The sequence below is a fragment of the Corynebacterium aquilae DSM 44791 genome (genome assembly GCF_001941445.1).
Classification (GTDB): domain Bacteria; phylum Actinomycetota; class Actinomycetes; order Mycobacteriales; family Mycobacteriaceae; genus Corynebacterium; species Corynebacterium aquilae.
Window position 1 is genome coordinate 1 of record NZ_CP009245.1, and the last position, 57,671, is coordinate 57,671.

The following is a 57,671-nucleotide window of genomic DNA, read 5'->3' on the forward strand; positions in this document are numbered from 1 at the left end:
ATGGAGGGCGCGAAAAGGGTTTTCCTTTTTCGCCCATCTATTGAAGTGCCGTCCGTTTTCGCCAACCGCTGTAAAGGAACCACGTGCCAGATAACACCACCATTGACAAAATCTGGCCTCTTGTCGTCGCCGAACTGTGTTCCGCCGATTCCCCCTACCCGCCGCTGTCTGCCCAGCAAAAGGCGTTTTTGAAGATCACCCACCCCGTCGCCCTGGTTCCGGGCTACGCCGTGATCGCAACCCCGCACGCCATGGCCCGCGATGTCATTGAAAAAGAACTCGCTGGCATCATCACCGACATTCTGACCCGCAAAGTCGGCCAACCCCTGCAGCTTGCGGTCTCGGTCACGCCCGAACAGCCCCACGCCGAAACACCCCCGGCGCACGAAAATCCGGCACCCACCCAACCTGCACAGCCGACGCAGACCCACACCCAATCCGAGGACAACTCCTCGCAGCAGTGGAACAACCACCAGGCAACCCAACAGCAGCCCAGCACGCCGCAGTATTCCCAAACGCACTCCTATACCGAACAGCCCGAGCAGCAACAGCAGCCCGCGCAGCCACCGGTGCAGCGCCCTGACCTAGGCGTAACACCCGGCCAATACGATTCCCCAGGCCAGATGAGTGCAGCGGATTTGGCCCTAGAGTTGGCCAAGCAGCAAAGCCACCAGGCCCAACAGCCAGCCGAGGCGCAGCCAAGCTACCAGCAGCAGCCACAGCAAGAGCAGCCGCCCATGCCGGATCCCACCCGACCGGTACAGCACACTGGCGAACCCCACGTCGAGCCGACCTGGGCGCACGTGGCTGAGGCCGGGGCAACCGCCGCCAACACCCAACAGTCCGGCACCCGGCCGCCGCTCTACGTGCACCCCGAACAGCGACTGTCGCGCGAAAAGCCCGCCCACGACCCCAACGCCGAAGGCACCCTCAACCCGAAATACACCTTCGACTCCTTCGTCATCGGCTCCTCCAACCGCTTCGCCCACGCCGCTGCGGTGGCCGTGGCCGAAAGCCCCGCCAACGCCTTTAACCCCCTGTTTATTTGGGGTGGCTCGGGTCTCGGCAAAACCCACCTGCTGCACGCCGCCGGCAACTACGCCCAAATCCTGCAGCCGGGCCTGCGCGTGAAGTATGTCTCCAGTGAAGAGTTCACCAACGACTACATCAACTCCGTGCGCGACGACCGCCAGGAATCCTTCAAGCGCCGCTACCGCAACTTGGACATCCTGATGGTCGATGACATCCAGTTCCTGGTCGGTAAGGAAGGAACCCAGGAAGAGTTCTTCCACACCTTCAACGCCCTGCACCAGGCCAACAAGCAGATTGTGCTGTCTTCCGACCGCCCGCCGAAGCAGCTGACCACCCTGACCGATCGTCTGCGCACCCGCTTCGAAGGTGGTTTGATCACCGATATTCAGCCGCCAGACCTGGAGACCCGCATCGCGATCCTGTCGAAGAAGGCACAAATTGACGGCACCACCGTCAGTCGCGACGTGCTGGAACTGATCGCCAGCCGCTTCGAGTCCTCGATTCGTGAGCTCGAGGGTGCTTTGATTCGTGTTGCTGCGTACTCCTCGCTGATTAAGGAACCCATCGACATGAATATGGCTGAGGTCGCACTGCGCGACATCATGCCGGAAGCCGCCGATGTGGTTATCACCCCGCAAATGATCCTCGAGGCCACCTCCGAATACTTCGAGGTTCCCATCGATGTGCTGCGCGGCTCGTCCAAGATTCGCAATGTGGTCCGCGCCCGCCAGCTGGCCATGTACCTGTGCCGCGAGCTGACCGAGTTGTCCCTGCCGAAAATTGGTGAAGCTTTCGGCAAAGACCACTCCACCGTGATCCACGCCGTGCGCAAGATCAGCGAGACCATGAGTGAAGACCGCAGCATCTACGACGAGGTCCAGGTGCTCACCCAAAACGTCAAAAACCGTGGACGCGCAATCCCCAGCTAACCCCAGCACAACAATCGACCTACCGCCCCAGGGACATTCATCTTCACCACCGTAAAGATGAATGTCCCTGGGGCGGTTTTGCCTTTGCGCTGAGCCCAAGCCCGTCATTGGCACCGCACGAAGAGCCCGTGATTATTGCTGCCGCTGAGAAGGGAAGTGGTCAGCAAGGCACACGACACGACGGCGGATGTGCCCGACTGAGAGAGCACCGCGGGTCAGCCACCGGTTACGCGAAGACGAAAAGCCATTGTGGGGGGCAACATATGGCTTTTGACGGTGGCGGAGGGACGTGGGTTAGAACCATCACCTGCAGAGAAGATAGTTATCCACAGAGTTACCCACAGCTGTGTAATTACATTTTTGTAATTCGGTGATCTTCGCCATAAAAATGGGACGCGCGGCGGCCCTAAACGCCTGTGCATAACCCCGATTCTTCGGTGGATGAATAGTGGTGTAATTCGGCCCCTGCTGTGCACAACATCGAGGCGCGGAAAGTTATCCACAGGGCAAGAGAGTTACACACACTTCATCCACACCCTGACGCACAGATCCGAAAACACATCTGACCACGCAAGAAAAGGGTAAATCCACAGCTTGAACAGGACTTACTGTAGTTGCCAACTTTTTACCTAAAAGAAAACCTAAGGGAAACAGGGTGTGTGAACATCGAGTCTCGTCGCGCCACAGCGCGCGAGCATCGAAATGACAAAAGTCAGTCAGCAAAGGTTGATTGTTGGGGGGTGGGTACCGGTAGTTTGTTATTTGAACCGCTGTCGCGGCGATAGCTGCCGTATTCTCGATGAGAAGCAGACCCAGGTGAACAGTCACGCGGGTGTTTCAAGGACATGGAATTACATGTTCTGCACACCCTCGATGAGCCACATTCGAAGCTCATATGTGTCATTTCACCTGCCAATGGGCTTGTCATTGGTGGAATTACACAAGCTAGGTCCGCGAAGCATGTCGCTGTTTTATTGATTTTCCAAGGAGAGCCTCCCGCATGGACGTCCAAGCTGTGTCGTTTCAGGTAGCCAAAGACGATCTGGCGCACGCTGTCGGATGGGTGGCGAGGAATCTTCCCGCCAAGCCTGCTCAGCCTGTGCTTCGAGGCATGCTGATTACCGCCGACGATGAAGGCCTTGAGCTCGCCGGATTCGATTACGAAGTCTCCACCCTGGTGCGCATCCCCGCGATCGTGCACACCACCGGACGCATCGCCGTCGCCGGTAAGTTGCTCTCCGAGATTGTCTCCAACCTGCCCAGCAAGCCGATCGATGTGCAGCTGGACGATTCCACCGTGATCTTCCGCTGTGGTTCCTCCCGCTTCGAGCTTCCCAGCATCCCCCTGGAGGACTACCCGCAGCTGCCGCAGCTTCCTGCAATTACCGGAACCATCGACCCGAAGCTGTTCGTCGAAGCAGTCAGCCAGGTCGCCATGGCCGCCGGCAAAGACGACGCACTGCCCATGCTGACCGGCGTAAATGTCATTATCTCCGGCGAAGAAGTCACCCTCGTTGCAACCGACCGTTTCCGCCTTGCCGTGCGCCAATTGCAGTGGAACCCGCAACCCGGCATCGGTGAAGCAACCGTCCTGGTCCCGGCGAAAACCCTCATGGACAACGCTCGCACCCTGGACACCAACATGCCCGACCCGGTCGAAATCGCCATCGGCGACGGCGAAGCCATCGGCCAAGACGGCCTGTTTGGTTTGCGCGTCGAAGCACGCCGCACCACCACCCGCCTGCTGGACGCCCAGTTCCCCAACCACCGTCCGCTGCTGCCCGCCACCAACCGCTCCGTTGTCATCATGGACATCCCGTCCCTGGTCGACGCACTGCGCCGCGTATCCCTGGTGACCGATCGCAGCGAATCCCAAATTCGCATGCACTTCCACTCCGACCACGTCGTGCTATCCGCCGGTACCGCCGGCGGACACGCCGAGGAAACCCTGCCCTGTGAACTGCACGGTGAAGAAGTCGCCACCGCCTTCCGCTCCAGCTTCCTGCGCGATGGCCTGGGCGTTCTCAACAGCGACAAGGTCATGTTTGGCTTCACCGAAGCCAAACGCCCCGCGATCCTCGTCGCCTACAACGGCGAAGAACTCGCCCAGGACGATCAGGGCGACTACCTCACCCCGGATAACGACTTCCGCTACGTCCTCATGCCGGTTCGTTTGCCGTCCTAAACCGCACGCGTGACTTTCCGCCGGTGGCTAACAACCACATGGCCACCGGCATCCACCTAACTCACCCGGACTCACCCGGTTTGTTAACAGAGCAGGAAGGAGACCTCGAGACCACGTGTACATTCGCCGACTGGTCTTGAAAGACTTCCGCTCCTGGCCCGAACTCGATGTGTCACTAACCCCCGGTGTGACCGTCTTTGTTGGGCGCAATGGCCATGGAAAAACCAACATTGTGGAAGCCGTTGGCTACTGCGCCCACCTGGCCAGCCACCGCGTCAGCCAAGACGCACCGCTGGTGCGTGACGGCGCAGCTCACGCACGCATTTCAGCCACCGCGGTCAATGAAGGACGCGAACTGACCGCGCATCTGCTGATCAAAGCCAAAGGTGCCAACCGCGCAAGCCTCAACCGCACCCAGGTGAACTCACCCCGCGAAATCCTAGGCGTGGTACGCACCGTGCTATTCGCGCCAGAAGATCTCTCCCTGGTACGCGGCGAACCCGGCATCCGACGCGCCTGGCTCGATGATGTGATCGCCATGCGCACCCCCCGCCTTGCCGGAGTGAAAGCAGACTACGACAAGGTGCTCAAGCAGCGGACCGCGCTATTGAAAACCGCACACGCGGCGCTGCGCAAAGGCTATTCGGACGCCGATGGTGCTAGCGCCCTGGCCACCCTCGATGTGTGGGACGGTCAACTCGCCCAACTCGGCGCCCAAGTCATCGCCGCGCGCGTTCACGCACTCGACGAACTCCAAGAACACATCAGCCAGGCCTATTCGACGCTCGCGCCGGAATCCCGCCCAGCCCACGTGAACTACGAATCAGTAGTGCAGGTTGAAACTTACGACCAGCTCAAAGATATTGCCCTTATCGAAGCGACGATGCTCGCGCAGCTGGGGCAGATGCGCAACAAAGAAATCGACCGCGGAATGACCCTCGTTGGCCCCCACCGCGACGACATCGCGCTGAACTTGGGAACCCAACCCGCCAAAGGCTTCGCCTCCCACGGCGAGACCTGGTCCTATGCGCTGGCATTGCGCCTGGGGGTGTACTCACTGCTCAAAAATGACGGAACCGATCCGGTTCTCATCTTGGATGATGTCTTTGCTGAGCTCGATGCCCGTCGCCGGCGCGCGCTGGTCAGTATTGCCCTCGACGCGGAGCAAGTGCTCATCACCGCTGCCGTGCCGGAGGATCTTCCCGACAACCTGCACACCTCCAACGGTGAGGTGGTCACCCACACGGTGACCGCCATCGATGACCCAGCCGGCCGTTATAGCGTGCTGGACGCCGAAAAAGCCGCTCCCAACACCACCGAGACGGGCACCCTGGATCCTGCAGAAAAAGCAACAAGTACCGAAGGTGCCGAGGACAGCGCAGTCGAGGAGGGCCAGCACTAATGGCAACACAACAGCCACACCAACAGCCCGACAACGCAGACGAGGCACAGGCTGCTGCCGGCTCGGATGCGATCGCGGAGGCTTTTGCTCGCATGCGTCAGCAGGCCCAACGGGCTAATGGGTCCTTGCCCAATATGGCGCGACCGGTGACGCGCACACCCCAAAAAAAGAGCACCTCCCCGGTGCGCCGGCTCGGGCGGCCCACCGGTCCTGACGGTCGGGCACTAAAAAATCCCCGCAACCCGGTCGGAATTGGGGGCTTGATCGATCGGGAAATTTCCGCCCGCGGGTGGCGCGCCCCAATCGCTGGTGGCTGGGTGCATGGTCACTGGGACGATGTGGTGGGGGAGAAAATCGCCCAGCACACCCGGGTGGAGATGTTTAAAGACGGCACCTTGTTTATTACGTGTGATTCCACGGCGTGGGCGACGAACCTGCGGGTGATGCAGCGACAGATTTTGCAGACCATCGCGGAAAAAGTTGGTCCCGGCGTGGTGACCAAGCTCAATATTTTTGGGCCGAAGGCACCAAGCTGGCGCAAAGGGCCGCTTCACGTCAAAGGGCGTGGGCCCCGTGACACCTACGGATAGGGCGCTTAGGACACGTTTCCCCCACCAACATTTATGCGCCGCTTCTGATATGCCCGTAAATGGCGCTGTGAGCCTGTCTGGCGGGCTGCGATTCAGTGCACGTATAGGGGACTTGGCGTGTAGAATAGAGCAGTCTATATCTACGTAATTTAGGAGTGCTGCAGCAACGTGACCGCAGAACATTCATATGATGCGTCCTCAATCACGATCCTTGAGGGTCTTGAGGCTGTCCGCAAGCGCCCCGGCATGTACATCGGCTCCACCGGCGAGCGCGGCCTGCACCACATGGTGTGGGAGGTCGTCGATAACTCCGTCGATGAGGCCATGGCCGGCTATGCGGACCGCGTTGATGTCACGCTTCTCGCCGATGGTGGCGTTGAGGTCGTCGATAACGGCCGTGGCATCCCCGTCGAAATGCACCCCTCGGGCATGCCGACCGTGCAGGTCGTGATGACCCAGCTGCACGCCGGCGGCAAGTTCGACTCCGATTCCTATGCGGTCTCCGGTGGTCTGCACGGTGTGGGTATCTCCGTGGTTAACGCCCTGTCCACGCGCGTCGAGGCCGACATTAAGCGCGACGGCTATCACTGGATCCAGAACTTCGACATGGCGGTTCCGGAGGAACTCCAGCAGGGCGGCAAGGCCCGCGGCACCGGCACCACCGTTCGTTTCTGGCCGGACGCCGAAATCTTCGAAACCACCACCTTCAAATTCGACACGATCGCGCGTCGTCTGCAGGAAATGGCCTTCCTGAACAAGGGCTTGACCATCACCCTGACCGATAAACGCGCCACCGAAGAGGAAATCGAGCTCGACGCCCTGGCCGAGGCCGGCGACGCCGCAGAGGCGATCTCCATCTCCGATGATGCAGCCGAGAAGGCAGCAAAGCCGAAGGAGAAGAAGAAGGTCTTCCACTACCCGGATGGTCTCAAGGACTACATCCGGGATATGAACAAGACCAAGACGGCTGTGCACCCCACCATCATCGCTTTTGACGCCAAGGGCGAGGGCGAAGAGGTTGAGGTGGCTTTGCAGTGGAACACCTCCTACTCCCAGAACGTGCACACCTTCGCCAACACCATCAACACTCACGAGGGCGGTACCCACGAAGAGGGTTTCCGTGCCGCGTTGACGTCGTTGATGAACAAGTACGCCAAAGAGCACAAGATTCTCAAGGAGAAGGACGGCAAGCTTTCCGGTGATGACTGCCGTGAAGGTTTGGCCGCGGTGATCTCCGTGCGTGTCTCCGACCCGCAGTTCGAGGGTCAGACCAAGACCAAGCTGGGTAACACCGAGGTCAAGGGTTTTGTGCAGCGTCAGGTCAACGAGCACGTGTCCGCGTGGTTCGACGCCAACCCCGCTGAGGCCAAGGCCATTTTGAGCAAGGCTGTGCAGTCCGCCCACGCCCGCATGGCTGCCCGCAAGGCCCGCGAGCTGGTGCGCCGCAAGTCCGCCACCGATCTCGGCGGCCTGCCCGGCAAGCTGGCGGATTGCCGCTCCAAGGATCCGGTGAAATCTGAGCTGTACATCGTGGAGGGTGACTCCGCAGGTGGTTCCGCGAAGGCCGGTCGTGACTCGCTGTACCAGGCCATCCTGCCGCTGCGCGGCAAGATCCTGAACGTGGAGAAGGCCCGCCTGGACAAGGTGTTGAAGAACAACGAGGTCCAGGCCATCATCACCGCGCTGGGTACCGGTATCCACGACGAGTTCGATATCGATAAGCTGCGCTATCACAAGATCGTGCTGATGGCCGACGCCGACGTCGACGGCCAGCACATCGCCACCCTGCTGCTGACCTTGCTGTTCCGCTTCATGCCGCAGTTGATTGAGGAAGGCTACGTCTACCTGGCTCAGCCGCCGCTGTACAAGCTGAAGTGGCAGAAGGGCCAGCCGGGCTTCGCGTTCTCTGACGCTGAGCGCGACAAGGAGCTCGAAGAGGGTCTGGCTGCTGGTCGCAAGATCAACAAGGACGACGGCATCCAGCGCTACAAGGGTCTGGGCGAGATGAACGCCAAGGAGCTGTGGGAGACCACCATGGATCCGGACGTGCGCTTCTTGAAGCAGGTCACCGTGGAAGATGCTCAGGGCGCAGATGAGCTGTTCAGCATCTTGATGGGCGACGATGTTGTTGCTCGCCGTTCCTTCATTACCCGTAACGCGAAGGACGTCCGCTTCCTGGACATCTAGTTCCTTCGGCGCGCTGGCAGCTGCGCCAAATAATCTTGAAAAACACCACACGCCTCACCTACGGCGTGTGGTGTTTTTCACTGCCTGGCTTGTGGGGGTGTTGGCCGTGTTAGGTTGAGGCAACTCTAACGAAAGTTTGATTACTAACACATCTATTGTCGTTTAGTGGCGATGGTGGCGTGCCCCGTTGGTGGTCTTACTGTGGTGCATCTTCGAAGGTGAGGCAGGCGCGTGATGACGACCCAAACAGATGGTGACCTGGTGTGCGCCGTGGCCGGGGTGACGAAAACCTATCGAAGTGGCGCCGAGCAGCTGACTGTGGTTCGTGATGTGGAGTGCGAGTTAAGGAGGGGAGATTTTGCGGTGCTGCAGGGGCCGTCGGGGTCGGGGAAAACGACGCTTTTACATCTGATAGCGGGCATCATTACCCCGGATGATCTGGCGGGTTCGATTCAGCTGGAGGGGGTTGAGCTGGTTGGCTTGTCGGAAAATCAGCGTCGCAAGGTTCGCTTGGAGCATTGTGGGTTGGTGTTTCAGAACCCGATGCTGATTCAGGAGCTGACGGTGGAGGAAAATGTGGTTTTGCCGACGGTCACTCAGGGTGGTTCTGGGCGAGCTGCGTTGAGGCAGGCGAAGCGGGAGGCCGGTGCCCTGTTAGAGGCGGTCGGTTTGGGGGATTTGGCGCAGCGTTTCCCGGCGCAGCTTTCCGGTGGGCAGAAGACGCGGGTGGCGGTGGCGCGCGCCTTGATGGGGGATAAGCGGTTTGTGATTGCGGATGAGCCGACGGGGTCGTTGGATGCGAAAACGTCGCGGGAAATTTTTGATCTGTTCCTTCAACTGACTACAGCGCAGCGCACGGTGTTGGTGGCGACTCATGATCATCGGGCGGCTGATTATGCGACGGTGTGGTTGACGGTGGATGAGGGGCGCGTGTCAGTGGAGCGGGGGAGGTGATGGTGTTGGCTAGAAATTTGTTGTTGACTGCCTGGTTGCGGTGCCAACGTTCGCGGGTGGTGTTGGTGGTGGTGTTGGTGGTCTCTGCGGCGCTAGCGATGCTTAATGTGGGGTCGATGATGGGTGAAAATAGTGCTCAACAAAAGGAGGCTGAGGTTTTAGGGGCGGCCACGTATCGGTTGTATGTGGGTGGTTCAGGGGCGCTGGGGGTTGAGTTGGGGACCGATTATGAGGTGTTGGAGTCTGCGGTGGTGGGGGTTGATCCTTCGGCGGCAGTGGAGTTGCATGTGCCGCGGATTGTGGTCAATGGTGCCCCGGAGAAGATTGTGGGGTTGGTGGAAAACGATTGGGAGTCGTTTTTCTCGCCTGAGCGGTTTGAGGTGGTTTCTGGCCGACTGCCTGCTGCTGCGGGGGAGGTGCTGGTGGATGAGCGTTTGGCGTCGGTGGTGGGTGAAGATGGCAGGCTGGAGGCTTTTGGTCCGGTGGCTTCGTGGGTGGTGACGGGCTATTTTGTGGATCGTTTTCCGCAGGGAGATGAGCAGTTTGAGCAGGTGTTGGCGGCGCCGGGCACGTGGGCTGTGTTGGATCGGGAACGTGCGGGTGGGTTTGCTGGGATTCGGGCGATTCCGGCGGTGGTGGGGCAGGATGTGCGGGGGCGTGATGGGGAGCGGTTTGTGGAGTTGGTGGGGGAGATGGTGGGTGCGTTTCGGGGTGTGGGTGTGGTGGGGGATGGGGTTGATGATGTGGAGTATTTGGTGGGGACGGCTGACAGCGTTGCTGGTTTTGAGGCGGTTGCTCGAAAGGGGGCATTGGATCATCGGCCGGTGTTTTTGAAGTATCCGGTGTTGTTGTTCAACGTGTTGTTGGGGGTGTTGGTGGCGTTGACGGTGGTGCAGTTTTTGGCTCCGGTGGTGCGGGTGTTGCGTGGGTGTGGTGTTTCGGAGCGGGTGTTGTTGGGGAAGACTGCGGTGGTTGTGGTGGTGCAGGCGGTGGGTGCTGCGGTGGCTGGGGTGGTTGTGGGCTTGGTGTTGCCGTGGTTGCTTGCGCCGGCATTGCAGCGGGTGGTGTCCCGCCCGTTGGGTCCGTGGGGTGTGGATGTGGGGTTGTTGGGGTGGGGTTTTGTGGCTTTGTTGGTGGGGTTGTTGGTGGGTGTGGGGGTGCGTGCGGTGGCGGGCCGGTGGGTGGTGCCGCGGTTTGATGTGGGGGTGTTGGTGGCTGTGGTGGGGTTGGTTTTGGGTGTGGGTGGGGTGTTGTTTGTGGGGCAGCCGGGTGCGTGGGTGCGGATTTCGGTGGTGATGGTTGGGGTGATGGTGTTGCTGGTCGTGAGGTTGTCGGCGGTGAGTGTTTTTCCGCTTGGGCGGCGGGGGAGTTTGTCGGCGTGGGATGTGGCGTCACGGATTGTGTGGTCGCGGCGTCGTGGGGTGTGGGTGATGACTGCGTTGGTGGCGCTGATTGGGGCGTTTCCGGTGGCTTTGTCGAATACTGCTGCGTCGTTTATTCATCACGAGAATGTGGTGTTTGGGAGCAGTGTTCCGGAGCGGGGGATTAGGGTGGTGGATTCTTCCCCGGAGCAGGTGAGTGCTTTTGCCCGGCTGGTGGGGCTGGATCGGCCGTTTGTGTATGGCTTGATTGTGGATGAGTCCGGGCAGCACGTGGGTTTTGATAAGCGACAGTTTCAGGGCGCTATTTTTGCGGTGCCGTCGGTGGAGGCGTTTGAGCGGGTGTGTTCTGTGGTGTTGTCGCCCCGCCAGCGGGAGGTGTTGGCGGCTGGTGGGGTGTTGACGGCGGATGATGCTGCCGGTCAGGTGGCGCGGGTGTATCGCTTTGTTGCTTCTAGTCCTCCTGAGCTGGCCGCTGAGGTTCCGTTCGTGCGTCATGAGCGGTTTGGCAATTTTTGCGATAAGGAGTTGCCGAATGTGGTGGTGGCTTCGCGGGTGGTCTCCCGTGGGTGGGTGGTTGCGGATCCGAGGTATTTGTTTGTTGATACGGATGCAGTACAGCAGGAGGCGGCGTTGGGGGCGCCGGCGGTGTTGTTGATGGATCCGGCGACGATTGCGGTGTTTCGTTCGCAGGGGGTGGTGCGTCCGTCATTTGTGGATGTTGGTGGTGGGGTGTTGTTGATGGTGTTGGGCGCGGTGATCATGGTGGGTGGTTTGCGGGTGATCGTGGGCCAGGTGCACCGGGTGCGGCAGGGTTTGTTTGCGGTGGGGGTTTCTAACCGGTGGTTGTTGCGGGTGGGTGCGTTGGTGGTTGTGCGGGTGTCGGTGGTGGGTGCTGGGGTGGCGATTGTGGCGGGTTCGCTTGCCTGTCAGGTGGCGTTGCGTGTGCTGTATCCGGCGATGTCGGTGGTGGTGAGCCCGTGGCCGTATGTTGCGGTGGCCGGTGGGGTGTGTGTTGCTGCGGTGGTGGCTTTTGTGGATGCGCGTCGGGGGTTTGTGCCGGGTGTGTGGGATGAGGATTAGGCAGTTGTTTGGGTTTTTAGGGGGTGAGGCTTAAGCCTCATCCCGACCTTCCCCCCCGTTTTTCCCCTGGTCTTCCCCTGGCCTTCGCCCGGTTTTTCCGCTGGCTTCCCCCCGGATACGCCCCGGCTTAACCCCCAAAAAGTGCGTGGGCATGAAAAACGGCCCGGCATTGAGCAGTGCTACACCTGGGGTGTAGCCCGTCAACGTCGAGCCGTGGCCGTTGCAACTCTTCCGCCACAGTAGTTCACTGTAGTCACAACAGCCACAATAGTTACATGGTTGAACAGCGTTCGCAACTTTCCCAGGGCGGGTGGGGGTGTTTGGGGGTATCGCCGGGCAACAAGCAATCCCACGGCGCAAGATCCGCTATCCATACAGGCCCCGACAGTTCTGCATTTGTGCAGTTCACTGGTGTTTTAGATCAGTGATGTGGGGGGGTGTTGTGGGATGCGGGATGTCAAAGATGACGCCTCTCATTCCTGGCCTTGTATGTCCCGCCAGGTAGCGGCCAGGACAGCGGCGAAGGTGGCATTGTCGCGACTCAGTGGTGCGATGCGTCCGGCGAGGTGTTCTAGGTGGGCTTCGGGATGGGTAAAGCCTTCCCACACGTCCACCCCGTGGATCTTGGCGTGGGTTGCCGCCGCCAGGGCGGCCACGCCGGAGAAATCCACCACCTGCGCGCCGGTGGCTTCGCACACCTCATCGGCGATGAGGAGCACCTGTTCGGGGCTGAGAGCTTTCATGGGCTTAGCTGCCGGGCCGGGCGTGGTGGATGCGCCGACGGGTGGCCTCATAGGCTGCAAGGTGGGTGCGGGCCAGCTGGCGGACCTGCTCGTCGTTGACGTGGCGGGCAGCCTGGGCAACGATCGCCCTTTTGGCGGCTTCTTGCTTGCTGGTGCCTTCAATCTCGGCGAGCAGGGTCAAGGCGCGATCTTGGGCCTCGGTGAGGCGCAGGGTCATGGCCATTTCGGGCTCCTAGGCTTCTTTGGGGGGCAACGCGGGACAAAGTGATACCACAACGATACCGCTTCGGGGACTTTCTTCGCCCCAGACGGCCTCTGAGGGCGCTTTTCGGGGAAAAGGCAGGTAGAATAAGCGGTATCTGTGTGCCTTCAGGCATGCCGTCGATGCGTTTCGCTGGAGCTGAATCCGTGGGGCGTGCGCGACGAAAACAGAGCCGAAACACATTTACTGAAAGGTCATCTCCTCCGTGAGCGACGAGAACCTCTTTGACCGCATTGAACCGATCGATATTCGGGAAGAAATGCAGTCGAGCTACATCGACTACGCCATGTCCGTCATCGTCGGCCGCGCCCTGCCCGAGGTCCGCGACGGCCTCAAGCCGGTGCACCGCCGCATCCTGTACGCCATGTACGACTCCGGCTACCGCCCGGAGCGCGGCTATGTGAAGTCCGCCCGCCCGGTCTCTGACACCATGGGCCAATTCCACCCGCACGGCGACTCCGCCATCTACGACACCCTGGTGCGTATGGCCCAGCCGTGGTCGATGCGCTACCCGCTGGTCGATGGCCAGGGTAACTTCGGCTCCCGCGGTAACGACGGCCCGGCGGCTATGCGTTACACCGAGTGCCGCATGACCCCGCTGTCGATGGAGATGGTGCGCGACATCCGCGAAAACACCGTCGACTTCCAGCCCAACTACGACGGCAAAACCCAGGAACCCACCATCCTGCCGGCACGTGTGCCGAACCTGCTGATGAACGGCTCCGGCGGTATCGCCGTCGGTATGGCCACCAACATTCCGCCGCACAACCTCAACGAGCTGGCAGAGGCCATTTTCTGGCTGCTGGAAAACCCCGAAGCCGACGAATCCAGCGCGCTTGAGGCCTGCATGGAACGCGTGAAGGGCCCCGACTTCCCGACCGCCGGCCTCATCGTCGGTGACCAGGGCATCAAGGACGCCTACACCACCGGCCGCGGCAGCGTCATCATGCGCGGCACCACCTCCATCGAGGAAGACGGCAAGCGCCAAATCATCGTCATCACCGAGCTGCCCTACCAGGTCAACCCGGACAACCTCGTCACCAACATCGCCGACCAGGCCAAGCAGGGCAAGATCGCCGGCATCGCCGACATTAACGACGAGTCCTCCGACCGTGTTGGTATGCGCATCGTCGTCCAGCTGCGCCGCGATGCCGTGCCGCGCGTCGTGCTCAACAACCTGTTCAAGCACTCCCAGCTGCAAACCAGCTTCGGCGTGAACATGCTGTCCATCGTCGACGGTGTTCCGCGCACCCTGCGCCTGGACCAGATGCTGCGCTACTACGTCGCCCACCAAATCGACGTCATCGTCCGCCGCACCCAGTACCGCCTGGATGAGGCCGAAAAGCGCGCCCACATCCTGCGCGGCCTGGTCAAGGCCCTGGACATGCTCGACGAGGTCATCGCCCTGATCCGCGCGTCCCAGACCGTCGACATCGCCCGCGAAGGCCTCAAAGACCTGCTCGACATCGACGACATCCAGGCCGACGCCATCCTCGCGATGCAGCTGCGCCGCCTGGCCGCCCTGGAACGCCAGAAGATCATCGACGAGTTGGCCGAAATCGAACTCGAAATCGCCGACCTCAAGGACATCCTCGCCCGCCCCGAGCGTCAGCGCGCCATCGTCCGCGACGAGCTCAAAGAGATCGTCGACAAGCACGGCGACGAGCGACGCACCCAAATCGTCGCCGCCATGGGTGGCGTCACCGAGGAAGACCTCATCGCCCGCGAAAACGTCGTCGTCACCATCACCTCCACCGGCTACGCCAAACGCACCAAGGTCGACGCCTACCGCAGCCAAAAGCGCGGCGGCAAGGGCGTACGCGGCGCGGAGCTCAAGCAGGACGACATCGTCCGCCACTTCTTCGTGTGCTCCACCCACGACTGGATCCTCTTCTTCACCAACTACGGTCGCGTCTACCGCCTCAAGGCCTACGAACTCCCGGAGGCCACCCGCACCGCCCGCGGCCAACACGTCGCCAACCTGCTGGAATTCCAGCCCGGTGAACAGATCGCCCAGATCATCCAGATCCAGGGCTACGACGACGCCGACTACCTGGTGCTGTCCACCGCCCACGGCCGCGTGAAGAAGTCCCGCCTCGCCGACTACGACTCCGCCCGCTCCGGCGGCCTGATCGCCATCAACCTCAACGAAGGCGACAGCCTCATCGGTGCCGCACTGTGCTCCGCCGAAGACGACCTGCTGCTCGTCAGCGAAGAAGGCCAGGCCATCCGCTTCACCGCCAACGACGAAACCCTGCGCCCCATGGGCCGCGCCACCGCCGGCGTGAAGGGCATGCGCTTCCGCGGCGAAGACAAGATGCTGTCCATGTGCGTCGTCCGCGACGACGCCTTCCTCCTGGTCGCCACCTCCGGCGGCTACGGCAAGCGCACCGCGCTTGAGGAATACCCCGTAAAGGGCCGCGGCGGACTCGGTGTCGCCACCTTCAAATACACCCCGAAGCGCGGCAAACTCATCGGCGCGATTGTCGTCGACGACGACGATCAGATCTTCGCCGTCACCTCCGCCGGCGGAGTCATTCGCACCGAGGTCGGCCAAATCCGACCCTCCTCCCGCCAAACCATGGGCGTGCGCCTCGTCAACCTCGACAAGGATGTCGAACTGCTCGCCATCGACCGCAACGTCGAAGACGAAGGAGAAGAAGTCGCCGAAGCAGTCGCACACGGTGAACAAACCCCCGGTAAGCCCGCCACCAGCGAAGGCAAACCCGACAGCACCGAAACCGAACACGAGGCCCACGACGCCAACGGTGTACCCGCAGAGGAAGCACCCGCCGATGAACCCGTAGACGAGGACAACTAATGGCCACCCGCAAAGTGTCCATCCAGCACATCAGCGCACCCAGCGTATTCCGAGTAGCCGTCTACTTCGGACTCGCCGCTGAAATCGCCATCATCATCGCCACCACCGTGGTGTACATGGTGATGGATGCCATCGGCATCTGGACCAAACTCAACGACATCATCGGTGGCGCCGGCGGCGAAGAATTCATCAGCCTCGGGCTCGCGGTCTCCGTGGCCGCCGCCCTCGGCGGCGTGTTCGTGCTCATGAGCATCGTGCTCGCACCACTGGCTGCAGTGCTCTACAACCAGATGGCAAGCCCCCTGGGCACCATCGACGTCACCCTGAGCAACTAAACGCCCCACACAGGCGCACAGCGCCATACACGCAGACTCCCCATCGCTTGCCCACCCGCAACGGTTCGCAAGCGATGGGGAGTTTCTGCTGCTTTAAACAACTTTCCCTAGCGCAAAACCTTGCAATGGCCTACAGTAGAACTCGTACGTCGTTGAAGTTCCACGAGCACAGCTTGAGAAAGCCGCTCAAACAGTGACGACAACAACGTATAAGAACAACACAGTTTTTGGCCCCTGGCCAGGCGATTTGTGACAACTTCGATAGTCTGTGTATAGTTCTAACTCGTTCCCAGGGCCTATAGCTCAGGCGGTTAGAGCGCTTCGCTGATAACGAAGAGGTCGCAGGTTCGAATCCTGCTAGGCCCACCAGGAACAAAGGGGCATTAGCTCAATTGGTAGAGCATCTGCTTTGCAAGCAGAAGGTCAGGAGTTCGATTCTCCTATGCTCCACAGCATGAAATAGAAAACGCCGTCCTCATCCTTACAGGTGAGGGCGGTTTTTTCGTATCTACGAGGGGCGGATTCGGGGTTACGGGGTTATGCGACAAAATGTGTGTCTTTCCCGGCGTGTCGTCGTGTCTGGGCGGTGTGACGAGCTCGTTCCCCAGCCGGCTTTGGCGAGCACTTGGTGGCACCACCAAATACAGCCTGTCGATCTGGCTTAGATTCCCAGTCCTCCCAGTCATTCTTGCAGTGGTTGAACCAGCAGTCTTCGCAACCCGTTGGTGTTCGACGGCTCTGCCACGGCGCTGACCTAGCAACCGCTTGGCCGGGAGGCTAAAGCAACCTTCTAGCCCAATGATGTTCTCTGTTGTGCTGTTGCCTGCTTCTATTGGGCCTGCACAAAGCGGGGTTGGGTCCGGTTTTTAGACGTGCGCAAAGCGGCTAGCACATGTTGGGGTGTTGGGGTGGCGGTGTTCGATTTTGGCCGGTAGCAGATTTTATATGGTTGCGAACCGTATAAAACCACTAATTCCCCAGTTCAAGGCGCCTAAATCGGGGTTTGCGGACACACTTTTTGAGGCTTACCCCCTAAAGCCGAAGCAACGCAGATCCGCGACACGCCGACACGCCCGCCCGCAAAAAAATTTCCGACCACCCCACGCGCCCCGAGCACGAGCGCACCCGGCAAGCAGTCCTGAAGCCCGGTCGAAAGCGGTCGAGAGAAACTTGCGCAGCAACCGCCCAAAAACCACCCACCGGCACGCGCACTTTCCCTACCTCACCTGCGATAACTGTCCGTGCCAAGTTCGGAGGGGTATCCCCAGATACACCTCTTGCACTAAATCGCGCATGCTGAGATTTTGCCGATCGGCTTCGTGTCGGATATCGCCCAAAAATACGCCAGAAAAGGAAGCCGCCTCACGGCTACGGAGAGACTTATTTCCAAAAGCGATAGTTTCGCGGCCGATACTCTCCGTATAAATGAGTTGCACTTCGGATTCAAATAAGGGAGGAATACACCCCGCCTGTAGAACATTTTCTACATGATTCCCTACCACGAGATATGCCTATGGCAATTAAGACATCAAAATTCGCCAGGCAAATCAGCTAGTTTGCTGAATGGGTTTTGGGTTGTAAGCAGTTCGCGTGGTCGTCCGGTTGCCACGATTTTTCCTTTATCCAGCATGACGATGTAGTCGGATGCGAGTGCTGAGGATAGTCGGTGCGTGATGAGGATGACTGATCCGTTGTTGGTGGAGTCTTCCACGATCTGACGGCAACTGCGGACCATTTTTTCTTCAGCGAGTGCGTCAAGGGCTGAGGTGGGTTCATCGATGACGGTTAGTGCCGCGGTGTCAGTGCCTAGTAATCCGCGGGCGTTTCCCAGTCGTTGCCATTGTCCGCCCGAAAGCTGGGTTGGGTTTTCCCAGCTTTCACCGAGTGGCGTTTGACCTTTGTCCTTGAGACTGTTGATTACCTCTGTGGCGCCACTTGCTTCGAGTGCTTGCTGCTCGTTATTCAGCGGTGCTTTGCTGCCTTGTTGTGGAAGCGTGGCGGTTTCGTAGGCGCGTAGCTCCCAGCGAGCTGGTTGCTGGGGGATTCCTGCCAGGTTGAGATGATTGTTGCTGTAGGCGCGTAGTGGTCGGGTTATTTTGCCTTCGGTTGGGTTTCGCACACCGCGTAGGAGCATGGCGAGGGTTGATTTTCCTGAGCCGTTGGATCCGACAATGCTGACCAGAGAGTTCGCCGGGAAGTCGACAGTGATGTCTTCGAGTGCGTAGCTTTTTTCTGCGGGGTAGCGGTAGCTGACATTGTGCAGTGATGCGATGATGCCGTCACTTGTGTGCTGTCGCTGTGGGCTATTGCTTGTGGGTTCTGCGTTGTCTTCTAGCTGGGTGATGGTGGTGAATCGCTTATAGGCGCGGCGGGCTTTTGAAAGATCGGCGTAGGCGAAACGAATACCGGAGAGAAGTCCCGAAAGCTGCATTACTGTCATCAAGGTGACTGTGGTGGCACTGAGATTTCCATTGTGTGCAGTCGACCAGATAAGGCCTGCCCCGACTGCGAAGTAGAGTGCGGTTGTTAGGGCGGTTAACCAGGTAATGGTGAGGTTTGCGCGGGTGGTAGGAGCCGCCCAGAGTTGAGTGGTGTGCCGATATTTATCGATGTACCACTGCGTTGCGCCATAGATTCTTAATTCGGTGGCTGCTGACTTGCCTTGGACTGCTTCTGCCATTGTGTTCATGCGCACCTGGTGTGGAGCCAGTTCGTTTTCTGCGTGTTCGCGCATTTTTTCACCCTTCACGCCTACCCAGATTGCAGGGATGCAGGCAGGGATAAGCAAAAGTGTCAGTGGGCTTGTTAGCGCGGCGATGACCATCAGTACCAGAGGTACCGAGAGGTTAAAGATTGCCTGGTAGGTGCGGACAAAGCTTTCACCTAGTACGGTTTGCCGAGAGCGGAAAACTGTTAGATCTTCTGCCACCTGTGGTTGCTCTATTTCATCCAGGGTGGCGGTCGAACTTAGCGCTCGGGCGATATCTTTGTTGGCGACAAGTCCCAGCTGTGTTGCCACGTTTAGCTGTGCACTGCCAGCGGCCGGACCCATGATATGCAGAGCGACGGTCACTACCAAAAAGTAGACAATACCGACGTAGGCGGGCATCGACATCCCCAAAAACTGCGAGGTAAGCGCCACGGTGACAGCTGTCGGATATAGGGCCGTGCCCAGGTTAAAAACGTTGTAAACCGTCAGTGTTAGCCCATCTCGTAGCGGTAGATGACGCAGGAAAAACGCCACCATGCTCAAAGAGTGTTGGCGTACCGGTGCGGAGGCTGTGTTCGCTGTCATTACTGTGGACCTCCTACATCCGTGCCATCGTGATCGGTGGTGTAGCTGGCGTGCTGGACGGCGTACATGTGTGCATAGTGCCCACCCAAATCCATGAGTTGCTGATGGGTTCCTTGCTCACTGATTTGGGCGTCCTTGAGGACAATGATGCGATCGACGTTGGTAATTGAAAGCAATCGGTGGGTAATGATGATCAGACTGTCTGTAGGATCTGCGTGTGTAATCACTGATGAGTACAGCGCTTTTTCTGCACCGATATCGAGGGCAGAGGCAGGCTCGTCAAGAATAAGAAGCCGTCCCCACGGAGCGGGTTGGGTCACCAGTGCGCGAGCGATTGCAAGTTTTTGCCATTGCCCCCGTGAATACTGAGTGTTTTCATCACGCTGTTCACCGAAAGTATCGATACCAAGACCTGTGATGATCGCTGATTGCTGCGGATGAAGATTGTCTCGTCCCAGCTCGATGGCATCGGAGGTGACAAAGGGTGGCTTCATAAAGTCCTGCGCCACCAGCCCCACACCACAATCGCTATTAGTGAGAGCATTCGGGTTGCGTTCAGCTAGAAAAACACTGCCAGAATCTGGTTGGAGCTCGCCAATAAGCAGCTTAATCAAGGTAGATTTACCTGCTCCGTTTTCACCGACAATGGCGACTTTTTCCCCAGGTTCAACCCTGAAATTCAGGTGGTCGAGTACTGGTCTATCACCATAGGAAAACACCACATCCCGCATGTCCACAACGGAATCACCAGCAGTCGTATCGGTGTGTGTCGATGCGGAACCGGGAAGCAATGATGGTGAACTCGGCAGAGCAGGACGAGCTGAGACCGTTGCAATAAGTTCATCAAATTCGTGTGCACGCACCTGGATAGAACCAAGACTGCCAAGCCCTGCTAGTCCAGGGAAAGCGATAATGACTGCACTGAGAAAAGCAGCATAATCAATATCGGCAGCAAACAGGTTCCAACCGAAGTAGATCAATACAGCGGCAATAAAGGGAATGCTGGCGCGAAGGTTGAGTTTCCAAAAGCGCTGAGAACGACTCTTCGCACCGTCTTGTTTCTCAGCAGAAGTGGTTTCTAGGCGTGTGGCTAGCGTCTGACCAAGACCATAAAGGCGGAGCTCTTCAGCAAAGGTTGGTGAGGTGAGTGTCTGCCAATAAAAATGCGAACGAAGGGCCGGTTCATCGGTAGTTCCTTCAAGTTCTTTTTGCATGGTTGCCGTGTATCGCGCAGTGACTGTGCCTGAATACCAGACAGACAATCCGACAAGAAAGCCAAGTGGGATATTCCAACTACACAAAACGATGAGCGAGACGATTCCACTGAGCCGTTGCTGAAGAACATAAAAAACTAACGAGACTCCCTCTTGGCCGACCCATGACTGTGCTTGCTCAGTGAGCCGACTGCCAGGATGCCTGAGATCGTAATCCAACGCGGCCGGTTGTAGGTGAAGTTGGATAGCGTGCTGAAGACGGTAAATACAGTGATCAGCTGCAGCGTCGAGCAGTGGGATACCCACCAGCAACGGAACAATCGCAATGATGGAGTCGATGAGCTCTGCATCACCCTCTGCAGCGCGACCTGCAATATGAGAAATAAGAAGAATCAAAACCAGTTGGAAAGCCCGAGAAGTCAGTGTCAACAGAATTGAAACTGAAAATATTGGATATGACTTTTCCAGGAAAAAAGGAAGCGAAGTTTTGATCATTCCCTAGAGGGGGAGGGGTAGAACCCCTCCCCCAATCACCCTCTCTATTTGCCACAAAGGTTAGGACCACCACCGCAGTCCTCAATGACGGACTCGGTGATAGTCTCACTCTTGATAAGAACAGCAAGCTCTACCAATTCAGATAAGGTTTCTTTCTGCATAGCTCATTTCACCCCTCTCCCCTCTATTGCCGAAAAAGTCTTTTCCTATATGATCCAAAATCCCCTCGTAGAACCCTATAATCCATCCGCAAGATTCAAATTCTGGGATTAGTTTTCCTTTCTCACTACCCGAGACACAAGATGAGTGTGTCAAGTTTTTTGTGTGTGAACTTCGGCTTACAGGTAAGGCTCGAACCGATCCGGGTAATGTGCTGACAGCTGATTGATGGCCGCAACCCACCCAGTCACACGCACCCCCTCAACAAACCGGCTCGTTCCCGCACGGGCACGCCCGGCCTTCTTTTTCGTTTTCTCCGCCTGCCGGTCCTCGATGTGGCAGATCATCAACCACAACGCCTTGACCGCGGCAGCATCATTAGGAAACTGCCCCCGATTCCTTGTCGCTTTACGCAACTGCGCATTCATCGACTCGATCGCATTCGTGGTGTAGACAACCTTCCTCGCCTGCGGCGGGAACTGCAAAAACGGTATGAAACGCTCCCACGCATCCCGCCAAGCCTTCACCGCCTGCGGATACTTCAGCCCCATGTCGCTGGCATCAAACTCGTCCAAAAACGCAAGCGCCTGCTCTGCCGTTGCAGCGGTGTAGATCTTCTTCAAAGCAGCCGCGACCGCGCTACGGTCCTTTGCCGCCACCCACCGCAGTGCGGTGCGGATCAGGTGCACCACACAGGTCTGCACCATCGCATCAGGCCAGGTGGCCTGCACCGCCTGTTCGAAACCTTTCAGCCCATCACAGCAGACGATGAACACATCTTTGACCCCACGGTTAGCCAACTCCGCACAGACCTGGGCCCAAAACGCCGCGCCCTCATTGTTTGCGATCCACAGCCCCAAGATCTGCCGGGTACCCTCCATGGTGATGCCGACCGCCATATAGCAGGCCTTGTTGACGACCCGGGCACCATCACGGATTTTGATGCGCAAAGCATCCAGGTAGATCACCGGGTAGAACTCCTCTAAGTCCCGGTGCTGCCAGGCAAGTACCTCATCTAGGACCTGGTCGGTGATCTGGGAGATCGTCTCATGCGACAAATCCACACCCAACGTGGTGGCCAGGTGGTGCTGGATGTCACGAAGGCTGGTGCCTGCGGCATACAGAGAGATGATCAGGTCGTCGACATCGGTGATCCTGCGGGCTCCTTTGGGCACCATCCGTGGGGTGAAGCTGCCGCTGCGATCCCTGGGCACGGTGATGTCGATAGGCCCGTACTGGGACTGGACGGTTTTGTTGTAGGAGCCGTTGCGGTGATTGTCGGCCGTGCCGTGGCGGGCTTTGCCTGTGCGGTCTCCTGCTTGGTAACCGAGGTGGGCGTCCATTTCGGCTTGCAGTGCGGTGTTGATCCCGGTCTGGATCATCGAACGCACCATGTCGTTGATGTCGGTTGATGATGTGGCGAACTCTTTGAGGATCTCGGCGAGTTCAGGGCTGGACATCAGTCGCTTCTCTAGTTGTTTAAGCCGGGCTTTGTCTTGCGGGTCGCGGGTGGTCATGGTGGTCATTGTGGAGCATCCTCCTCGATGGGTGGTGATTTAACACGTCACACACAAACCATCTGACACTCTCTCTTCGAACGAATCTGGAGCTTGTCGGCAATGGAAGCAGGGCTGTCACCAGCCTGATACATCTTCGCAGCTTGGAGCTTGACTTCGAAGGGATAAAGGCTCAGATGTTTGTGCCTAAACGGTTTTTCCTTAGGCGTGTTCCGTTCCCTGACCCATTTATGCAAGGTCCAACGTCCCGGGTATCCAAGAGCACGGACAGTTTTCGTCATCGATTTGAGTTCGTCGTACTTCTTCAACGCGGTGGCAACCTCACGCGCTGAGTACTTTCGATTAGCCATGGACAAAATCCTCCAAGATTCTGTCCGCATCCCCGAAAATAAAGCTCCGATTTCCTGTAAGTGCACAGTGGAAAAAGTAAAATGCTGCTAGGTGTCAAGACTGCTCAATAAAAGATATCTGTAGATCTTGTGGAGAGTGTCAGATGGTTTGTGTGTGACGTGTTAAATCACCAGCCATCGAGGAGGATGCTCCACAATGACCACCATGACCACCCGCGACCCGCAAGACAAAGCCCGGCTTAAACAACTAGAGAAGCGACTGATGTCCAGCCCTGAACTCGCCGAGATCCTCAAAGAGTTCGCCACATCATCAACCGACATCAACGACATGGTGCGTTCGATGATCCAGACCGGGATCAACACCGCACTGCAAGCCGAAATGGACGCCCACCTCGGTTACCAAGCAGGAGACCGCACAGGCAAAGCCCGCCACGGCACGGCCGACAATCACCGCAACGGCTCCTACAACAAAACCGTCCAGTCCCAGTACGGGCCTATCGACATCACCGTGCCCAGGGATCGCAGCGGCAGCTTCACCCCACGGATGGTGCCCAAAGGAGCCCGCAGGATCACCGATGTCGACGACCTGATCATCTCTCTGTATGCCGCAGGCACCAGCCTTCGTGACATCCAGCACCACCTGGCCACCACGTTGGGTGTGGATTTGTCGCATGAGACGATCTCCCAGATCACCGACCAGGTCCTAGATGAGGTACTTGCCTGGCAGCACCGGGACTTAGAGGAGTTCTACCCGGTGATCTACCTGGATGCTTTGCGCATCAAAATCCGTGATGGTGCCCGGGTCGTCAACAAGGCCTGCTATATGGCGGTCGGCATCACCATGGAGGGTACCCGGCAGATCTTGGGGCTGTGGATCGCAAACAATGAGGGCGCGGCGTTTTGGGCCCAGGTCTGTGCGGAGTTGGCTAACCGTGGGGTCAAAGATGTGTTCATCGTCTGCTGTGATGGGCTGAAAGGTTTCGAACAGGCGGTGCAGGCCACCTGGCCTGATGCGATGGTGCAGACCTGTGTGGTGCACCTGATCCGCACCGCACTGCRGTGGGTGGCGGCAAAGGACCGTAGCGCGGTCGCGGCTGCTTTGAAGAAGATCTACACCGCTGCAACGGCAGAGCAGGCGCTTGCGTTTTTGGACGAGTTTGATGCCAGCGACATGGGGCTGAAGTATCCGCAGGCGGTGAAGGCTTGGCGGGATGCGTGGGAGCGTTTCATACCGTTTTTGCAGTTCCCGCCGCAGGCGAGGAAGGTTGTCTACACCACGAATGCGATCGAGTCGATGAATGCGCAGTTGCGTAAAGCGACAAGGAATCGGGGGCAGTTTCCTAATGATGCTGCCGCGGTCAAGGCGTTGTGGTTGATGATCTGCCACATCGAGGACCGGCAGGCGGAGAAAACGAAAAAGAAGGCCGGGCGTGCCCGTGCGGGAACGAGCCGGTTTGTTGAGGGGGTGCGTGTGACTGGGTGGGTTGCGGCCATCAATCAGCTGTCAGCACATTACCCGGATCGGTTCGAGCCTTACCTGTAAGCCGAAGTTCACACACAAAAAACTTGACACACTCTTCGAAGATGAACGTTTATGGTTGGGCGCAGATTTACCGTGAAAAGGGAAAGTGGGGGTTGATGACGAAGCGGGAACGAGTAGAACAGACTGGTTTTCCAACTCGGGCAAGTCTTGAGGCATCCTTGCCTGATGACGTGGACGAACTGAAGCGACAACTTGCGCAACTAACTGTTGAAAAGGCACTAGTCGACAAGGAGCTCGAGCTTATAAAAAAGACGAGAGCGTCGTACCCGGCAAACTGAGCAATCGGAATAAAACGCAGGTCATCGACGCTTTGCGACATAAGCTACCTCTGCAGATGCTTTTGCAGGCTGCTCAGCTTTCACCATCTAGCTTCTATTACCAACTCCAAGCCTCGAAGAAACCGGATAAGTACTGCGAACTGCGGGAGATGATCGCTGAACATGCCACCCGCTCGCGATGTACCTATGGGTATCGACGACTGAAATACTCCCTTGCACGGGAAGGCATCGTGGTCAGTGAGAAGGTGATCTGCAAGATCATCAAAGAAGATGGCATCCCAGTGCGATACAAACGCGCTAAAGCCCGCTAAAGCAGTTACAAAGGTGAGATCGCGCCTGCCGCACCAAACCTGTTCAAGCAAAGGTTCTCTGCATCTAAGCCAGGCAGACTTTGGCTTACTAATATCACCGAAATGGCTGCTGATGACGGCAAAGTGTACCTGTCCGCGCTGATTGATTGCTTCGATTCAAAAGTCGTGGGTTGGGCAGTGGGGTTCAATCCTGACCAAATGCTGGTTGACATAAGCTTGCAGAAAGCGTTGCAGCACAATCCACCTGATGATCCGAAAAAGCTCGTTATTCATTCCGACCGTGGATGTCAGTATCGAAGCAGGAACTGGTTCGAGGCAGCGAAGACCGTCGGGTTTCAACAGTGGAAGTCACGAAAAGGATGCAGCCCCGATAATGCTGCTTGTGAAGGGTTTTTCGGCCGTTTGAAAGTGGAAATGTTTCATGACTACAAATGGTCGAAGAAAACAGAACTAGCTCAAGCTGTTGAAGACTACCTTCAGTTCTGTAACAATTCCCGAATCAGTAATGCCCTTGATGGAATGACTATCGCAGAGCATCAACATATGCTGGCGGTCTAAACTGTCCAGAAAACAGTCCGCACCCCCACCTGCAACTTAAACCGTGTCTACGGCAGTGAACATTTGGAATGCCCCACGGAGATCAACTCACTGAATAAGCGTGCGAAACTCAACCCCACGACCTTTGGGCCATTTGCTTTCGGCTTCGAGAAGGGCGAAGGTTTGGGAGCTGCTGGCGAGATGTGAACCCGCCAGCACGCAAAGATCAATCGCAAAACGGTGCACCCAGGGGCGGAGTAGTATCGGACGGCCACATGCACGTAGATGGGTCAATGTTGATGGTCACGTGCTCGCCATTTCTTCCGGCATAGGCACTGGATAGTGGTTCTCCTAAGGAATGCCCGAGGCGGATTTCGGTGGCTGTTCTCGTCTCAATTTTGCCCGGCGCACTGATCAGTTCCGCTGTAAAGGAGGTGGGTGCGTCTAATTCAAGGAACAGCACACGCTGACCGGCTGATGGCGGGTTTCCGTTCTTCTCGGGGTAAGTATTGGCGAACTCGTAGCCGCTCAAATCACGGATCGTGCCGGAGTAAGCCTGGGTGGAGCCGCCTCCTGTGGCTTGTCCTCCCGCTGCGGGGGTGCTGCCGTCTGTGGGTGCGGACGTGGAGTAGATGTACACGTGCGCATCGTTACCGCCTGAGCAGTGCACAACGTCTGTGCCGGAACAGCTCATGGTGTAGGTTGCGCCGGTGACAGGGGAGTAGGCGTTGACGGTGACATTGGTATTGCCGTCTTTGACCCATTGGTCCACGAATTGCTGGCGCACGCTTTCGGCGAAGGCGGCGCTGGTGTTTCGGCCGGCGGATGCCCGTGGGTAGTCCTGTGGGGAACGCTGCCCGCCGGCGGCTTGTGGATCGCCGGGCTTGGGTGCACCAGCGTGATCTGCTGGGTTGGCGGCAGCGTTGGGGTCGCGTTTGACGGTGACTGTCGTAGTTTGCGCGTGCCGCCCGGGCATACCACCACTGCAGCCTGCCAGTGTCAGCGCGACAATGCTAAGGGCCGCGGGGAGAGCCTTGGCGAAAGCGACGCTGTGGTGTGGTGCTGTGTGGTGTTTACGCATGGATTGATGGTTCTTCGGGCGCGGGAAGTTTCCTGTATCGAAGAGTCTATCGGGTGGGGGTATCGCAGACATGGTCTTTGTGCTGCTCCCAGGGGGCGATAATGCTGCTTCTTACCGCGTGTTGGAGGACCTGTATAGGAAAACAAAAAACCGGCCGTCATCGTGCAGACAGTGTCTGTGATGACGGCCGGTGAAGCGTTTTAGCTGTCGTGAGGGGTTTTTAAGCCCTGCAGCTACTCATTTAGCGCTTGTTGTTGTTACGACCACCGCGGTTGTTGTTGCGGTTGCGGTTGCGGTTGTTGTTTCCGCCACGGTTGTTGCCACCGCGGTTGTTTTGCTGGGCCTTCTGGTTGGCCTTGTCGGCAGCTTCCTTAGCCTTCTCAGCGGCCTTGTCAGCGGCGTCCTCGGCGTCGGCCTTGACCTCTTCAACCTTTTCGGCAGCCTTCTCGGCGGCGTCGGAGTTCTTGGCTTCCTCGACCTTGGCCTCAGCCTTGTCGGCGAGATCTTCAGCCTTGTCGGTGGCCTTGTCGGCAACCTCTTCGGCCTTCTCGGATACCTTGTCGGCGGCCTGCTGGGCCTGTGCCTTTACCTCGTCGACCTTCTCAGAGATGGCCTCGGCGGCGTCGGAAGCCTTGGCGTCCTCAACCTTGTCTTCGACGGCAGCTGCAACGTCGAGGGCGACGTCGGTGGCCTTCTCCTTAGCAGCGTCAGCTGCCTTGGAGGCGTGGGTGGCGGCAGCGGCAGCCTTGTCGGCGGCGGTGTCCTTGATGGTCTGCGCGGTTTCGGTGGCCTTGGAGGCGAAGTCCTCAACGCGCGGCGGCAGGTTCAGGTCCTCGTCCTTGCGGTTTTTGAGCACGTAAACGATGCCGGCAATGACGGAAACCAGCAGGCCGACCAGGGTCATGTTGCTGACCAGGGAACGACCTTGCTTGCGGCCGAGCTTCTTGTCGATCTTCTTCTGGGCCTTGGTAGCAGCCTTGGTGGCCTTCTTCTCAACCTTGGCGGCGCGACGCTTGGAGGCGCCTCGCAGCTGCTTGGTCTTCTTCTTGGCGTCCTTGCTGAGATCCTCAGCCTTGTCGGAGGCGTCGTTGAACAGCTCGAGGGAGCGTTCCTGGGCCTCGGCGAAACGCTCGCGGGCGACCTTGGAGATCTTGCCGACCTGATCGGTGACGTCCTTGGAGGTCTCGGAGGCAACCTTGCTGCCGTCGTCGAGCAGCTTCTGGGCACCAGCGTTGTAGCGATCAGCGGCATCGGCCAGCGCATCGTAGGCTTCGGCGGCCTTCTTCTCGCGGTAATCGTTAAAGGCCTTGTATGCCTTGGTGGCAGCCTTCATCGCCATTTTCAGTGTCGTGGGATTCATGAATCTCCTCAGGTGAAACGTCAGTGTGTTCAAACTTTTATCGTGCGCTTTTCGGCGCGCATCCGGTGCGAACGATGGCTAAAACATCGTCGAAAACAACACTGCCGTGTGCGTAAAACAGACGCTGTTTCCCACGGCTGCGACAACGTAGCTGTGGGAATGCTGTCTTCGGTGGCGGATTCACAGTGAACAACAGTCCACTTCCTGCGAAAGCACAGGGCGTGAGGGGCCGCCACGGCGCGTAACCGGTGTTTTATCTATTGTACGGGCATGTGTTTTCCCACGGCTACCCAGTCCGCGGGCTGCGACAAACGGGTGAAAGATCTGTCGGAAAAATTCTCGCTGAGAGCGAACATCTCCCACCCAGCTCCATCCTGATCGGGCAAGGCCCGGAGGACACCGCGCCATCGCTGCACGGCATATTTTTGTGCCGGGGCGAAAAGGCCATAACCACCGTGTGGTGAGCATGCCTGTGCCGACAATGTACAGTTCAGAGGCACTTTTTGCGCTGCTAGTTGTGGCGCAGATGGTACTCGATGTGCCGAAAAGACATGTTTGGTCGGTGGCGGTACAGCGACCGGATGAGGTGCCAGCAGGGGAGGAATCTGGTGGGTGCGCGGTGGGGGATTGCCGTGTTTTTCCCACCCGCTGGCTGTGTGTTGTGTATAGGATGGCCTGCATGACCATCAAGACCGCAACTGCGATTATGCACACCAACAAGGGCGATATCTCTATCGACCTGTTCGGTAACCACGCCCCCGAGACTGTCGCCAACTTTGTTGGTTTGGCTGACGGCTCCAAGGAGTACAACACCACCAACGCCAAGGGTGAGGCCACTGGCCCGTTCTACGACGGTGCGGTGTTCCACCGCGTCATCGATGGCTTCATGATCCAGGGTGGCGACCCGACCGGCACCGGTCGTGGCGGCCCCGGCTACATGTTCGCCGACGAGTTCCACCCGGAGCTCCGCTTCGATCGCCCCTTCCTGCTGGCCATGGCTAACGCCGGCCCGGGCACCAACGGCTCCCAGTTCTTCATCACTGTGGCTCCGACCCCGCACCTGAACAACCGCCACACCATCTTCGGTGAGGTCACCGACGAGGCATCCCAGAAGGTTGTTGCTGAGATCGCCGGCACCGCCACCGACCGCATGGACCGCCCGACCTCCCCGGTGGTTATCGAGTCCATCGAGATCGTTCAATAACACCACCTTTTTCTCCGCCCCGTGAGGTGTCATTCCACGGAAAGTGAGACAAATGCCCGTGCATGCAGCTGCGTGCACGGGCATTTTTATGCCCTTAACCGGGCCAGGAAAACTCTAAGACACGGCCCCGCCCGGGCGCGGTTGATGCGGATTGTGTGCAAGGCTAACTAGCTATGACAACAAAAGAAACCCTCAAACGCTACTACCACTACACCCCGGCAACGTTTTCGCTTGTGGCGTTTATGGTCGCACTGTATGTGATCACCGCCGTGGACGCGATGAGCCTGAACAACAACATGGATTCCTGGATTGGGGTGCATTGGGGAACCTACCCGCGGGTGATGGGCGAATTACCATTTGGCCCGTTGCGGGGGTTGGGTGGCATTGTGCTGCACTCCGGCATCACCCACCTGCTGTTTAACTGCTTCATGCTGTATCTGCTCGGCCAGGATCTGGAGCGCGCATTGAGCTCGCGGATGATGTACGAATTGTTCTTTGTCGGCGGGCTCGGGGCGAGCGCCTTCATCGTGTTTTTAGCGCCCGATGCGTTCACCGTCGGCGCCAGTGGTGCGATTTTCGCGCTGATGGTGGTGTTGCTGGCGCTGCGCTACCGGATGGGTGGCGACTATCGGGGCGTGTTGACCCTGATCGCCATCAATGTGGTGTGGACCTTTATTGGCAGCGGGGTGAGCATTTGGGGGCACCTGGGTGGTCTCGTGACCGGGGCGGTGCTGTCCTTGGTGCTTATGAAAGCGAAAAATGCGCGCGCCGCAGAGATCGGATTTCTTGGCGTGGGGGTAGTTGCCGTGGTGGCCATCGTGGTGGGCAGCATGGCGCAGACTGCACAGCTGGGGATAGCCGGCTGGGGATAAATTCCACAACCTGTGGCTTCATTTTTGCGCAGCCCCTGGGGATTTCACACACAGGTGTGTTATCCACAGGGGTTTTCCACATTGTGGATGGTTACATTTTTGTAATTTACCCTTTGTGTGTACGAAGGATTCGCCAGCACATCGAAAAACACCAGGTCGCAAGATTTTTTGTTCGAATCCAATCGAACATCAGACCTTTGTGTGGATTAGTGCACAGCTTTATCCACAGGCTGTGCATGAAGGCCCATGCACAATGCCATCCACAGCCTGTGGATAACTCTGTGAACAACCCAGTGCATGAAGTTGTCCACAGATTACCTGTGTGTAATTCGCCGTATCTGTGGATAACTTTTCTCAGCAGTCACACCAGTCACCTCCCCCACACGGGTGAGCCCGGGGACTGTGCACAACCACCCCACCATCACACCCACACACCCCACACCCCCTCACACACCCCACCCTCCCGCATCCCCACCAGCACCCCCACAAGCCCCGCAAAAGCCCGCAAAAAGCACAAAAACCCTTGTTAGCCTAGAAACCACCTGGCCCCTGCCATGGCCCCCGCCATGGTCCCCACAGAAAACCCCACAAACCACCGCCACCACACGCGCCCACCAACAAATCTTCCCCCGCGCCAAGGAGCAAACCCCATGAACGACACCGCCATCCGCCACCGCTGGGCCCTACTAGTGACCACACTGACCGCAGCCATCGCCCTACTGTCGATGACCTCCAGCGCAAGCAACAACCTCATCACACTGTCGTTCATCCTCGTCGGCGTCGGCGACCTGCTGATCATCTACCGCAACGCCAAAAACCCCAAAAACCCACCCACAGCGTTCTACGGCCTCACCGCCACCGCAGTGCTCGCCGTGCTGCTCGGCATACTCACCGACCTTGGCGACGCCACCCGGCTGCTCATCATCGGCTTCAGCTTCGTCGTCTTCTTCATCATCAGCTTCGTTTTGTGGGGATACGTCACCGACGCCGAGCGCGACACCCGCACCCCCTAACCACCACCCAACACCCCAGACCGCCACAACAGCGGCCACAACACCCCCACACAACAAAAACCTCCACCCGCCAAGCCCAAAGGCCTAGCAGCGGTGGAGGTTAGACGTTCTAGCGCTTAGCGCCAGCCCACAGTCATCAACAAACCAATGATGAACATGCCGAAACCAACAGCGTAGTTCCACGGCCCCAAACGAACCATCAGATCAATCTGCGGGCCGGCCAAGTAGTTCACGATCAGCCACAACAAACCGGCGATCATGAAGCCGAACATGATGATCTTGTACCACAGCGGAGTGCCGCCGGAGTTGATCTTCACCGGGGTACGGTTCGCCGAAGACCCGGCGACGACAGGAGTGGCGGAGACTTTTGCCTTAGGCATGGTGGTTAAAACCTCGTTTGGGTTGTGCACAACGCGCCCGGCAACAAAACCAAGCCACGCAAGTGCGCATATTCGAATCTGACAGCACCCGCTGGGCGGATACCTTAAACCTAGTTGCGCAGTAACTCTACCAGGTTTTCAACCACAAACAGCCCAGGCCACCCCACACTGCCCCAGACTGCCCCGCACAGTCACGCAAAGAGCATGCGGGGCAGCCAGGCCACAGCCTTGGGTGGCCGAAACGCCGCTAAAAAGGCTAACGCTCACCAAACAGCAGCGGGTCAAAAACATACACCCGAACTGTCACCGGATCAGTCTTCGTCAACGGCGAACCAGCCGGCGGATCCTGGGAGGCAATCTTGCCCTGATTGATCAACCCACCAGTCGGCTCTTCCTCCACGCGCAGATCATCATCAGCACCAACCCAGCCGGCAGCACGCAACGCCGCCAACGCCTTCGTCGTGGTCATACCCGCCAAATCGGGAGCAGTGACCTGGGAGCCCTTCGAGACCTCCACGCGGACATCAGAACCCTTCGGCAACTCCTGGCCCTCAGACTCAATGGAAATCACCGTGCCCTCCGGGGCATCGTTATCGACCATTTCCACCTTGGGAACAAAACCCAAAGAAGTCAGATTGCCCTCGGCGTTATCCCACTTCATGCCAGTGATCACCGGAACCCGGACCATATCCTTGCCCGTCGACACCGTGATCACCACCTTGGTGCCCTTACTGGCCTGCGTGCCCGGCGGCGGCGACTGCTCAATCACCTTGCCCTTCGGCACATCATCGCTGGCCTGCTCCTTAACGGTGCTATCCAACTCCAAACCAGCATCCTGCAGCGCCTTACGCGCCGCCTCCGTGGTCTTATCACGCACGTCAGGAACCTCAGTGACCTCCTTACCGGAAGACACCAACACAATGATCTGGCTGCCCTTCGGCAACTGGGAACCAGCAGCCGGCGACGTTGAAATCACCATGCCCTTGGCTACCTCAGGGTCAGCCTGCTCCTTCAACTCCACCGTCAAGCCCAAGCCCCGCAAGTTATCCTCCGCGGCCTGCGCCGAGAGCGTGGAGACATCCGGAACGGTGATATTGGCCTCCGTCGTCGACGACGACGATGCCGGCGAAGACGTCTTGTAATAGTCGTAGGCGAACAAGCCGCCGCCGGCCAACAACGCGATGCCGAAAATGCTGGCCAACCACACACCGACACCACTACCGCCGCGCTTTTCCAACAGTGGCTGCTGGCTGGCCGGCATCGCCTGCGGATAGCCCTGCTGCGGCGCGTACGCCGGCTGCTGCGGAGGCACCTGGGCCGGCCGCTGCTGCGGGGCGGGCTGATCCACCCGCGTAGCTGCCGTCGGCGGGCGATGCGCACCCACGGCCGGAACCACCGTCGTCGGCGCATCATCAGCACCATCACGCTTCGGCTGCGCCAAATGCACCTTCGCTGCCTGCGAGACCGCATTGCGGGAAATCCGGCCCAAATCCTCCCCAAACTGGGCCGCGGACTGATAACGATCCCCCACATGCTTCGCCATCGCCGTCAACGTCACCGCATCCACATTCACCGCAGCCTGCGGCGTGAGACCCGGAATAAACGACGACGGCGGGGTTGGCTCCTCATGCACATGCTGGAACGCCACCGCGAAAGGAGACTCCCCCTCAAACGGCGGGCGACCAGTAATCGCCTCATAAAAAACACAACCCAGCGCATACACATCCGAGGAAGGGCTCGCCGTGCGGCCGCGCGCCTGCTCCGGGGACAAATACTGCGCCGTACCAATCACCGCAGACGTCTGCGTCATCGCAGACGTATTGTCATCGACCGCCCGCGCAATACCGAAATCCATCACCTTCACACCACCGGTGTTGGTGATCATGATGTTTGCCGGCTTGATATCGCGGTGAATAATCCCCGCATCATGGGAAGTCTGCAACGCATCGCACACCGGAAGCAGCACCTTAGCCGCCTCGCTCGGCTTTAACGGACCATCCTCACGCACAATGTCACGCAACGTCCGCCCATGCACCCGCTCCATCACAATGTAGGGAACCATCACCCCGTGCAGTTCCACCTCACCGGTGTCATACACCTGCACAATGTTCGGGTGATTCAACCGGCCAGCATTCTGGCCCTCCCGGCGAAAACGCTCACGGAAACCCGTATCGCGCGCCAATTCCGCGCGCATCATCTTCACCGCAACACCACGGCCCAACAGCGTATCCGTTGCCGCATACACGTCGGCCATGCCGCCGGTACCAATAACCTCGCCCAGCTCATACCTGTCAGACAAGATCATTGCTGCTCACCTTCCTCAGCCCCGCCATTATCACTAGGGGTATCCTCCGTCGCCGACGGCGAGGCAGGAGCCTCCTGCTCCGGCTCAGGATCACTTGTTTCCTCCGGCACAGGCTCAGACTGCACCGGCTCCGGCTCGGGCTGCGGCTCCAACGTCTCCGTCACAGTCACAGTCTCCGGCTCACGCGTAACAGTATCCGCAGACGTCGTCTCCGAAGAACTCGACGGTGCAGCCGAACTCGACGACGACGTCGCAGTCGACGAAGGCTCCTCCTCCGCCGGCACCGACACCGTCTCCGTCGCCGTCACCACCGTCACCGGCTCCTGCGACGGCGCCGGCGGCTCATCGTGGTTTTTGCCAACCACCATGTAAATCGCGCCAGCCACACCGGCCAACACCAACAAACCAGCAGCCACCCACGCCGCCGTCTGCTTCACCGACACCCCATCATCAGCAACCGCTACTGCGGCCTCCGGGCCCCCTACTGCGGCGGCCGGTGCCGACTGCGACGCCCCCGCGGCAGCCACCGGGGTGCGCGCCGCAGCCTTCGTAACCCCCTGCGGGCGCGAAGAACGCGCCGGCAAAGACTGCGGCTGCGGCGGGCGCAAACCCATCTGCACCGCACGCACCGCCGCCACAAACTCCTCACCCGTGGCATAACGACGCGCCGGATCCTTGCGCAAACCAATACCAATGAGCTCGCGGGCATTATCCGAAACATCCGTGGTGATCTGCGGCGGCGGGGTATTAATGTGCGCAATCGCCACCGACACGGAAGAATCCCCAGTAAACGGGCGCACCCCCGCCAACATCTCATAGCCCACAACCGCCAAGGAATACACATCCGTGCTCGGCGTGACATCCAGGCCCTGAGCCTGCTCCGGGGACACATACTGCGCAGTACCCACCACCATGCCCGTTTTCGTCAACGGGGCCTGCGCGGCAGCTTTCGCGATACCAAAATCGGTCAGCTTCACCATCCCATCCTCAGTGATGAGGATGTTGCCCGGCTTCACATCACGATGCACCAGCCCCTGCTCGTGGATCGCCGTCAAGCCTTCGGCGGCCTGCTCCAAAATATCCAAAGCCCACGGCTCATCCAAGGCGCCATGCGCCTCTAAGATGTCCGCCAAAGACTTACCGAAGACGAACTCCATCACAATGAAGCACAAGGTGTGCCCATCGGGAGTCACAACCTCTTCGTAGTCGAAGGTTCGCACCACGTGCTCATTGACGATGTGCGATACGGCCTGCGCCTCATTGCGGAACCGCGACAAAAACTCACCGCTATCGGTGAACTCCTGTCCCAGCACCTTGATCGCCACCGGGCGATCCTCCACGCAGTCATGCGCCAACCACACGGTCGACATGCCGCCGTGGCCGGCGATGCGCTCTAAACGATAGCGGTCACCAATGACCCGCTGAACATGGTCACGATTATCAGTCATTGAAAACAGCTTCCCTTAGAAACACTCGCCAACAAAACAACTCCACCCCACCCTGCAGGAACACCCCGCACTTTCGCCAGCACGACGATCACCGCCTGTCCTGACTCAACGCGGCAGCAATCACCGCACGACCAATCGGGGCGGCAACGGAACCACCGGTAGCGGCCTGGCCCCGATCGCCACCATTTTTCACCACCACGGCAACCGCAACATCAGCATCTTCCGTGGGGCCAAAAGCGATATACCAGGCGTGCGGATTCGAATCGCGGGAATCCTCACCGTGCTCGGCCGTACCCGTCTTCGAGGCAATATCAGCGCCCGTCGAACCGGCCGTGTGCCGCTCCGAGGAACGCATCAACTCCGTCAACTGTGCGGCCACGTCCTCATCAATCGCCTGATTAAGCTCCTCCGGCTCAAACTGCTTCACCGTCGCCAAATCAGAAGAAGAAATCTTCGACACCAAATACGGCTTCATCCGCTTACCGTGATTAGCCACGGTTGCCGCCACCACGGCGTTTTCCAACACCGTCATCGCAACATCGCGCTGACCAATCGCCGACTGGCCCACACTGGCATCATCAGCCAGCTCGCCCACAGTGCCCGGCGTGAACGGCACACCCAGGTCGTACTTTTCAGTCACCCCGAAACGCTGCGCCATATCGCGCAGCTTCTCGGCACCCACATCGATGCCCATCTGCACGAACGCCGTATTACACGACAAGGTGAACGCGGTCAGCAAACTTGCGGTATCGCCGGGGCCACACCGCATGCCGGCATAGTTCTCCAGGGTGGTTTCGGTGCCCGGCAAGGTGATTTCCGGGGCGGCCGTCAGCTGCGAGCCCTGCCCATAGCCGGCCTCCAGGCCGGCCGCGGTCGTGATCACCTTGAAGGTCGAACCCGGGGGCAGCGTCTCCTGGGTTGCGTGATTGAGCAACGGCGCGCCCGGATCACTGGTCAGCTGCTTCCACGTCGACTCCGCCGTGTCATTATCGGCAATCTTCGACGGGTTAAACGACGGGGTGGAAGCCATCGCCAGGATCTCGCCGGTGGAGGGGCGGATAGCGACCACCGCGCCCTCATAGTTGCGGGACGCCAGCTCGTTGTACGCCACCTTCTGCACCTCAGGGTTGAGGGTGAGCTCCAGGTTGGCGCCCGGAGTTTTGGTGCGCAACAGCTGATCCTTGAAGGACTTTCCGCCCAGCTTCGGATCAGTGCCGTCGAGCACCGCGTTATAGCTTTGCTCCAGCCCGGCGGTGCCATAAATATCGGACACGTAGCCCTCGACGGGGCCGAAAGCGACCGGGTCGGTCACATACTTGCGCTCATACAGGCCTGCTGCGTCCTGGACGGATTCGGCCAACACCAGCCCGCCGGCCGAGATTTGGCCGCGGGGGGTTTGCTTCAACTCGATGGTTTGCCGCTTGTTAAAGGGGCTGTTGGCGTACTTGTCTTCGGTAAACGCCTGCACATAAGTCAGGTTGATCAACAGCGCCAACACCAGCAACAGTGCGAAGGTTGCGGTGTTGCGGATTGCTTTGTTCATGCTCATCGCTGGCTACCCTCCGTATCCATGGGCCGGGGCGGCTGCGTGACCATCACTGGCGATCGGCGGGGCGACCGGCAGCGGAGCTTTGGCGGGTTCCGGGGTGTGCGCCAACGCCATGTTGGTTTCCTTCACGTGGCCGCGCGCCTCGTCGCTGGTGCGCAGCAGCAAGCCCAGCAGGATGTAGTTTGCCATCAGGGCGGAACCGCCGGCGGACATGAACGGGGTGGTCAGGCCGGTCATCGGCAGCATCGCGGAGATACCGCCAACCACCACGAACACCTGGATCGCCATGGTCAGCGACAGGCCGCTGGCGACCAGCTTGCCGTAGGAATCGCGGTAGAGCAGCGCGGTGCGCATGCCACGGGTGATGAAGATGGCGTATAGCAGCATGATGGCCGCCAACCCCACCAGGCCGAGTTCCTCACCGACGGCGGCGAGAATGAAATCGGAGAACACGACCGGCACGAACTCGGGATGCCCCTGGCCTAGCCCGGTGCCGGTGACCCCGCCCCAGCTCATCCCGAACAGGGCCTGGGACAGCTGGAGGGTGGAGCCGCTGGGATCGGACAAGGGGTCGATGAAGCCGCCGACGCGGGTCTGGATTTTGCTGGAGATCTGGTACACCGCCACCCCGCCGACGGTGGCCAGCAGACCACCGATCAGCAGCCAGGAGGCGCGGCCGGTGGCCAGGTACAGCATGCCCAGCACGGTGCCGAACAACAGCAGTGCGGGGCCGAAGTCGTTTTCGCCGGCCATGATGACCAGGGCGATACCCCACACCGCGAGGATGGGGCCCAGGTCGCGGAGGCGGGGGAAGTCCAGCCCGGCGAAATGGTAGCCGGCGACGGTGAACAGTTCCCGCTTCTGGGTCAGCAGTTGCGCAAAGAACAGCAGCAGCAGAATTTTGGAGAACTCGCCCGGCTGCAAACTGATCGGGCCGATAGCGATCCACAGGTCGGCATCGGCATCCAGGTCGCCTTTGAGGGCCTTGGGCCAAAACATGGGCGATGCCAGCAGCACTAGCCCGAGCAGGCCTAAGACGTAGGAGAATTGGGACAGCACCTTGATGGAGGGCAACAGCACCACCACGGCGGCCATCATGACGACACCGACGAAGGTCCACATCACCTGGCGGGTCGCTAACCCCTCGTTGAGCCGGTAGATCACCACCAGGCCCAGCCCGTTGAGTAGTGCTGCGACGGGCAGCATGATTTGGTCGGCTTTCGGCGCGGAGAAGCACAGCACAACGTGGGCGAGAGCGAACACCACGACGAAGCCACCGATGACGGTGAACATGTCGCTGGTCAGCTCGTTTCCGCGGGAAAGCTCCAGGTTAGCTAGCGCGACTGCCGTGATGAGGGCAGCCACCAGCAGCAGCCCGAGCTCCGCGGGTCGGCCGAACAGCTTTTTCAGGAAAGTCATGAACGCACCTGCCGACAATTGACCCCCGGGGTGGCCATGTCACCATCGTCGACTGCGGTGGACGGTGCCGCAGCAGCCGAAGCCGAAGAGGTAGACGGCGCGGCCTGGGGCTGATTGGCCGCGGAGGAAGCAGCGGCGCTGGTGGGGGCGGCGGAACTGGACGCCGCGGCCGAAGCGTCGGCGGGCTCCCGGGTCACACACACCGGCAGGGCCTTGCCGGCCAGGGTGGTTAAGCGTTGCACCATCTCCGGCAGGGTTCCGCCGGGAATGGAATCCACGCTGCCGCGCGCCGCGGGCGGCAGGTCGCTGAGCTTAAAGGGGGAGCAGTCCGCCGGCAGGCTACCGGAGTCCTCCAGCTTGACGGTCTTGACCTCATCAGCCTCATTCAGGCAGGTTGCCAAGGCGGTGTGGTGCAGGCTGCGCCCAAAAATGGTGTAGTCGGAGCCTTGCTCGATGACGATATTGTCGTCGGAATCGGTGGCCAGGAAGTAGTGGTCCTCGGACTTTTTCACGCCGAAAAACAACCCGGCGCCCACCAGCCCAAGAATCACCACAACACTGATCGCGCCAATAAGGCCCTTGCGGGACTTCTTCGGCTCCCCACCAGTAGTGGTGGGCCGATCCCCGTCCGCCGTGGCGGACGGCACCACCGGCGCATCGTCGGCGGGCACCGTCTTCGGGGTGCGGGCCGCCATCATCGCTGCCCGCCCGGCGGCGGTATCGGGGCGCGGATCCTCCGGATCGCCCGCATTCAAAGCGCCCCCAGTCACCGGCACCGTGGGCACCTCAGCGGCCTTCTCGTCATCACCGGCAATCACATCGGCGACGACCACGGTCACGTTGTCCGGGCCACCCGAACGCAACGCAAGCTCAACTAGCCGGCGCGCAGCCTGCTCGGGGGTGCCCTCCAACAAAGTCGTTTCAATAGTCGAGGCAGTCACCGGGTCACTCAACCCGTCAGAGCACAACAACAAGCGGTCGCCGACCTGCGCGTCAACGCTGCGCAACGTCGGCTCCACGGGGCGACCCGTATACGCCTTCAAAATAAGACTGCGCTGCGGGTGAGTAGAAATATCCTCCGGATCCAGATCCCCCGCATCCACCAAGGACTGCACATACGTGTCATCGACGGTGATCTGCTCCAGCGCACCATCACGCAAACGATAACCGCGGGAATCGCCCACATGGCAGAGCCCAAACTGCTCGCCATCAAACATCAGGGCCGTCAGGGTAGTACCCATCCCATCCGTATCCGGGTGGGCGCGCACCTGCGCGGCAATAGCCCGGTTGCCCTCATCGGCCACCATGCCAAGCACCGCCAGCATGTCCATATCCTCAGCCGCGACATCCAGACGACGCATGTGGCTGATCATGATCTGGGAAGCCACCTCACCGGCGGCGTGCCCACCCATGCCATCAGCCAGCGCAAGCAGATGAGGGCCGGCGTAGGCGGAATCCTCATTATTGCCACGCACCAAACCACGGTCCGAGGCAACGGCATAATTCAACAGCATGGTCACGGCTTCAACCTCACAGTCGTACGCCCAATCTTGATGTCAGTGCCGGGTTCAACAACCTCCGCCTGATCAATACGGTAACCATCAACAAAGGTTCCGTTACGGGAGTCCAAATCCTCCACCAACCAGTCGTTACCGCGCCTAAACAGGCGAGCATGCCGGGCCGAGGCGTAATCATCACCCAACGGGAAAGAACACTTCTGACTGCGCCCCAACGTCACCTCAGTAGAGGAAGAAATATCGAGATAAGAACCCGCAAGAGGGCCATCCATCACCACCACCTGGGTAGCCGGGCCACGCGAGCGCTTCGAAGAAGCCTTCGCGGACTTCGCGGAAGACCCCGCGCCGACAACCCCACCGGAAACATCACGAACACTCGCGGCGGCCTGCGTGTCTTTTCTCAAGGAGCGCAACGCCAACAGCACAAACACCCACAACAGCACTAAAAGGCCGATGCGGAATGACAAAAGCACCATGTGGTCGACTCCTGGTTCTCGAAAAGGTTCACTGCACAACGCGTAAACAACAGTGAATGGACAGGTCAATGTCTCAAGGCTAGTTGCCAGCAGAGACAAATGGGGCTAACTCCACGGCCGGATGAACAAAATAGTGTTCACTTCCGCCTCACAAGCCACAACCTTGACCCTTGAGCGCCAAGCGACAGCTGACTTATGTCCTATAACGCCACAACGCCAGCCATTCGTTCCCGCGCACTTTCCAGCCCCACGGTAGTCGACACCAAAGACAGCACGTGCGCTACAGGGGGTAGCCACCCCACAACAACGGCGCACCACCACCCACCCAACCGGTGAGCGAAAGCGCGCCGCACACTCCTACCTACAAGAGGCCACAATCACCACGGGCTACTCGCCGGTAATACGAACCTCAATAAAAGAGTGACCCAAAGTGATCACATCACCGTCCGCAAGCAACCAATTCTCAATCGGCTCCTCATTAACCGTCGTGCCATTAGTGGACTGCAAATCCACCAACACAGCATCCTGGCCATCCCAGGTGACCTCCGCATGACGACGAGACACACCCGTATCCGGCAAACGCAGATCAACATCGCTACCGCGACCAATAATGTTCGACCCCTCATGCACCAAATACGTGCGCGAAGAACCATCCTGCAACATCAACGTCACCGTCGGCCCCGGCCGATAATCCGGCGGCAATTGCTGAGGCGCCTGCGTCTGCGCATCGAAAAGATCAGTGGGTGCCTGAGCGGACGAGGTGTCCGCGTAGTCGCTAACGATAGCTTCCTCCTGGGCTGGAATGTTGGAAACCGCAACCGGCGCCGCAGATTCTGCAACATCCCGGTCGGGCGCAACCTCAGGCTGCGCCACCGGCGGTAACCACCCGGGCGCGCCGGGCTGGGGTTCAAAGGCGGCCTGGCAGTGCAACTGCCCGGTCCGCACCGACTCATCGCGTTCCACCACGACACTCAGCGGACCTTGTGCGGTGTAGCTCTGGTTGCGGTAGTAGCGGGTGAGGCGGTCGGAAAAATCGGTCGGCAAAGCCGGCGTGGACTGGGAGAGATTGTCGAAATCCTGGGGGCTGACGCGAACCTTGAAAAGGTTGGGGGCTTCCACCTGGCCTTCATAGGTGCGCACGAGCTCATCCTCGGCGGTGTCCTTGAGGAGCTGCTCAAGTTCCGCGGGGATCACGCGCCCACCGAATACGGCGGCGAATCCGTTATCCAAACCTCGTTGCAGCGTGCTGTCGAGCTTGGCGATTTTGCCAATCAGTGACATGACTGCACCGACCTTTCTTGTCTTCACCATCACGACACGCGCGCGCTCTGGCGCGCATGTCCCTCGGGTGTTGTTGCGAAAGCACCGCGACCATAACCCCAACGATGAGGGCATATGGTGGCCCACCTGTGGCGAATGCGCGACGGGGGTGAGCCGCCACGCGTCTGCTGTGGGGTGGGTGTGCTGCGATGCTGGGAACAAACTTGGTGCAAGTATAGGTGGCTGGGGCCAGTTCTTTCACAGTGTTTTGGCAGCAAACGATGCGTGAACCATGATTTATTTTTGGGTCCTTTTCCCTGGTGAACTGGTATTTCCTTCAAGTGTTAAGGGGGTGTTAAAAATCTTTTCGCACGCGGTCGTTGGGGCATTTTCCATGACTTTTGCGCCATGGTTGGGCGGCGATTGCGGTGCTTGTGGCTTGAAGTGCTGAATTTTTTGGCCCAGCAACTGGTGTGCGGCGGGGGAGGGAAAGCGCAGCTTAAGGCCTAGATTTGACGCTAAGCCGTGGTGGCGTGCTAAAGTTGTCCAAGTCCACAAGGACGCCACGGGCGAGTGGCGGAATGGCAGACGCGCTGGCTTCAGGTGCCAGTGTCCTTCGGGACGTGGGGGTTCAAGTCCCCCTTCGCCCACAAAATTGATGTAGCGCGACATTGTTCTTACAGTGTCGCGCTACATCTTTTTTATGCCCAGCGCTCGATGGCGGTGGGCTTTATTTTTTGGGGTGTTTTGGGGCTTTGCCTGTGGGGGTGGGAGTTTGGCCTGGCGGTCTGAGGGGGTGTCGGTAAAGGTAATTTTTGTCTTTTTTAAGCGGAAAGTCGTTTTGGGCTGCAAATCCGGTACACGACGTCCGATGTTTCGGCTAGGGTGCCAAAGGTAAGGACGTTTCCTATGGGTGTGTTTTACCCTTGGGATGTTCGTGATTGTGTGCCCGCGTGTGTTCTCGCGGGCCTTGATCGTCTTATGAACTGTTATCTTCGACCAAACTATTTCCCCGTAGGCCAACGCGCATGAATTCCACTAGCATTCGGCACCGTTTGTGGCGTTTGACGCCGCATGTCGCTGTGCTGTGCTTGGTGGCGGTGGCGTCGGTGCTGACCGGCTACTGGGAGTTTTTGGCCGGCTGGCAGTTTGCGCTGCGGCAAACCTTGGTGGTGTATCTGCTGGGTCTTGCGGTGGTGGTGCCAATCCGTATTGCGTTTCCTCCGCCGGGGGTGCGGTGGCGGGTGACTCAGTGGTTGTCTTTGGCGACGATGTGGCCGGCCTGGTGGTATTTCTGGGTGTCGAATTTTGAGTTCGCCACGGAGTATTCCTTTGTGGTGCGGTTCATTTTGGGCGTGTCGGTGGCGGTCGCTGTGGATGCGTCGGCGTCGGCGTGGATGGCGGGCCGTGATTTTTTGGCGCTGGCTGGTGTGGCGCATACGGCGGCGCTGTTTTGCTTGGTGACGGTGGCGAATTTTTATTTTGATCAGTTGACTGCGCCGACGTTGTCGTTGTTGGCGTGGTGGTGGTCGGGTTTGGCTTTGTGGGCGGTGGCTGTGTTGGTGGCTACGGGGTGCGCGTTGGCGTTTGATGGTTTTGATGGGTGGCGCCCGAGTCCTTTGTTGATGATGGGTATTGGGGTGTTGATGTGTGTGGTGGGCATGGTGTTGGGGCCGGCTGATTTTTATACGGCGCAGTGTGCGTGGAGTTCGCCGCACCCGTTTACGGTGTTGGGGGCGAGTGAGTTTGCGGGTGGTATGGCGGTGATTTTGGGTGCGGTGTGTGGCCGTTTTGCGGTGTATTTCCGCCCGGAGTTGGTGGTGGAGGAGGTGTCGTTCCTCCGCTAGGTGGCCAAGGGGGTGGGGGTGGTTTTTGGTGTTGGGTAGCAAAGAAGCGGTGTGCCTTTTCCCTTAGTGGGGGAGGGGCACACCGCTTGGTGGTCGCGTGTGGGGGTTTAGCCGACGGCGGAGAGGATGCGGCCTTTGTTTTCGGCGAGTTTCATCTCCCAGGTGGGCCAGGCGTGGATGCCGGGGCCGGTTTGGTGTTCGACGCCGATGCCGCGGCCGCGGACTTTGGCGACGAATAGGGCGGTGGAGGCGTTGATGGCGACTTCGCCGGTGGTGGCGACGATGGCGCCGAATCCGGCGGGCAGGTGGTGGCCGGCGGGCGGGAGCCCGGAGCCGGAGAACACGATGACGTCGGTGTTGCGGAGTCCTTCGGCGGAGGCGACGGGGTCGCTGCGGTACATGTTGTCCATGAAGGCGCTGGGGGAGGAGCCCCACATTTCGGTGATTTGGCCGCCGCCGACGTTGGTGGCGAGGGCAAATCCGGTGGCCATGGATACGTGGGTTAGGGCTGCGGGGTCGAGGAACCCGGAGAACGCGAGGACTTGTTTGAATTGGTCGGGGTGGTGGCCGGCGAGGTTGATGGCGCCGACTGCGCCCATGGAGATGCCGACGATGGAGTTGCGGTGGCGGCTGACGCCGAAGTTGCGTTCCAGGTAGACGGGGAGTTCGCCGGTGAGGAAGGTGTCCCATTTGGCGATTTGGTTGGCGGGGAAGAATTCGCCGGAGTTGTTAAATAGGGGGTGTCCGGGGTGTTCCCAGTCGGCGTAGAATTCGCCTTCGCCGCCGTGCGGCATGATGAGGGTGACGTTGGAGTCTTCGAACAGGGCGGGGGCGGGGGTGTTGGCCCACTGGTTTTCGTTGGGGGTGGAGCCGATGCCGCCGAGCATGTAAAGACCGCCGTTGCCGCCGTTGCGGGCGGGTTGGATGCTGACGTCGACGTTGCGTCCCATGGCGGGGGAGTAGACGGGGCAGATTTGGACCCCGTGGCCACGCGGTGACCACCAGCAGCCTTGGCGCAGCCAGCCGCGGTTGTCGGCGTGGGCGGCGGGTGCGAGACCGAGGATCAGCACCAGCGCGCTGAGCAGCGCGGTGAGCACGAAAAGGAGGTTTCGGCCGGTGGTGGGGGCTGGTGCGGCGGAAGACATTCTGTGTCCGCTGTGACTGGTGTGACGCGACATGTTTTCTATCCAATCACACTTTTGCCAGCCAGTCGACATGGAATTGCCAGGTGAGACGCTTTCAACACCCCCACCCCGCGCACCCCACGGCAACTAGCCTTTGACCTCCTCGTAGCGCGCCAGCGCTACCGTGCGTTCTTCGGCGTGGTCGACCATGGGCCGCGGGTAGGCGGCCGGCAGGTTGCGCAGGGCGTGGATGTCTGCGGCGGGGGTGTGGGAAAGTTCTGGAACCCAGCGTTTGATGTAGGTGGCGTCCGGGTCGAATTTTTTGCCCTGGGTCATGGGGTTGAAGATGCGGAAGTAGGGGGAGGCGTCGGTGCCGGTGCCGGCGCACCATTGCCAGGAGTGCTGGTTGATGGCGGGGTCGTAGTCGACCAGGAGGTTTTTGAAATGTTGCGCCCCGACCTGCCACGGCAGGTGCAGGTCCTTGGTCAAAAAGCTGGCCACCAGCATGCGCACCCGGTTGTGCATCCAGCCGGTTTCTTTAAGCTGCCGCATGCCGGCGTCGACGATGGGAAAGCCCGTCATGCCTTGCTTCCAGACCTCTAAATCATCGCCGGGGGTGTTCCACCTAAAGGCAGCAAACCGGGGATTGACGTCTTCGCGGGTGGTCTCGGGCCGGTGGTAGACGAAATCGGCGTAAAACTCCCGAAACGCCAGCTCCCGGGCGAAGGCGGTGCGATCCTCGGCGCTGGCCACAGCATCCGGGGTGTCGGCCAGGCTGGCCAGCAAGCTGCGCGGGTGCAGGGCCCCGATGGCCAGGTAGGCGCTGATGCGGCTGGTGCCGTCGATGGCGGGGATATCCCGGTTGTCCTTGTAGCCCTCGAGGCGCTCGGTGCGGAAGCTTTCCCAGTGCCGCCACGCGGAACAATCCTGCGGCCTGCTGCTTGGCGCATCTGCCCCGCAGGCCGACCAGGCGTTATAAAACGGGGTGAAGACCTTATAGTTTTCCCCCTTGCCGGTCAGCAACGTTCCCGGCGGTACCGCGTAGGCGGTACCGATGGCCGTCAAGGTGATCCCGTCGGCGGCCAGCGTTTGCGCGACGACCTTGTCGCGGGCCAGGCCCCGCGGGGTGAAATCGGCGGACACCGTGATGGTGTCAGCGCCCTTGGCGCGGGCGAAATCGCGCAAAATCTTAGCGGTGGTGGCCCAGCGGTCGGCGACCTCGTCCTCGGTGGGGGCGTCAACCACTGTGAGATCCAGCTGGCCGCGCAGCTCCTTCACGGTCTGATCTAATAGGGCGCGCCGGGCGGGGCTGGCGTGGGTGGGGTGGATGTAGATGGCGGTCCGCCCAGCGCGGGAGATCTCCAGTGCCGGGTGGTCGAAGGCGCGCAGGTCGTTGCGCAGCCAGGTGACCGTGGTGTCCGGGGTGCAGGTGGATGCGGTGTCGCTGGGTGAAGTCATGGTGCCCATCATTCCATCACCACAGACCCAAAAGGTAATACCAAAAGGTTGTTGGGTAGCCCACACGAGCGCAGCGCAACCATCTCCCGGAATCCTGGCAACCACACCAGCCACGCGTTGTACTGTTGGCGTTATTGGAGACTCATCGCAACAGCGCGCCGCATCCATGCGCGCGCACTGCAGCGATCGTCCACACCCCACACCACCACACACCCGTTGGGAGCACCCGTTGACGTACACAGTCATTGGCGCCGGCATCGTCGGACTCGTCACCGCCTTCGAACTCGCCGATAAAGGCCACCGCGTCCGCGTCATCGACCCCCACCCTATCAGTGGTGCCAGTTTCCATGCCGCCGGAATGCTCGCGCCGACGGCCGAGATGGTCTACCAACAAGATGCCCTATTCGGGCTCATGGACGACTCCGCCGCCCGCTACCCGGACCTGCTCCAGCGCGTCTCAGCCCACACCGAGCTGCCTACCGCGCACCGCACCGAAGGCACCCTCATCATCGCGGGCGATCCCGCCGACCGCCGCCACCTCATGCAGCTGGCCGCCTACCAGGAAAAACACGGCCACCCCGTCGAACGCTTAAGCATCGACGCCGCCCGCGATCTCGAATCGGCGCTTAGCCCCACCATCTGCGGCGCCCTGCGCATCGCCGGCGACCACCAGATCGACCCCCGGGTGTTCTGCACCGCGCTCATCGACGCGCTGACCACCATGGGCATCCCCTTTGAGCAGCGCACCGCCACCCGCGAGGATCTCGGACCCACCACCATCGTGTGCGCCGGACTAGGTGCCCGCGACTTCTTCCCCCGGCTGCCGCTGCGCCCCGTCTACGGCGACATCATGCGACTCAAAAGCCCCACAGGCTTCGGCGAGCAACCACTGCTTAACCACGTCGTGCGCGGCTACATCACCGGCCGCCCCGTCTACATCGTCCCCCGCGCCGACGGCACCATCGTGGTCGGCGCCACCTCCCGGGAAGATCAACGCCCCGAACCTCAAGCCGGTGGCGTCCTCGACCTTTTGCGCGATGCCGCGCAGATGGTGCCGATGATCCGCGACTGCGACATCGTGGAAACCACCTGCGGCGCCCGCCCCGGCACCCCCGACGACCTGCCACTGATCGGCCGCGACGAGGACACTGGTGCGATCATCTCCACCGGATACTTCCGCCACGGCATCCTGCTGGCCGCCTGGGGCGGCGCACTCACCGCAGCGTTCGCCCTCGGGGAAGAAGACCGGATTGCCACCCCAGACGTGCTGGCCACAATCCACCCCGACCGCAACCAACAGGCTTCCGGCTCCAACGACCGGCTCGACATCCAGCCCTAACCGAGCCCGCGCTGCACAGGCGGCTGGCACACACTGTGGGCAGTCGCCGAAAGTGATCCAGGAGCTAGCGCTGCTGACGCTCCAACAACGCCTTCACCTCGCGCACGTCCCGGCGCACATCACCCAACGCCTTAATGACGTACACCACCATGGCAATCACGGCGACAAACACGGCGACAACAGGCAGCATCGCCACCAACTCGCCGAAAGACATATTCGAAAACATCACGCACTCCTAACAGAAATGTCCGACGGAACTAGCTACCTCAGGGGCCTTCGCACGCCGCAACACTTCTCGAGCTGCCGGCGGGCACACCCCAAGCGGCCACGATATTCAACAGCATAAGTGCACTGTGCGTACCCCGTGGCCGTTTTAAGGCGTGAATCCAGCGGCTAGAAAAACTGGCCCACCAGCGCCAACGCGGCCGCCAACACCCCGATCAACACGGCCGCAGCCACCACACCCCGCACATAACGCGGCCGCCCACCCGGATTCCGGGCCGCCAACCCATAAATCCCAAACACCGCAACCAGCGACAACGACAACCCCAGATTCAAAACCAACCCCACCTCGTCTCGGAAAGAATTCAGCACAAAAAACAGCACCCCCATGCCCACGCCGAAACGAATCGTCGCATCCGGATCCGCAGTCTGCTTCAGGCTCGCGCGCAGCTGCTCCCGCCACGACACCGGCTCACGATGACCAGCCATCACTACACCTTTCCTGTAACTCGTCTTTCCACACCCCAGTACCTGAAGCGACACCACCCGCCACGCACAAGGCTGCGCGAGGAAGATATTCGCCATTGATTTCCAACCACTAGTCACCGGGATTTTCACTAGTGTGAAAAGAGCATAAAACACCGGCGCACACCGCCACACGAAAACGCGCACCCGCTTTTCCCACCACAGCTGCCCAAAGGAACCGTAGATGACGACCCCCACCATCACCGTCACACTGCACGGCGAGACCACCACCCTCCCCGCCTGCACCGTCGCTGACATCGTCGCCCGAGTCACCGGAACCGACAACCCCCAAGGTGTCGCCATCGCCGTCAACAACCACGTCGTCGTCCGCTCAACATGGGATCAACCCCTCGCCGACGGCGACACCATCGAAGTGCTCACCGCCGTCCAAGGCGGCTAAAACCCACCCCACAGCACACAGCACACAGCACACAGCACGTTCCACACCCCTTCTTTCGCATCCCACCCCACGAAAAGCACCCAACGCCATGGCACACCACGACACCTTCCACCTGGCAGGCCGCACCCTGACCTCACGACTCCTGCTCGGCACCGGCGGCATGAGCAGCGTCGACTCCATGGAACAAGCCTTGCGCGCCTGTGAAGCGCAGGTCGCCACCGTCGCTATGCGCCGCTACACCACCGGCGCGCCGGGCGGCAAAGACCTCTACGCCATGCTGCGCGACCTAGGCGTCCACATCCTGCCCAACACCGCCGGCTGCCACACCGCCCGCGACGCCGTGCTCACCGCTCAGATGGCCGCCGAGGCCTTACAAACCGACTGGGTGAAACTCGAAATCATCGCCGACGACGACACCCTGCTGCCCGACACCACAGAGCTGCTCAAAGCCTGTGATGAGCTGTCCGCCACCGGCATGAACGTGCTGGCCTACACCAACGATGACCCCATCGTCGCCCGCCGCCTGATCAGCGCCGGCGCCGTCGCCGTCATGCCCGGCGCCTCCCCCATCGGCACCGGACTGGGCATCCTCAACCCCCACAACATCGAACTGATTGTCGCCGAATCCGCCCGCCACCACATTCCCGTCATCGTCGATGCCGGCATCGGCACCGCCTCCGACGCCGCCCACGCCATGGAACTGGGCGTCGACGGGGTCCTGCTGGCCAGCGCTGTCACTCGCGCCGAAGATCCCGTCGCCATGGCCCACGCCATGAAACACGCCATCATCGCCGGACACTACGCCCACCACGCCGGCCGCATCCCCACCCGCACCCACGCCCAAGCCTCCTCACCCATGGAGGGGCGCGCCTGGAAAGACCAGGTCCTATGACGGAAACCCCCAACCACCTCGCCGGAACACCCTGGCCACAACCAGAACCCGACACCTTAAGCGAGCGCGAACTCGCCCGCACCGCCCGCCAACGCAACCTCCCCGGGTTCGACGACCACGCCCAGCGCAAACTCGCCCACGCCAACATCCTCATCGTTGGTGCCGGCGGGCTGGGCTGCCCCGCCGCCACCGCCCTCGTCGCCGCAGGTGTTGGGCGGATCACCTTGTGCGACCACGACACCGTCTCCCTATCAAACCTGCACCGCCAAACCCTCTACCGCGAAAGCGACATCGGCACCCCCAAAGCCAAAGCCGCCGCCCGCGCCCTGGCAGGACTTGGCCCCACCGCCATCACCTGCGGACCCCGGCTGGACGCCAGCAACGCCACCGAACTGCTCTACACCCACGACGTCGTCATCGACGCCACCGACAACTTCGCCACCCGCTACCTGATAGCGGATGCCGCCGAAATCACCCACACCCCCCTCGTGTGGGCCGCCATCCTCCAGTACCAAGCACAACTGGCCGTGTTCAGCCCCGGCCACGCCCACCTGCGCGACATCTACCCCGAACCACCCAGCCCCGGCCAAGTCCCCAGTTGCGCCGAAGCCGGAGTCCTCGGCGCCGCCACCGGTGTAGTTGGAAACATGATGGCCATGGAAGCCATCAAACTCATCACCGGCATCGCAGAACCACTGAACAACACCCTGCTGATCTACAACGCCCTCGACAACTCCACCCGCACCCTTGCCGTCGCCGCGGACGACAACCGCCAGCCCGCCACCGACCTGGCAGCCCACCACACCCACGACACCATCACCGCGGACGAGCTCTACACCCACGCCCACGACCACCCCAAACAACCACTCATCCTGCTTGACGTGCGCACCCCGGAGGAACGCGCCACCGGCAGCCTGCTCGACCAACCAGCCTTCGCGGCACTGGCCACCACCGCCGCCCGCCGGGCAAACAGCACCACCCCCATCCGGGAGGTGCACTGCCCCCTCGATGAGCTATTGCACACCGGCGCCCAGGACCTAGCCGGCATCGTCGGCGTCGAAACCCCCCGCGGTGACACAGCAGCCTGCCCGGCAGGCCAGCAGCCGCTGCTGGTGCTGTACTGCGCAAGCGGGGTGCGCAGCACCCAAGCACTGACCGCACTAACCGAACAAACCGAAGCACTGGGCATCTCTGCCCGCAGCCTTGTCGGCGGAATCGGCGGCTAAAAAACTAGTAGTCAACTAGTAGTCGCGGTAGGCGCGGCCACGCCACAGCGCAAGCGCCCGGGATGCCTCCGTGTGAGGATCATCCGCGTTCATCAAACACCGCACCATCGCCACCCCAGCAATACCAGTGGCCGAAAGATCAGCCACGTCCTCGACGGTGACATCACCAATGGCAACGATCGGCAAACTGGTGGCCGCCACCAGCGGCGGATAACCATCCACCCACAACGGCTGCCGGCCGGAATCCTTCGTGGGTGTGGGGCGGAAAGGCCCGGCGCCGATATAGTCCAGCACCCCAGGATTATCCGTATGAAAAGCCTGCGCCTGCTGCACCAATTCCAGGGTGCCGGTGGTTAGCCCAATAATCGCATCCGGGCCCAACATTTGCCGGGCAACACTCGGCGGCAAATCATCCTGACCCAAGTGCACCCCATCTGCGCCGGCCGCAAGGGCCACATCCGCCCGATCATCAACCACCACAGCAGTCGCCGGGTTCGCCTCCCGCACCGCCGCCAACACATCCTTAGTCAACGCCAGCAGCTCGCGGGTGGTGATGTCCTTGGCGCGCACCTGCACCACCCCGGCACCCGCCGCAGCAACCTGGGCGGCGACATCCACAGTGTGCTGATCGTGGCCACTGGTGACCAGGTACAGGCGGTAGTTGGCTTTCGCGCGGGAAACAGGTGCGGTATCAGACATGGTGCCAGTCTAAAGGGAAGCACACCCGCCTGTACGGCGTATGAGGACCACGACCCGAACCGGCTGCGCCTAGTGAACAAACGGCACCTTCGCCATGATCCGCAAGGCAACCGTGGCGATCTTCGGGTGCCAGGTCAACCACCCAATCGGCAAAACCCGCTGGGTGGCGACCGTGCGGGGCTCGGTGAACTTCAGCAAGCCCTGCTCCCCGTGGCGACGCCCCATCCCCGAGGCCTTCATCCCGCCCATCGTGCCACCAAGAGACGCCCAGCCTGCCGCATATCCCTCGTTGACGTTGACGGTGCCGGCCTGCAGCCGGCTCGCAATCTCCTCGCCCCGCCGCGGGGATGCCCACACACTGGCATTGAGCCCATAGTTCGTATCGTTAGCCCACTCGATGGCCTCCTCCACACAACCAGCCGCGCACACATACGCCACCGGGCCGAACACCTCCTCCCGGTACAGCCGCGCGGACTCATCCACCCCCGTCAACACCGTCGGCGCCACCAGCCGGCCCTCAACCGTGCCACCGGTGACCACCGTCGCGCCACGGTCCACCGCATCATCAATGAACTCCTTCACCCGGTCGGCATGCTCTCGGGAAATCTGGATTCCCACATCACCGCGCGCCGCAATCGCCTCAGCAAACAAGGCACAAAACTGCTCCAACCGGCCCGGATGCTCAGCATCCTCGACCACCACAATGCGCTCCACCGCCACACACAGCTGACCCGCGTTACTAAAGCAAGCATCCACCGCACCACGCGCAGCACGCACCAGCGACGCACTGGTGTCCACAATCATCGGATTCTTGCCACCCAGCTCCCCTGAGAAACCAATCAGGCGCTCACCGGCCTGGCTGGCCAACAACCGGCCCGTGGCCGTCGACCCCGTAAACATCAAAAAATCACACTGCGCCGCCACCTGCTGGCCCACCGTCTCACCCGGACCACACACCAGCTGGAACAACTCCGGATCCACCCCAGCATCCACCAGAATCCTCACCGCCAACCGCGCCGTCTCCTCCACCTGGGTATCCGGCTTCAACACCACCGCATTACCCGCCACCAGCGCCGGCAAAGCATCAGAGACCACCAACGACAACGGATAATTCCACGGCGAAATGATTCCCACCACGCCCACCGGCACATAATCCACCCGCGCCCGCGTCAACACCGGCAACGCACCCGCGACCCTCCTACCCGCCAACACCTTACGCCCCCGCCGCCCATAAAACTCGGCCGTCGTCGCCACATCCATCACCTCAGCGAAAGCATCCGCCCGCGTCTTGCCAGTCTCGCGACAAATCACCTCCACCAACTCATCGCGATGATCCAACACCGCAGCCCCCACCCCACGCACCACCCGAGCCCGCTGCTGCACACTCAACCCCGCCCACCGCCGCTGCGCAGCCCGCGCCGAAGAAAACGCCTCCGACACCTGCGACAAACAAGCAGCGCCAGACACATCCGAACAATCCACAGGTGAATCAGTCATACCCCCATCATGACACCAGCCCACCTGGAAACCCCCAGACACCACCGCACACCACCCGCACACATCCCCACACCACCGAAAAACCACCAAAACCCCCAGCGCACCAACAATAGGTGCCACCCCAGCACCCCCTGGCACCACTAGGGTGGCAAACATGCAATGGCGAACCGACCTCACCCCCACCCAGGCCGTCGACTACCTCAGCGAACTCTACGAACACGCGTGCACCACCGCCCGCGAACTCCTCACCCGCGTCGGAAACAACCCCCACCCCACCGACGACGACGTCTCCGGCGGCGTCCCCGGATACGACACCGTCGTCTACCCCAAAATCAGCGTCAACATCACCTCCTGGCAACCCATCGACCGCACCGAACCCTTCGGCTACGTCGACCACGCCGGCGAATACTCAGCCGTCCTCTCCCGGCCCACCATGATGCGGGCCTACCTGAACGACCAACTCACCCGACTCGCCAACAACTACCCCTGCACCATCAGCGTCGGCCCCTCCGACGTCCAGATCCCGCCGGAATACATCGACAACATGCCGGCCCTACCCCAACGCCCCGCAGGACTACCCCGCCCCAGCCTCGACGACGTCGACGACGCCATCATCGACGGCGAATGGGACGCCTTCCACGGCGACAGCAGCCCCCTCGTACAATTCTCACCCCAACGCTTCGACATCGGCTGCAAACGCATCGAACACTACACCGGCCTTTCCGTCGACACCGTCCAACGCTACATCCTGTTCACGAACTACCCCATGCACATGGAAGAGTTCGAAAACTTCGGCCGCAGCGCCGTCGACGACGAATCCTCCCGCTACACCGACTTCGTCTCCGCCGCCGGCAACTACCAAATGCCCCGCTACGACCTCGTCGCCGACAACAACAACGGCGTCACCATCATCAACATCGGCGTCGGCCCCTCCAACGCCAAAACCATCACCGACTGCCTCGCCGTCCTCCGCCCCGAATGCTGGATCATGATCGGCCACTGCGCCGGCCTCGACGGCCGCATGCGCATCGGCGACCTCATCCTCGGCAACGCCTACCAACGCAAAGACCACATCCTCGACGAACGCATCGGCCACCACATCCCCATCCCCGCCATCCCCGAAGTCCAACGCGCCCTCGAAAAAGCCGTCGCCAAGGTCTACGGCAAAAACAACGAACTCATGCGCACCGGCACCGTCATGAGCACCGACGACCGCAACTGGGAATGGCACACCGACAAAAACCTCTGGCAACTCCTCCGCGGCTCCACCGCCGTCGCCGTCGACATGGAATCCGCCACCCTCGCCGCCAACGGCTACCGCTACCGCGTCCCCTACGGCACCCTCCTGTCCGTCTCCGACCTGCCCCTACACAACGTCCCCAAACTCCCCGCCGGCGCCCAAGCCTTCTACGCCTCCTCCAAACAAGCACACGTCATGTGCGCCATCACCGCCGTCGAAGCACTCGCCGCCAAACCCCACAAACTCCACACCCGCAAACTCCGCCGCACCATCGGCGAAGTCCCCTTCCGCTAAACAACCACCAAAACCCCACCCACCCCACACCACAACCCCCCATAATGGGAACCATGAACGCACACATCCCCGAACCCATCATCATCCCCATCAACGGAAAAACCCCCAAAATCCACCCCACCGCCTTCATCGCGCCCGGAGCCACCATCATCGGCGACGTAGAAATCGGAGCAGACTCCTCCGTGTTCTACGGATGCGTCCTCCGCGGCGATATCGGCCCCATCCGCATCGGCGAGCGCAGCAACATCCAAGACAACTCCACCATGCACGTCGACGCCGACGCCCCCTGCACCATCGGCAACGACGTCACCGTCGGCCACATGGCCCTACTCCACGGCACCACCATCGGCGACGGCACCCTCGTCGGCATGAAAGCCACCTGCCTGTCCCACTCAGTCGTCGGCAAAGGCTCCCTCATCGCCGCCGGAGCAGTCGTACTCGAAGGCCAAGAAATCCCCGACAAATCCCTCGCCGCAGGCGTGCCCGCCAAAGTGCGCCGCGAACTATCCGACGAACAATCCGGATCCTTCATCCCACACGCCGGCCGCTACGTAGACACCGCCCGCGCACACCGAGAACAAATCGCCCAACTGCGCGACCCAAACCACGCACAACACTAAAACCCACAAACACACCCCAAAGGCACAAGGAGCCCCAGTCAGCGTGGACTATTTTCACCTCGGCCGATTCCTGTGGATGACCCTCATTTCCGCAGCCATCCCCACCGCGATCCTGCTCGCCGCAGTGTCATACCAACCCAGCCGTCCCCGTGCTCAGCGCGCACCATGGCAGGGCGCGCCGGGACTTCTGGCCTATCTTTTAGGATTGGTGTCTTTCGTGGGGTGGTTGTCTTGGAACACCACCAATGGCTTTGAGGAGTTGCTTCACTACGGCCCACCGGCTGTTTTTCCTGCCTGGCAGGTAGCCGGCTGCGGTATCACCTTGGTGGTGGGAACGATCGTGCTCAATGTCCTGCATTCCCGCAGCCTGCGGGAGGTGGTGGCGTTTGCGGCGCTGATTGCTGCGGGGTGTGCCACCGCAATGAGTCTCGCCGGAAGCTTCGGTGTGACCGCCCAGGAGGGTGTCGGTGTCGGGTTCGCCTACATTGGCGGCGTTGTGGGTGCTGCGGTGGTGGGCGCGGTGGTGTTCGCCCTGAGTAAGCTGCGTGCCCGGGCATAGGCTCTGCTTTTTAACTACTGTGTAAAAACTCCATTGCCCGCTGTGCGGCTAGGTATCCGGCCATCCCATGCACTCCGCCACCGGGGGCCGCGGATGCGCTGGCGAGAAACACACCCGGCACGCCGACATCATGCGGTGTGTTCAGGCGTGGCCGCGCGATGAGCTGCCGGACACTGTTGCGCCCACCGGCGATATCCCCGCCCACATAGTTGGGGTTGTAGGCCTGCATGCCGGGTGCTGTGCGCACCCTGGTGGCCACCACCTGGGAGGAGAAACCCGGTGCGTAACGTTCGATGAGTGCGGCGATAAGCCGGGTCGTGTTTCCGGTGAAACCGTGGGGTACGTGCGCATACGACCACACCGGGTGAATGTTGCCTGCGCTGCGGGTGGGGTCGGCTAGGTATTGCTGTCCAAGCAGCACAAATGGCTCCTGGGGCATTGTCCCGGGGTGCTGCGGGGAGCCAAAGATACTGCGTTCACTGTGTGCGATGTGTGCTGCGCGCCCGCCGAGGTGGATGGTGCCTGCATTTGCCAGGCGCTCATCGCGCCACGGGATGTGTCCTCGGATGGCAAAATCCACGCGGCACACCCCGGGGCCGAAGGAGTAGTTCGCATACGTTCGTGTGCTGCCCGCGATTTGTGCCGCGGCTTGCGGGGTGGTGCTAAGAAGCACAGCATCGCCTGGCTGGTAGTGCCTAAGATCCGAGAGGGAACTCACCGTGCGGTTGGTGCTGATTTGTACGCCATGGTGGGCAAGAGCATCCACGAGCGCGTCCACTAGGGCGCCACTGCCGCCGGTGATCACGGGCCATCCGCCGGCCTGACCTAATGCTCCGAGCACTAGCGCGGGGCCAGTGGTCAGGAGCTGATGCAGTGGCGCGAAAGTATGCGCAGCTAGACCCGCAAATAATGCGCCTGCAGCCAGGGAGCCGAGTGCTCGGGCGGTCATAGTTGCTGGCAGCCCCATCGGTGCGGCGAGCACCGAGTGCTTGATCGCAGCAGCAAGCGGCACCCCCAGTGCGACCGTTGCGGTCTTCTCGGGCGCGGCGACATAGGGACGGAAAAGACGCTTCCACCTATTGGCGTAGTGGCCGAACTGCGCGGCAGTTGTTTCAAGATCGTTGTATAGGGCGACCGCCGCGTCGTTTTCTGCTGACAGTGGATGCGCTAAAGCAATGTTTGGGGTGCTGGTGGCAACCTTCAGACCAGCATCGAACAGGGCTCGGAAAGCAGGGGAGTAGCCCAGCATTGGATGAAAGGCTGCGCATTCGTCAACGATGATTCCGTGGGGAAACTCATCAGCCACCCATTTGCTGGAGCGGCAGCCCCCTCCGGGGCTGTCTGCGGTTTCGTAGGCAGTGACGTCGAAACCGTGCTGTGCGAGGACCAATGCTGCGACCAGACCGTTGGGGCCGGTGCCGACCACGTGAACCCGCCCTATTGAGCCGGTGCTTACAGCAGTGGGGGAGTTGTTCATGACAGCCACTGTAGGGAGAAGCAGTGCACCGTGGACAAGACCGCGCGGTGTCCTCGATGTCCGCCCACTTCGTCTCTGACTCGCTCGGGTGATCTTTGCGCGCTGGCTCACCGGCGCACACATGGCTGCTGCCAGCAGGCATGGAGCAAACCTGCAGCAAGTAGCCATGTCACTACCACCCACCCGACGAAAAGCTCCCACGCGAAGCAGTTACCCTAGAAACCATGACGCCAGAGTTTCGCCCCATGACAAGCGCCGACAGCGACATCCGCGTCGAGGCCATCACCCGAAACCTCGAAGAGCACTCGCTGCCCTTAAGCGAACAGGAAGCCAAGAGCCTGACCGGCTTCCACCCTCAGCGCGGCGACTTCGGCTTCGTCGCCATCTGCGGCCCCGAGTGCCGTAAGAATGCCGACGATGACACGGAAGAAGGCGTCGCCGGCGTCGCCTGGGTGACCTACTCCCGCGACAACTCACTGCCCGACGTGGTGACCTCCGTGTCTCCCAAGCACCAGGGCCAGGGTGTGGGCACCGCCCTGATCGACAAGGTGCTCACCACCGCCCGGGAAAACAACCTGCCCGGTCTGATCCTGCCGGTGTACGAAAACCACCCCGCCCGCCGCGTGTACGCGCGGATGGGCTTTGAGTCCCGCGCCGGAGCGGAAGACATGGTGATCCACCTGCGCAAGCCCCTGCACCGCGTCGCGGTGTACTGCGGCAGCGCCAAGGGCGCGCGCGGTGATTACGTTGATGCCGCCCAGGACCTT

General features: G+C 60.5%; 46 protein-coding genes, 3 tRNA genes and 1 pseudogene (1 of these 50 running past the window's edge). 27 read left to right on the forward strand and 23 right to left on the reverse strand.

Annotated elements, in window-relative coordinates; translation table 11 throughout:
• Window positions 1-83: 83 nt before the first annotated feature.
• The 7 genes from dnaA (at window position 84) to CAQU_RS00035 (ending at window position 11,741) form a co-directional block, all read left to right on the forward strand.
• Entirely contained in the window at window positions 84-1,961 is a 1,878-nt protein-coding gene (gene dnaA, locus CAQU_RS00005; protein ID WP_169836006.1) for a chromosomal replication initiator protein DnaA, read from the forward strand.
• A gap of 1,000 nt (window positions 1,962-2,961) precedes the next feature.
• Complete coding sequence (gene dnaN, locus CAQU_RS00010) at window positions 2,962-4,146, forward strand: DNA polymerase III subunit beta (RefSeq protein WP_075724133.1); 1,185 nt, start codon at window positions 2,962-2,964, stop codon at window positions 4,144-4,146.
• Between the two features lie 115 nt (window positions 4,147-4,261).
• Entirely contained in the window at window positions 4,262-5,548 is a 1,287-nt protein-coding gene (gene recF / locus CAQU_RS00015) for a DNA replication/repair protein RecF (RefSeq protein WP_075724135.1), read from the forward strand.
• 92 nt (window positions 5,549-5,640) lie between these two features.
• On the forward strand, window positions 5,641-6,138 hold the full coding sequence (locus CAQU_RS00020) for a DciA family protein (protein WP_075728170.1): 498 nt from the start codon (window positions 5,641-5,643) through the stop codon (window positions 6,136-6,138).
• A 168-nt stretch (window positions 6,139-6,306) separates the two neighbouring features.
• Window positions 6,307-8,325 (forward strand): DNA topoisomerase (ATP-hydrolyzing) subunit B, encoded by a 2,019-nt coding sequence (gene gyrB, locus CAQU_RS00025; protein WP_075724137.1) that lies wholly within the window; start codon window positions 6,307-6,309, stop codon window positions 8,323-8,325.
• 234 nt (window positions 8,326-8,559) lie between these two features.
• The gene (locus CAQU_RS00030; RefSeq protein WP_084562607.1) at window positions 8,560-9,279 is read left to right on the forward strand and encodes an ABC transporter ATP-binding protein; all 720 of its coding nucleotides are present in this window, start codon (window positions 8,560-8,562) and stop codon (window positions 9,277-9,279) included.
• A 5-nt stretch (window positions 9,280-9,284) separates the two neighbouring features.
• Entirely contained in the window at window positions 9,285-11,741 is a 2,457-nt protein-coding gene (locus CAQU_RS00035) for a hypothetical protein (protein WP_157108821.1), read from the forward strand.
• A 473-nt stretch (window positions 11,742-12,214) separates the two neighbouring features.
• Here CAQU_RS00035 and CAQU_RS00040 read toward each other — a convergent pair whose 3' ends face one another.
• Together CAQU_RS00040 and CAQU_RS00045 are read right to left on the reverse strand one after the other, a co-directional pair.
• Complete coding sequence (locus tag CAQU_RS00040) at window positions 12,215-12,535, reverse strand: hypothetical protein (RefSeq protein ID WP_075724143.1); 321 nt, start codon at window positions 12,533-12,535, stop codon at window positions 12,215-12,217.
• Window positions 12,489-12,707 (reverse strand): CopG family transcriptional regulator, encoded by a 219-nt coding sequence (locus tag CAQU_RS00045; protein ID WP_075724145.1) that lies wholly within the window; start codon window positions 12,705-12,707, stop codon window positions 12,489-12,491. Before CAQU_RS00045 ends, CAQU_RS00040 begins: the two co-directional genes overlap by 47 nt.
• Window positions 12,708-13,005: 298 nt before the next feature.
• Between CAQU_RS00045 and gyrA the strand changes: the two genes are divergently transcribed.
• From gyrA to CAQU_RS00065, 4 genes are all read left to right on the forward strand, one after another.
• Window positions 13,006-15,567 (forward strand): DNA gyrase subunit A, encoded by a 2,562-nt coding sequence (gene gyrA / locus CAQU_RS00050; RefSeq protein WP_425429710.1) that lies wholly within the window; start codon window positions 13,006-13,008, stop codon window positions 15,565-15,567.
• Window positions 15,567-15,902 carry a DUF3566 domain-containing protein gene (locus CAQU_RS00055; RefSeq protein WP_075724149.1) on the forward strand — a complete coding sequence of 112 codons (336 nt, stop codon included), beginning with the start codon at window positions 15,567-15,569 and terminating at the stop codon, window positions 15,900-15,902. The genes gyrA and CAQU_RS00055 overlap by 1 nt, the downstream gene beginning before the upstream one ends.
• Before the next feature lie 292 nt (window positions 15,903-16,194).
• Window positions 16,195-16,271, forward strand: a tRNA-Ile gene (locus tag CAQU_RS00060).
• 8 nt (window positions 16,272-16,279) lie between these two features.
• Window positions 16,280-16,352: transfer RNA gene (locus tag CAQU_RS00065), tRNA-Ala, on the forward strand.
• Window positions 16,353-17,430: 1,078 nt separating this feature from the next.
• Here the strand turns inward: CAQU_RS00065 and CAQU_RS00070 are convergent.
• From CAQU_RS00070 to CAQU_RS00085, 4 genes are all read right to left on the reverse strand, one after another.
• The gene (locus CAQU_RS00070) at window positions 17,431-19,197 is read right to left on the reverse strand and encodes an ATP-binding cassette domain-containing protein (protein ID WP_084562611.1); all 1,767 of its coding nucleotides are present in this window, start codon (window positions 19,195-19,197) and stop codon (window positions 17,431-17,433) included.
• Window positions 19,197-20,906 (reverse strand): ATP-binding cassette domain-containing protein, encoded by a 1,710-nt coding sequence (locus CAQU_RS00075; protein ID WP_075724153.1) that lies wholly within the window; start codon window positions 20,904-20,906, stop codon window positions 19,197-19,199. Before CAQU_RS00075 ends, CAQU_RS00070 begins: the two co-directional genes overlap by 1 nt.
• A 338-nt stretch (window positions 20,907-21,244) precedes the next feature.
• On the reverse strand, window positions 21,245-22,591 hold the full coding sequence (locus tag CAQU_RS00080; RefSeq protein ID WP_075724155.1) for an IS256 family transposase: 1,347 nt from the start codon (window positions 22,589-22,591) through the stop codon (window positions 21,245-21,247).
• A gap of 38 nt (window positions 22,592-22,629) precedes the next feature.
• Window positions 22,630-22,932, reverse strand: a complete 303-nt coding sequence (locus CAQU_RS00085; protein WP_075724157.1) for a hypothetical protein — start codon at window positions 22,930-22,932, stop codon at window positions 22,630-22,632.
• A 196-nt stretch (window positions 22,933-23,128) separates the two neighbouring features.
• Between CAQU_RS00085 and CAQU_RS00090 the strand changes: the two genes are divergently transcribed.
• The 3 genes and pseudogenes from CAQU_RS00090 to CAQU_RS12510 form a co-directional block, all read left to right on the forward strand.
• Window positions 23,129-24,475: an IS256 family transposase gene (locus CAQU_RS00090; RefSeq protein WP_075724160.1), complete on the forward strand. Its 1,347-nt coding sequence runs from the start codon at window positions 23,129-23,131 to the stop codon at window positions 24,473-24,475.
• Between the two features lie 427 nt (window positions 24,476-24,902).
• Complete coding sequence (locus tag CAQU_RS12790) at window positions 24,903-25,064, forward strand: IS3 family transposase (protein WP_169836007.1); 162 nt, start codon at window positions 24,903-24,905, stop codon at window positions 25,062-25,064.
• Between the two features lie 15 nt (window positions 25,065-25,079).
• Window positions 25,080-25,622 (forward strand): annotated as a pseudogene (locus CAQU_RS12510) (IS3 family transposase); the annotation flags it as partial.
• Window positions 25,623-25,827: 205 nt separating this feature from the next.
• On the opposite strand, the gene CAQU_RS00100 reads toward CAQU_RS12510, so the two are convergent.
• Together CAQU_RS00100 and CAQU_RS00105 are read right to left on the reverse strand one after the other, a co-directional pair.
• The gene (locus CAQU_RS00100) at window positions 25,828-26,682 is read right to left on the reverse strand and encodes a hypothetical protein (RefSeq protein WP_075724161.1); all 855 of its coding nucleotides are present in this window, start codon (window positions 26,680-26,682) and stop codon (window positions 25,828-25,830) included.
• A gap of 241 nt (window positions 26,683-26,923) precedes the next feature.
• On the reverse strand, window positions 26,924-28,042 hold the full coding sequence (locus tag CAQU_RS00105) for a hypothetical protein (protein WP_075724163.1): 1,119 nt from the start codon (window positions 28,040-28,042) through the stop codon (window positions 26,924-26,926).
• A 679-nt stretch (window positions 28,043-28,721) separates the two neighbouring features.
• Between CAQU_RS00105 and CAQU_RS00110 the strand changes: the two genes are divergently transcribed.
• The 3 genes from CAQU_RS00110 to CAQU_RS00120 all read left to right on the forward strand — a co-directional run bounded on the left by CAQU_RS00110 (window position 28,722) and on the right by CAQU_RS00120 (window position 31,131).
• Window positions 28,722-29,246 (forward strand): peptidylprolyl isomerase, encoded by a 525-nt coding sequence (locus CAQU_RS00110; protein ID WP_075724165.1) that lies wholly within the window; start codon window positions 28,722-28,724, stop codon window positions 29,244-29,246.
• 173 nt (window positions 29,247-29,419) lie between these two features.
• Window positions 29,420-30,118, forward strand: coding sequence for a rhomboid family intramembrane serine protease (locus tag CAQU_RS00115; RefSeq protein ID WP_075724167.1), 699 nt, complete (start codon window positions 29,420-29,422; stop codon window positions 30,116-30,118).
• Window positions 30,119-30,768: 650 nt separating this feature from the next.
• A complete protein-coding gene (locus tag CAQU_RS00120; protein WP_075724169.1) occupies window positions 30,769-31,131 on the forward strand; it encodes a hypothetical protein in 363 nt (120 codons plus the stop codon).
• Window positions 31,132-31,247: 116 nt separating this feature from the next.
• Here CAQU_RS00120 and crgA read toward each other — a convergent pair whose 3' ends face one another.
• The 8 genes from crgA to CAQU_RS00160 form a co-directional block, all read right to left on the reverse strand.
• Window positions 31,248-31,511, reverse strand: a complete 264-nt coding sequence (crgA, locus tag CAQU_RS00125; RefSeq protein WP_075724171.1) for a cell division protein CrgA — start codon at window positions 31,509-31,511, stop codon at window positions 31,248-31,250.
• 256 nt (window positions 31,512-31,767) lie between these two features.
• Window positions 31,768-33,816: a Stk1 family PASTA domain-containing Ser/Thr kinase gene (pknB, locus tag CAQU_RS00130; RefSeq protein ID WP_075724173.1), complete on the reverse strand. Its 2,049-nt coding sequence runs from the start codon at window positions 33,814-33,816 to the stop codon at window positions 31,768-31,770.
• Window positions 33,813-35,264 (reverse strand): serine/threonine-protein kinase, encoded by a 1,452-nt coding sequence (locus CAQU_RS00135; RefSeq protein ID WP_075724175.1) that lies wholly within the window; start codon window positions 35,262-35,264, stop codon window positions 33,813-33,815. Before CAQU_RS00135 ends, pknB begins: the two co-directional genes overlap by 4 nt.
• Window positions 35,265-35,352: 88 nt before the next feature.
• On the reverse strand, window positions 35,353-36,807 hold the full coding sequence (locus CAQU_RS00140; protein WP_075728172.1) for a penicillin-binding transpeptidase domain-containing protein: 1,455 nt from the start codon (window positions 36,805-36,807) through the stop codon (window positions 35,353-35,355).
• 12 nt (window positions 36,808-36,819) lie between these two features.
• Window positions 36,820-38,232, reverse strand: a complete 1,413-nt coding sequence (locus CAQU_RS00145) for an FtsW/RodA/SpoVE family cell cycle protein (RefSeq protein WP_075724177.1) — start codon at window positions 38,230-38,232, stop codon at window positions 36,820-36,822.
• Window positions 38,229-39,746, reverse strand: a complete 1,518-nt coding sequence (locus tag CAQU_RS00150) for a PP2C family protein-serine/threonine phosphatase (protein ID WP_075728174.1) — start codon at window positions 39,744-39,746, stop codon at window positions 38,229-38,231. The genes CAQU_RS00145 and CAQU_RS00150 overlap by 4 nt, the downstream gene beginning before the upstream one ends.
• A 2-nt stretch (window positions 39,747-39,748) precedes the next feature.
• Complete coding sequence (locus CAQU_RS00155) at window positions 39,749-40,225, reverse strand: FHA domain-containing protein FhaB/FipA (RefSeq protein WP_075724179.1); 477 nt, start codon at window positions 40,223-40,225, stop codon at window positions 39,749-39,751.
• A 387-nt stretch (window positions 40,226-40,612) separates the two neighbouring features.
• Complete coding sequence (locus tag CAQU_RS00160) at window positions 40,613-41,506, reverse strand: FHA domain-containing protein (RefSeq protein ID WP_075724181.1); 894 nt, start codon at window positions 41,504-41,506, stop codon at window positions 40,613-40,615.
• A gap of 546 nt (window positions 41,507-42,052) precedes the next feature.
• Between CAQU_RS00160 and CAQU_RS00165 the strand changes: the two genes are divergently transcribed.
• A tRNA-Leu gene (locus tag CAQU_RS00165) sits at window positions 42,053-42,135 on the forward strand.
• A gap of 378 nt (window positions 42,136-42,513) precedes the next feature.
• Window positions 42,514-43,332, forward strand: a complete 819-nt coding sequence (locus CAQU_RS00170) for a hypothetical protein (protein WP_075724183.1) — start codon at window positions 42,514-42,516, stop codon at window positions 43,330-43,332.
• A gap of 107 nt (window positions 43,333-43,439) precedes the next feature.
• On the opposite strand, the gene CAQU_RS00175 is transcribed toward CAQU_RS00170, so the two are convergent.
• Entirely contained in the window at window positions 43,440-44,510 is a 1,071-nt protein-coding gene (locus tag CAQU_RS00175; RefSeq protein WP_169836008.1) for an alpha/beta hydrolase, read from the reverse strand.
• A gap of 93 nt (window positions 44,511-44,603) precedes the next feature.
• Window positions 44,604-45,914, reverse strand: coding sequence for a cryptochrome/photolyase family protein (locus CAQU_RS00180; protein WP_075728176.1), 1,311 nt, complete (start codon window positions 45,912-45,914; stop codon window positions 44,604-44,606).
• A gap of 229 nt (window positions 45,915-46,143) precedes the next feature.
• Here CAQU_RS00180 and thiO point away from each other — a divergent pair, with 229 nt between their 5' ends.
• Window positions 46,144-47,253 carry a glycine oxidase ThiO gene (thiO, locus tag CAQU_RS00185; RefSeq protein WP_075724187.1) on the forward strand — a complete coding sequence of 370 codons (1,110 nt, stop codon included), beginning with the start codon at window positions 46,144-46,146 and terminating at the stop codon, window positions 47,251-47,253.
• Between the two features lie 64 nt (window positions 47,254-47,317).
• On the opposite strand, the gene CAQU_RS12515 is transcribed toward thiO, so the two are convergent.
• Together CAQU_RS12515 and CAQU_RS12520 are read right to left on the reverse strand one after the other, a co-directional pair.
• The gene (locus tag CAQU_RS12515) at window positions 47,318-47,479 is read right to left on the reverse strand and encodes a hypothetical protein (protein WP_169836009.1); all 162 of its coding nucleotides are present in this window, start codon (window positions 47,477-47,479) and stop codon (window positions 47,318-47,320) included.
• A 167-nt stretch (window positions 47,480-47,646) separates the two neighbouring features.
• On the reverse strand, window positions 47,647-47,964 hold the full coding sequence (locus tag CAQU_RS12520; protein ID WP_157108826.1) for a hypothetical protein: 318 nt from the start codon (window positions 47,962-47,964) through the stop codon (window positions 47,647-47,649).
• Between the two features lie 220 nt (window positions 47,965-48,184).
• Between CAQU_RS12520 and thiS the strand changes: the two genes are divergently transcribed.
• The 3 genes from thiS to CAQU_RS00205 all read left to right on the forward strand — a co-directional run bounded on the left by thiS (window position 48,185) and on the right by CAQU_RS00205 (window position 50,518).
• Window positions 48,185-48,400 carry a sulfur carrier protein ThiS gene (gene thiS / locus CAQU_RS00195; RefSeq protein WP_075724191.1) on the forward strand — a complete coding sequence of 72 codons (216 nt, stop codon included), beginning with the start codon at window positions 48,185-48,187 and terminating at the stop codon, window positions 48,398-48,400.
• 88 nt (window positions 48,401-48,488) lie between these two features.
• On the forward strand, window positions 48,489-49,292 hold the full coding sequence (locus CAQU_RS00200; RefSeq protein ID WP_075724193.1) for a thiazole synthase: 804 nt from the start codon (window positions 48,489-48,491) through the stop codon (window positions 49,290-49,292).
• Entirely contained in the window at window positions 49,289-50,518 is a 1,230-nt protein-coding gene (locus CAQU_RS00205; RefSeq protein ID WP_075724195.1) for a HesA/MoeB/ThiF family protein, read from the forward strand. The genes CAQU_RS00200 and CAQU_RS00205 overlap by 4 nt, the downstream gene beginning before the upstream one ends.
• A gap of 15 nt (window positions 50,519-50,533) precedes the next feature.
• Here CAQU_RS00205 and CAQU_RS00210 read toward each other — a convergent pair whose 3' ends face one another.
• Entirely contained in the window at window positions 50,534-51,217 is a 684-nt protein-coding gene (locus tag CAQU_RS00210) for a thiamine phosphate synthase (RefSeq protein ID WP_075724197.1), read from the reverse strand.
• A 69-nt stretch (window positions 51,218-51,286) separates the two neighbouring features.
• On the reverse strand, window positions 51,287-52,714 hold the full coding sequence (locus tag CAQU_RS00215; protein WP_169836010.1) for a succinic semialdehyde dehydrogenase: 1,428 nt from the start codon (window positions 52,712-52,714) through the stop codon (window positions 51,287-51,289).
• A gap of 154 nt (window positions 52,715-52,868) precedes the next feature.
• Between CAQU_RS00215 and amn the strand changes: the two genes are divergently transcribed.
• From amn to CAQU_RS00230, 3 genes are read left to right on the forward strand one after another with little or no spacing between them, the layout of a single operon-like run.
• Window positions 52,869-54,248 (forward strand): AMP nucleosidase, encoded by a 1,380-nt coding sequence (gene amn / locus CAQU_RS00220; protein ID WP_075724201.1) that lies wholly within the window; start codon window positions 52,869-52,871, stop codon window positions 54,246-54,248.
• A gap of 53 nt (window positions 54,249-54,301) precedes the next feature.
• Entirely contained in the window at window positions 54,302-54,868 is a 567-nt protein-coding gene (locus tag CAQU_RS00225; protein ID WP_075724203.1) for a gamma carbonic anhydrase family protein, read from the forward strand.
• A 43-nt stretch (window positions 54,869-54,911) separates the two neighbouring features.
• Window positions 54,912-55,427 carry a hypothetical protein gene (locus CAQU_RS00230; RefSeq protein WP_075724205.1) on the forward strand — a complete coding sequence of 172 codons (516 nt, stop codon included), beginning with the start codon at window positions 54,912-54,914 and terminating at the stop codon, window positions 55,425-55,427.
• 10 nt (window positions 55,428-55,437) lie between these two features.
• Here the strand turns inward: CAQU_RS00230 and CAQU_RS00235 are convergent, their stop codons facing one another.
• On the reverse strand, window positions 55,438-56,904 hold the full coding sequence (locus CAQU_RS00235) for a phytoene desaturase family protein (RefSeq protein WP_075724207.1): 1,467 nt from the start codon (window positions 56,902-56,904) through the stop codon (window positions 55,438-55,440).
• A gap of 224 nt (window positions 56,905-57,128) precedes the next feature.
• Here CAQU_RS00235 and CAQU_RS00240 point away from each other — a divergent pair, with 224 nt between their 5' ends.
• On the forward strand, window positions 57,129-57,671 hold the 5' portion of the coding sequence (locus tag CAQU_RS00240) for a TIGR00730 family Rossman fold protein (RefSeq protein ID WP_075724209.1). The gene runs 501 nt beyond the window's last position; the window shows 543 of its 1,044 coding nt (coding positions 1-543); the start codon lies at window positions 57,129-57,131; its stop codon lies beyond the right edge, outside the window.

Bases quoted from the DNA above. Each gene is read 5' to 3' on its own strand.
- dnaN (WP_075724133.1), top strand. From the start codon at position 2,962: ATGGACGTCCAAGCTGTGTCGTTTCAGGTAGCCAAAGACGATCTGGCG.
- CAQU_RS00020 (WP_075728170.1), top strand. From the start codon at position 5,641: ATGCGTCAGCAGGCCCAACGGGCTAATGGGTCCTTGCCCAATATGGCG.
- CAQU_RS00030 (WP_084562607.1), top strand. From the start codon at position 8,560: ATGACGACCCAAACAGATGGTGACCTGGTGTGCGCCGTGGCCGGGGTG.
- CAQU_RS00040 (WP_075724143.1), bottom strand. From the start codon at position 12,535: ATGAGGCCACCCGTCGGCGCATCCACCACGCCCGGCCCGGCAGCTAAG.
- CAQU_RS00045 (WP_075724145.1), bottom strand. From the start codon at position 12,707: ATGGCCATGACCCTGCGCCTCACCGAGGCCCAAGATCGCGCCTTGACC.
- gyrA (WP_425429710.1), top strand. From the start codon at position 13,006: ATGCAGTCGAGCTACATCGACTACGCCATGTCCGTCATCGTCGGCCGC.
- CAQU_RS00055 (WP_075724149.1), top strand. From the start codon at position 15,567: ATGGCCACCCGCAAAGTGTCCATCCAGCACATCAGCGCACCCAGCGTA.
- CAQU_RS00070 (WP_084562611.1), bottom strand. From the start codon at position 19,197: ATGACAGCGAACACAGCCTCCGCACCGGTACGCCAACACTCTTTGAGC.
- CAQU_RS00075 (WP_075724153.1), bottom strand. From the start codon at position 20,906: ATGATCAAAACTTCGCTTCCTTTTTTCCTGGAAAAGTCATATCCAATA.
- CAQU_RS00080 (WP_075724155.1), bottom strand. From the start codon at position 22,591: ATGACCACCATGACCACCCGCGACCCGCAAGACAAAGCCCGGCTTAAA.
- CAQU_RS00085 (WP_075724157.1), bottom strand. From the start codon at position 22,932: ATGGCTAATCGAAAGTACTCAGCGCGTGAGGTTGCCACCGCGTTGAAG.
- CAQU_RS12790 (WP_169836007.1), top strand. From the start codon at position 24,903: ATGATCGCTGAACATGCCACCCGCTCGCGATGTACCTATGGGTATCGA.
- CAQU_RS00100 (WP_075724161.1), bottom strand. From the start codon at position 26,682: ATGCGTAAACACCACACAGCACCACACCACAGCGTCGCTTTCGCCAAG.
- CAQU_RS00105 (WP_075724163.1), bottom strand. From the start codon at position 28,042: ATGAATCCCACGACACTGAAAATGGCGATGAAGGCTGCCACCAAGGCA.
- CAQU_RS00110 (WP_075724165.1), top strand. From the start codon at position 28,722: ATGACCATCAAGACCGCAACTGCGATTATGCACACCAACAAGGGCGAT.
- CAQU_RS00115 (WP_075724167.1), top strand. From the start codon at position 29,420: ATGACAACAAAAGAAACCCTCAAACGCTACTACCACTACACCCCGGCA.
- CAQU_RS00120 (WP_075724169.1), top strand. From the start codon at position 30,769: ATGAACGACACCGCCATCCGCCACCGCTGGGCCCTACTAGTGACCACA.
- crgA (WP_075724171.1), bottom strand. From the start codon at position 31,511: ATGCCTAAGGCAAAAGTCTCCGCCACTCCTGTCGTCGCCGGGTCTTCG.
- pknB (WP_075724173.1), bottom strand. From the start codon at position 33,816: ATGATCTTGTCTGACAGGTATGAGCTGGGCGAGGTTATTGGTACCGGC.
- CAQU_RS00135 (WP_075724175.1), bottom strand. From the start codon at position 35,264: ATGACTGATAATCGTGACCATGTTCAGCGGGTCATTGGTGACCGCTAT.
- CAQU_RS00140 (WP_075728172.1), bottom strand. From the start codon at position 36,807: ATGAACAAAGCAATCCGCAACACCGCAACCTTCGCACTGTTGCTGGTG.
- CAQU_RS00145 (WP_075724177.1), bottom strand. From the start codon at position 38,232: ATGACTTTCCTGAAAAAGCTGTTCGGCCGACCCGCGGAGCTCGGGCTG.
- CAQU_RS00150 (WP_075728174.1), bottom strand. From the start codon at position 39,746: ATGCTGTTGAATTATGCCGTTGCCTCGGACCGTGGTTTGGTGCGTGGC.
- CAQU_RS00155 (WP_075724179.1), bottom strand. From the start codon at position 40,225: ATGGTGCTTTTGTCATTCCGCATCGGCCTTTTAGTGCTGTTGTGGGTG.
- CAQU_RS00160 (WP_075724181.1), bottom strand. From the start codon at position 41,506: ATGTCACTGATTGGCAAAATCGCCAAGCTCGACAGCACGCTGCAACGA.
- CAQU_RS00170 (WP_075724183.1), top strand. From the start codon at position 42,514: ATGAATTCCACTAGCATTCGGCACCGTTTGTGGCGTTTGACGCCGCAT.
- CAQU_RS00175 (WP_169836008.1), bottom strand. From the start codon at position 44,510: ATGTCGCGTCACACCAGTCACAGCGGACACAGAATGTCTTCCGCCGCA.
- CAQU_RS00180 (WP_075728176.1), bottom strand. From the start codon at position 45,914: ATGACTTCACCCAGCGACACCGCATCCACCTGCACCCCGGACACCACG.
- CAQU_RS12515 (WP_169836009.1), bottom strand. From the start codon at position 47,479: ATGTTTTCGAATATGTCTTTCGGCGAGTTGGTGGCGATGCTGCCTGTT.
- CAQU_RS12520 (WP_157108826.1), bottom strand. From the start codon at position 47,964: ATGGCTGGTCATCGTGAGCCGGTGTCGTGGCGGGAGCAGCTGCGCGCG.
- thiS (WP_075724191.1), top strand. From the start codon at position 48,185: ATGACGACCCCCACCATCACCGTCACACTGCACGGCGAGACCACCACC.
- CAQU_RS00200 (WP_075724193.1), top strand. From the start codon at position 48,489: ATGGCACACCACGACACCTTCCACCTGGCAGGCCGCACCCTGACCTCA.
- CAQU_RS00205 (WP_075724195.1), top strand. From the start codon at position 49,289: ATGACGGAAACCCCCAACCACCTCGCCGGAACACCCTGGCCACAACCA.
- CAQU_RS00210 (WP_075724197.1), bottom strand. From the start codon at position 51,217: ATGTCTGATACCGCACCTGTTTCCCGCGCGAAAGCCAACTACCGCCTG.
- CAQU_RS00215 (WP_169836010.1), bottom strand. From the start codon at position 52,714: ATGACTGATTCACCTGTGGATTGTTCGGATGTGTCTGGCGCTGCTTGT.
- amn (WP_075724201.1), top strand. From the start codon at position 52,869: ATGCAATGGCGAACCGACCTCACCCCCACCCAGGCCGTCGACTACCTC.
- CAQU_RS00225 (WP_075724203.1), top strand. From the start codon at position 54,302: ATGAACGCACACATCCCCGAACCCATCATCATCCCCATCAACGGAAAA.
- CAQU_RS00235 (WP_075724207.1), bottom strand. From the start codon at position 56,904: ATGAACAACTCCCCCACTGCTGTAAGCACCGGCTCAATAGGGCGGGTT.